General features: G+C 37.0%; 48 protein-coding genes, 4 tRNA genes and 1 riboswitch (2 of these 53 only partly in view). Of the genes, 23 read left to right on the top strand and 29 right to left on the bottom strand.

Annotated features, from left to right (window positions below):
• Together AWV75_RS02080 and AWV75_RS02085 are read right to left on the bottom strand one after the other, a co-directional pair.
• On the bottom strand, window positions 1-638 hold the 5' portion of the coding sequence (locus AWV75_RS02080; RefSeq protein ID WP_060872783.1) for a GYDIA family GHMP kinase. The gene continues 274 nt to the left of window position 1, outside the view; only the first 638 of its 912 coding nucleotides appear in the window; its start codon is at window positions 636-638; the stop codon falls past the left edge of the window.
• 5 nt (window positions 639-643) lie between these two features.
• On the bottom strand, window positions 644-1960 hold the full coding sequence (locus AWV75_RS02085; RefSeq protein WP_060872784.1) for a hydroxymethylglutaryl-CoA reductase, degradative: 1317 nt from the start codon (window positions 1958-1960) through the stop codon (window positions 644-646).
• A 469-nt stretch (window positions 1961-2429) separates the two neighbouring features.
• Between AWV75_RS02085 and AWV75_RS02095 the strand changes: the two genes are divergently transcribed.
• From AWV75_RS02095 to AWV75_RS02120, 6 genes are all read left to right on the top strand, one after another.
• The gene (locus tag AWV75_RS02095; protein WP_060872786.1) at window positions 2430-4595 is read left to right on the top strand and encodes a S9 family peptidase; all 2166 of its coding nucleotides are present in this window, start codon (window positions 2430-2432) and stop codon (window positions 4593-4595) included.
• Between the two features lie 68 nt (window positions 4596-4663).
• Window positions 4664-6436, top strand: a complete 1773-nt coding sequence (locus AWV75_RS02100) for a peptide MFS transporter (protein ID WP_060872787.1) — start codon at window positions 4664-4666, stop codon at window positions 6434-6436.
• Between the two features lie 37 nt (window positions 6437-6473).
• Window positions 6474-8012 (top strand): peptide MFS transporter, encoded by a 1539-nt coding sequence (locus AWV75_RS02105; protein WP_060872788.1) that lies wholly within the window; start codon window positions 6474-6476, stop codon window positions 8010-8012.
• Between the two features lie 150 nt (window positions 8013-8162).
• A complete protein-coding gene (locus AWV75_RS02110; RefSeq protein WP_060872789.1) occupies window positions 8163-9797 on the top strand; it encodes an MFS transporter in 1635 nt (544 codons plus the stop codon).
• A gap of 101 nt (window positions 9798-9898) precedes the next feature.
• The gene (locus AWV75_RS02115; protein WP_060872790.1) at window positions 9899-12007 is read left to right on the top strand and encodes a peptide MFS transporter; all 2109 of its coding nucleotides are present in this window, start codon (window positions 9899-9901) and stop codon (window positions 12005-12007) included.
• Between the two features lie 17 nt (window positions 12008-12024).
• Window positions 12025-12477 carry a thioredoxin family protein gene (locus tag AWV75_RS02120; RefSeq protein WP_060872791.1) on the top strand — a complete coding sequence of 151 codons (453 nt, stop codon included), beginning with the start codon at window positions 12025-12027 and terminating at the stop codon, window positions 12475-12477.
• Window positions 12478-12479: 2 nt separating this feature from the next.
• Here the strand turns inward: AWV75_RS02120 and AWV75_RS02125 are convergent, their stop codons facing one another.
• From AWV75_RS02125 to surE, 5 genes are read right to left on the bottom strand one after another with little or no spacing between them, the layout of a single operon-like run.
• Window positions 12480-14480 carry a ComEC/Rec2 family competence protein gene (locus AWV75_RS02125; RefSeq protein WP_060872792.1) on the bottom strand — a complete coding sequence of 667 codons (2001 nt, stop codon included), beginning with the start codon at window positions 14478-14480 and terminating at the stop codon, window positions 12480-12482.
• Window positions 14481-14528: 48 nt separating this feature from the next.
• A complete protein-coding gene (locus AWV75_RS02130) occupies window positions 14529-15134 on the bottom strand; it encodes a C40 family peptidase (protein WP_060872793.1) in 606 nt (201 codons plus the stop codon).
• A 15-nt stretch (window positions 15135-15149) separates the two neighbouring features.
• A complete protein-coding gene (gene lpxB, locus AWV75_RS02135; RefSeq protein ID WP_060872794.1) occupies window positions 15150-16277 on the bottom strand; it encodes a lipid-A-disaccharide synthase in 1128 nt (375 codons plus the stop codon).
• A complete protein-coding gene (locus AWV75_RS02140; protein WP_060872795.1) occupies window positions 16278-16556 on the bottom strand; it encodes a hypothetical protein in 279 nt (92 codons plus the stop codon).
• On the bottom strand, window positions 16557-17327 hold the full coding sequence (gene surE, locus AWV75_RS02145; RefSeq protein ID WP_181816752.1) for a 5'/3'-nucleotidase SurE: 771 nt from the start codon (window positions 17325-17327) through the stop codon (window positions 16557-16559).
• A 183-nt stretch (window positions 17328-17510) separates the two neighbouring features.
• Here surE and AWV75_RS02150 point away from each other — a divergent pair, with 183 nt between their 5' ends.
• On the top strand, window positions 17511-19745 hold the full coding sequence (locus tag AWV75_RS02150; protein ID WP_060872797.1) for a carboxy terminal-processing peptidase: 2235 nt from the start codon (window positions 17511-17513) through the stop codon (window positions 19743-19745).
• 12 nt (window positions 19746-19757) lie between these two features.
• Complete coding sequence (locus tag AWV75_RS02155) at window positions 19758-20843, top strand: ABC transporter permease (protein WP_060872798.1); 1086 nt, start codon at window positions 19758-19760, stop codon at window positions 20841-20843.
• Between the two features lie 3 nt (window positions 20844-20846).
• On the opposite strand, the gene AWV75_RS02160 is transcribed toward AWV75_RS02155, so the two are convergent.
• Window positions 20847-21746 (bottom strand): glycoside hydrolase family 25 protein, encoded by a 900-nt coding sequence (locus AWV75_RS02160; RefSeq protein ID WP_060872799.1) that lies wholly within the window; start codon window positions 21744-21746, stop codon window positions 20847-20849.
• A 54-nt stretch (window positions 21747-21800) separates the two neighbouring features.
• Window positions 21801-22637, bottom strand: coding sequence for a mechanosensitive ion channel family protein (locus AWV75_RS02165; RefSeq protein ID WP_060872800.1), 837 nt, complete (start codon window positions 22635-22637; stop codon window positions 21801-21803).
• 449 nt (window positions 22638-23086) lie between these two features.
• Between AWV75_RS02165 and AWV75_RS02170 the strand changes: the two genes are divergently transcribed.
• The gene (locus AWV75_RS02170) at window positions 23087-24874 is read left to right on the top strand and encodes a hypothetical protein (protein WP_060872801.1); all 1788 of its coding nucleotides are present in this window, start codon (window positions 23087-23089) and stop codon (window positions 24872-24874) included.
• A 192-nt stretch (window positions 24875-25066) separates the two neighbouring features.
• Window positions 25067-26596 (top strand): sodium/proline symporter PutP, encoded by a 1530-nt coding sequence (gene putP, locus AWV75_RS02175; RefSeq protein ID WP_060872802.1) that lies wholly within the window; start codon window positions 25067-25069, stop codon window positions 26594-26596.
• A 52-nt stretch (window positions 26597-26648) separates the two neighbouring features.
• Here the strand turns inward: putP and AWV75_RS02180 are convergent, their stop codons facing one another.
• Together AWV75_RS02180 and AWV75_RS02185 are read right to left on the bottom strand one after the other, a co-directional pair.
• Window positions 26649-27959, bottom strand: a complete 1311-nt coding sequence (locus tag AWV75_RS02180) for a DEAD/DEAH box helicase (protein ID WP_060872803.1) — start codon at window positions 27957-27959, stop codon at window positions 26649-26651.
• A gap of 137 nt (window positions 27960-28096) precedes the next feature.
• Window positions 28097-28178 (bottom strand) — tRNA-Leu (locus tag AWV75_RS02185).
• A 148-nt stretch (window positions 28179-28326) separates the two neighbouring features.
• Here AWV75_RS02185 and AWV75_RS02190 point away from each other — a divergent pair.
• A complete protein-coding gene (locus AWV75_RS02190) occupies window positions 28327-29715 on the top strand; it encodes a dipeptidase (protein ID WP_060872804.1) in 1389 nt (462 codons plus the stop codon).
• Between the two features lie 21 nt (window positions 29716-29736).
• On the opposite strand, the gene AWV75_RS02195 is transcribed toward AWV75_RS02190, so the two are convergent.
• Complete coding sequence (locus tag AWV75_RS02195) at window positions 29737-30969, bottom strand: glycosyltransferase family 4 protein (protein ID WP_231737937.1); 1233 nt, start codon at window positions 30967-30969, stop codon at window positions 29737-29739.
• A gap of 120 nt (window positions 30970-31089) precedes the next feature.
• On the opposite strand from AWV75_RS02195, the gene AWV75_RS02200 reads away from it, so the two are divergent.
• Complete coding sequence (locus AWV75_RS02200) at window positions 31090-31671, top strand: tRNA-(ms[2]io[6]A)-hydroxylase (protein ID WP_060872806.1); 582 nt, start codon at window positions 31090-31092, stop codon at window positions 31669-31671.
• Between the two features lie 31 nt (window positions 31672-31702).
• Here AWV75_RS02200 and AWV75_RS02205 read toward each other — a convergent pair whose 3' ends face one another.
• On the bottom strand, window positions 31703-32236 hold the full coding sequence (locus tag AWV75_RS02205) for a hypothetical protein (protein WP_060872807.1): 534 nt from the start codon (window positions 32234-32236) through the stop codon (window positions 31703-31705).
• Between the two features lie 132 nt (window positions 32237-32368).
• Between AWV75_RS02205 and AWV75_RS02210 the strand changes: the two genes are divergently transcribed.
• The 7 genes from AWV75_RS02210 (at window position 32369) to AWV75_RS02240 (ending at window position 37743) form a co-directional block, all read left to right on the top strand.
• A complete protein-coding gene (locus tag AWV75_RS02210; protein ID WP_060872808.1) occupies window positions 32369-32944 on the top strand; it encodes a Crp/Fnr family transcriptional regulator in 576 nt (191 codons plus the stop codon).
• A gap of 65 nt (window positions 32945-33009) precedes the next feature.
• Window positions 33010-34035, top strand: a complete 1026-nt coding sequence (locus AWV75_RS02215) for an NAD-dependent epimerase/dehydratase family protein (RefSeq protein WP_060872809.1) — start codon at window positions 33010-33012, stop codon at window positions 34033-34035.
• Between the two features lie 166 nt (window positions 34036-34201).
• Window positions 34202-34567, top strand: a complete 366-nt coding sequence (locus tag AWV75_RS02220) for a BlaI/MecI/CopY family transcriptional regulator (RefSeq protein WP_060872810.1) — start codon at window positions 34202-34204, stop codon at window positions 34565-34567.
• 4 nt (window positions 34568-34571) lie between these two features.
• Window positions 34572-35816, top strand: a complete 1245-nt coding sequence (locus tag AWV75_RS02225) for a M56 family metallopeptidase (RefSeq protein WP_082711011.1) — start codon at window positions 34572-34574, stop codon at window positions 35814-35816.
• Between the two features lie 265 nt (window positions 35817-36081).
• Window positions 36082-36609 (top strand): energy transducer TonB, encoded by a 528-nt coding sequence (locus tag AWV75_RS02230; RefSeq protein WP_060872812.1) that lies wholly within the window; start codon window positions 36082-36084, stop codon window positions 36607-36609.
• A 307-nt stretch (window positions 36610-36916) separates the two neighbouring features.
• Window positions 36917-37213, top strand: coding sequence for a hypothetical protein (locus tag AWV75_RS19065; RefSeq protein ID WP_231737939.1), 297 nt, complete (start codon window positions 36917-36919; stop codon window positions 37211-37213).
• Between the two features lie 92 nt (window positions 37214-37305).
• Window positions 37306-37743 carry an energy transducer TonB gene (locus AWV75_RS02240; RefSeq protein ID WP_060872813.1) on the top strand — a complete coding sequence of 146 codons (438 nt, stop codon included), beginning with the start codon at window positions 37306-37308 and terminating at the stop codon, window positions 37741-37743.
• Window positions 37744-37775: 32 nt separating this feature from the next.
• Here AWV75_RS02240 and AWV75_RS02245 read toward each other — a convergent pair whose 3' ends face one another.
• From AWV75_RS02245 to ruvC, 4 genes are read right to left on the bottom strand one after another with little or no spacing between them, the layout of a single operon-like run.
• Entirely contained in the window at window positions 37776-38147 is a 372-nt protein-coding gene (locus AWV75_RS02245) for an MmcQ/YjbR family DNA-binding protein (protein ID WP_060872814.1), read from the bottom strand.
• 11 nt (window positions 38148-38158) lie between these two features.
• Window positions 38159-38929 carry a cyclase family protein gene (locus AWV75_RS02250; protein WP_060872815.1) on the bottom strand — a complete coding sequence of 257 codons (771 nt, stop codon included), beginning with the start codon at window positions 38927-38929 and terminating at the stop codon, window positions 38159-38161.
• A gap of 4 nt (window positions 38930-38933) precedes the next feature.
• Window positions 38934-40067, bottom strand: coding sequence for a radical SAM family heme chaperone HemW (gene hemW / locus AWV75_RS02255; RefSeq protein ID WP_060872816.1), 1134 nt, complete (start codon window positions 40065-40067; stop codon window positions 38934-38936).
• Window positions 40067-40621 carry a crossover junction endodeoxyribonuclease RuvC gene (ruvC, locus tag AWV75_RS02260; RefSeq protein WP_002989453.1) on the bottom strand — a complete coding sequence of 185 codons (555 nt, stop codon included), beginning with the start codon at window positions 40619-40621 and terminating at the stop codon, window positions 40067-40069. The genes hemW and ruvC overlap by 1 nt, the downstream gene beginning before the upstream one ends.
• A gap of 60 nt (window positions 40622-40681) precedes the next feature.
• Between ruvC and AWV75_RS02265 the strand changes: the two genes are divergently transcribed.
• Window positions 40682-41620, top strand: a complete 939-nt coding sequence (locus AWV75_RS02265; RefSeq protein ID WP_060872817.1) for a hypothetical protein — start codon at window positions 40682-40684, stop codon at window positions 41618-41620.
• 132 nt (window positions 41621-41752) lie between these two features.
• Here the strand turns inward: AWV75_RS02265 and AWV75_RS02270 are convergent, their stop codons facing one another.
• A complete protein-coding gene (locus AWV75_RS02270) occupies window positions 41753-42232 on the bottom strand; it encodes a hypothetical protein (RefSeq protein WP_060872818.1) in 480 nt (159 codons plus the stop codon).
• 50 nt (window positions 42233-42282) lie between these two features.
• Between AWV75_RS02270 and AWV75_RS02275 the strand changes: the two genes are divergently transcribed.
• The gene (locus tag AWV75_RS02275; RefSeq protein ID WP_060872819.1) at window positions 42283-42786 is read left to right on the top strand and encodes a DUF456 domain-containing protein; all 504 of its coding nucleotides are present in this window, start codon (window positions 42283-42285) and stop codon (window positions 42784-42786) included.
• On the opposite strand, the gene AWV75_RS02280 is transcribed toward AWV75_RS02275, so the two are convergent.
• The 9 genes from AWV75_RS02280 to trxA all read right to left on the bottom strand — a co-directional run bounded on the left by AWV75_RS02280 (window position 42783) and on the right by trxA (window position 50911).
• Window positions 42783-43655 (bottom strand): DMT family transporter, encoded by an 873-nt coding sequence (locus AWV75_RS02280; protein WP_060872820.1) that lies wholly within the window; start codon window positions 43653-43655, stop codon window positions 42783-42785. The genes AWV75_RS02275 and AWV75_RS02280 overlap by 4 nt on opposite strands.
• Window positions 43656-43795: 140 nt before the next feature.
• Window positions 43796-44893, bottom strand: coding sequence for a DUF4465 domain-containing protein (locus AWV75_RS02285; protein WP_060872821.1), 1098 nt, complete (start codon window positions 44891-44893; stop codon window positions 43796-43798).
• Window positions 44894-44895: 2 nt separating this feature from the next.
• Window positions 44896-45837: a PKD domain-containing protein gene (locus tag AWV75_RS02290; RefSeq protein WP_197429541.1), complete on the bottom strand. Its 942-nt coding sequence runs from the start codon at window positions 45835-45837 to the stop codon at window positions 44896-44898.
• Between the two features lie 77 nt (window positions 45838-45914).
• Entirely contained in the window at window positions 45915-47048 is a 1134-nt protein-coding gene (locus tag AWV75_RS02295; RefSeq protein WP_060872823.1) for a YncE family protein, read from the bottom strand.
• A 4-nt stretch (window positions 47049-47052) separates the two neighbouring features.
• Complete coding sequence (locus tag AWV75_RS02300) at window positions 47053-49125, bottom strand: TonB-dependent receptor (RefSeq protein ID WP_060872824.1); 2073 nt, start codon at window positions 49123-49125, stop codon at window positions 47053-47055.
• Between the two features lie 101 nt (window positions 49126-49226).
• A riboswitch (cobalamin riboswitch) is annotated at window positions 49227-49406 on the bottom strand.
• Between the two features lie 337 nt (window positions 49407-49743).
• Window positions 49744-49820: transfer RNA gene (locus AWV75_RS02305), tRNA-Asp, on the bottom strand.
• Window positions 49821-49934: 114 nt separating this feature from the next.
• Window positions 49935-50008, bottom strand: a tRNA-Asp gene (locus tag AWV75_RS02310).
• A 114-nt stretch (window positions 50009-50122) separates the two neighbouring features.
• A tRNA-Asp gene (locus tag AWV75_RS02315) sits at window positions 50123-50196 on the bottom strand.
• Between the two features lie 397 nt (window positions 50197-50593).
• Window positions 50594-50911, bottom strand: coding sequence for a thioredoxin (gene trxA, locus AWV75_RS02320; RefSeq protein WP_002989433.1), 318 nt, complete (start codon window positions 50909-50911; stop codon window positions 50594-50596).
• A gap of 157 nt (window positions 50912-51068) precedes the next feature.
• Here trxA and AWV75_RS02325 point away from each other — a divergent pair, with 157 nt between their 5' ends.
• Complete coding sequence (locus AWV75_RS02325; protein WP_060872825.1) at window positions 51069-51599, top strand: MepB family protein; 531 nt, start codon at window positions 51069-51071, stop codon at window positions 51597-51599.
• Window positions 51600-51693: 94 nt separating this feature from the next.
• Here AWV75_RS02325 and dnaE read toward each other — a convergent pair whose 3' ends face one another.
• Both dnaE and AWV75_RS02335 read right to left on the bottom strand, forming a co-directional pair.
• Window positions 51694-56229: a DNA polymerase III subunit alpha gene (gene dnaE, locus AWV75_RS02330; protein ID WP_060872826.1), complete on the bottom strand. Its 4536-nt coding sequence runs from the start codon at window positions 56227-56229 to the stop codon at window positions 51694-51696.
• Window positions 56230-56346: 117 nt separating this feature from the next.
• Window positions 56347-56943 (bottom strand): DUF6252 family protein, encoded by a 597-nt coding sequence (locus tag AWV75_RS02335; protein WP_060872827.1) that lies wholly within the window; start codon window positions 56941-56943, stop codon window positions 56347-56349.
• 491 nt (window positions 56944-57434) lie between these two features.
• Between AWV75_RS02335 and AWV75_RS02340 the strand changes: the two genes are divergently transcribed.
• Window positions 57435-57671, top strand: the beginning of a protein-coding gene (locus AWV75_RS02340; protein WP_060872828.1) for a 30S ribosomal protein S16. Its footprint extends 285 nt past the window's final position; 237 of the gene's 522 nt are visible here — the first part of the coding sequence; the start codon lies at window positions 57435-57437; the stop codon falls past the right edge of the window.

A 57671-nucleotide genomic window follows, 5' to 3' on the forward strand; every position in this document is an offset into this window, starting at 1 on the left:
TGTATTTGCTCTGCAATCTCTCCTTTTTTCGTTCGATATGCAGCGATTGCCTCTTTACTACTTTGCTTTTGATTGAGGTAGACAAAGTAAATATGTTGGGCAAAAGCAGGTTGAAACTCCACTAAATCAACTGTAGGCTGAACAGGAGAAGTTCGTTGATACAACAGCGCACTTTTAAATTGTGCGCAAGCAATATCATATCCACTTCCTCCAAAAGATTCCTCCAACAATTGATAAGGGTTACAGTTAAACCATTGCGCCACATTATTGATCCACGTTGACGAAGTTCCTAGCCCCCACAAACGTGGAAACGTCAGTTTACTTTCTACTCGAAATCCTCCTTGTTTGGTGAGTACCTGTGGATTTTGTCGATGTGCTGCACGCAAGACATCCCGTAACGTTTGAAGATAAGAGGATCCTTGTATTGCAGTTTCACTTATGATTTCTTCAATTGGCACTTGTTCTTGCATCCAAACCTGTCCATCGAAATCATAGCTAGTCCAATACAATATAGGTTCTTCGATTGCTGTTACGCATAACGATTGCCCCATTGCTGTAGGCAATGCAAAAGCAACTGCTCCATCTAAAACCACATACTCGCCAGATACCAATAATTTCCCGTGACTATAAAACTCCATTGAAATTACTTTCTCAGCGTTTCTAATAATTCTACCACGGCACTATGTGAAACTACATTTTTCTCAAAATGCGTCACTACTTTAACGCGTTCTTCATCTGTAGCTTTGAATTGATTGAGGATATTCATCAAGTGCATTTTCATGTGTCCTTGTTGAATTCCCGTTGTTGTTAGGGATTTCACCGCTGCAAAATTCTGTGCTAATCCAGCTACTGCTATGATTTGCATCAATTGTGTTGCTGAAGGCTTTTGCAACATTTGCAAGGCAATCTTCACCATTGGATGCAAAGAAGTTAGTCCACCAACTGTTCCCACAGCTAATGGTAAATCAATCCAAAATCTAAAAATTCCCTCTTCAATAGAAGCATGGGATAAACTGCTATATTGTCCATTTCTAGAAGCATAAGCATGTACGCCTGCTTCAATCGCTCTAAAGTCATTTCCAGTTGCTAATACCACCGCATCTACGCCATTCATCACTCCTTTATTGTGTGTAACCGCTCGGAACGGTTCAATTTCTGCAATGCGCACCGCTTGAACAAATTTCTCTGCAAAAAGCACAGGGTCTTGAATCTCACTTGATTTTAATGCTTTAACAGGACACGATACTTCAGCGCGTACCACACAATTCGGTACGTAGTTGGACAAAATACTCATCACTACATCAATTGCTTTTTCTTCATCAGTGAATGCCTCATACTGCAAAGCCTCTCGTTTCAATGTAGTTGCCATTTGTTCCAAACACGAATTGATAAAATTCGCTCCCATGCTATCTTTCGTTTCAAAGGTAACGTGTAATTGATAGTAGTTTGGAATAGCTGCCGTTTTATCACGCAAGGTAACAGAGAGAATTCCTCCTCCTCGTTTTTGCATATTTTGCGTAATTGAAAATGTATCTGTGAAGAAAACATCTTGTATGGCTTGAATAAATTGTTCTAATTTTTGCTTTTCTCCTTTATAGATAAAATGCACTTGACCAATTTTTTCTGTGTTTAAAATTGAAGCTTTAAACCCTCCTCGATCTGCCCAAAACTTAGCAGCTTTGGATGCTGCCGCTACCACAGAACTCTCTTCAATTACCATGGGAATGGTATACCAAGTATCATTAATCAAGAAGTTAGGAGCTACACCAAGGGGTAAGTAAAAATTCGTAATTGTATTTTCAATAAATTCATCGTGCAATTTTTGTAATTCTTCATCTGAATTCCAATATTGCTTGATTAAATCTACGACCGCTTCTTGGTTGTTTAAATATGTTTTTGCTATCCAATTGATTTTCTCTTCTTTGTTTAGTTTAGAAAACCCATTTATACTCCCTATCATGATGTATTACTTTTTAAAGACAAAGATACATTATTCTAATGGCTTTTTGGCTTTTGTGTATTGGTTTTCGGTATTTGGTATTTGGCTCTTAGCGCTTGGGTGTAAAAGAAAATTATTGGGTAATAAAAATAAAATGCCCCCTGTTGCAACAAAAAAGCAACCAACAAATCGAAACGAAGTGTAGATTCATCGAATACCAAATCAAAAGATAAACTAGAGGAGATAAAAGGCAACTAACGGAAAAGCAACCAGTGGAAATCCCAAATTATCTATGATGCAAGGATACTCTAAACATGAGGGAGTAAAAAATGTAAATAGCGAAAATTAGATACGATTTGTTCAAGGTATTATGATTTTCACTACCAATATCGCGTCAATAATTTTAAGTTTTTATTGTTTAATCTCAATTAAAATTGGCATAAATCATATTTTTTCAGTAAAATTGGAAGTTTTTTCGACTAATTAGATAATGAAATACATTAAAATCACCTCTCTGATTTGTGTGATTGCCACGCAAATTGGTCTTGCACAAAAGAAGATCGAGCTATCAGAAATTTGGGATGGCACCTTTAAAACGGAGGCCATGCAAGCGGTTAATACGCTAAATACTACGAATCAATACGCGCGTATTGAGCGCATCGCTAAGCAACACCAAGTCATTAACTTATACAACTTTGCAACGTTAGAAAAAGCGAAAACTGTATTTAGTAATGAGCACTTTCCTGAGATTAAAACGATTGAAAGTTATGTTTTTGATGCAAAAGAGGAACAAATTCTAATTGGAACGAATACAACACCTATTTACCGTCGTTCGTTTTTAGCGGATTACTACTTATTTAATCCCAAAACGAATCAAACGACTAAAATAGCCAATCATCCCATCATGGAGCCTTTATTCTCACCGGATGGAACTAAGATTGCCTATGCTTACCAAAACAATTTATATGTTTATACCATTGCGACACAACAAACGACGCAATTAACTCAAGATGGAGCGAAAAATCAGATCATCAATGGTATTTCGGATTGGGTATACGAGGAAGAGTTTAGCGTAGTACGCATGTTTGATTGGAACAAAGCAAGTAATCAACTGGCTTATGTAAAATTTGATGAAACAGAAGTGCCTGAATATTCCATGGATGTCTATGGTAGTGGATTATACCCAACACAAGACACCTTCAAATATCCTAAAGCAGGAGAAAAAAATGCCGCAGTATCCTTATACATCTATGATGTACCTAAGGCAACGAATAAACGTGTAGATCTATCTGAATTTTCTGATTTTTACATTCCTAGAATTAAGTGGACCAATGATGCTAAACACCTGAGTGTACAAGTAATCAATAGGCATCAAAACGATTTAAACGTATTTTTTGTCGACGGCTCTACTTTAACGAAAAAGCTAATTCTCAACGAAAAGGACAACGCTTATGTTGATGTACATACGCTTTCTTTTTTAGACAATAACGACTTTATTTGGTTAAGTGAACGAGATGGCCACAACCATTTATACCACTACAACAAAGACGGAAAATTATTAAATCAGATCACCAAAGGCAACTGGGAAGTAACAGATTACTATGGTATTGATTTAAAAAACAAGAAATTATTCTTCCAATCGGTTGAAAGAGGATCCATTTACCGAGACATCTATTCCATTGACTTAAACGGAAAAAACAAAAAGCTATTATCCAATCAATTAGGAACGAACACTGCTATTTTCAGTCCTGATTTTGATTTATTTATCAACACGTATTCTTCTACTACAACAGCCCCACTTTACACCTTACAACAAAGTAAAACGGGGAAAGTAGTGAAAGAAATTTTAAATAATACCGCTTTAGAGCAGAAATTACAGGCGTACCTATTGCCACAAAAAGAATTTACTCAAATTCCAACTGTTGATGGGGTACTGCTAAACGCTTGGATCATGAAGCCAGCTGATTTCGATGCATCGAAGACCTACCCAGTATTCATGTATCAATACAGCGGTCCTGGATCACAACAAGTAGCGGATAAATGGTTGGATTCCAACGATTATTGGCATGCAATGCTGACACAAAAAGGCTATATTGTAGTAACCGTTGACGGTAGAGGAACTGGCTTTAGAGGAGCTTCGTTTAAGAAAACAACACAGTATGAATTAGGAAAATACGAAGTTGAGGATCAAATTGAAGCTGCTAAATATCTAGCAAAACAAAATTATGTAGATGCAAATCGAATTGGAATCTGGGGATGGAGTTATGGTGGTTTTATGTCAACGAACTGTTTGTTAAAGGGCAACGACGTTTTCAAAATGGCTATTGCTGTAGCACCAGTAATCAACTGGAGATTTTACGATTCAATCTATACAGAGCGTTACATGAAAACGCCACAAGAAAATCCTTCTGGTTATGATGACAACTCGCCGTATTTCTTTGCCAACCAATTAAAAGGCCGTTATTTATTGGTACACGGAAGTGCAGATGACAATGTACACGTTCAAAATGCCATGGCCATGATTGAAACATTAGTACAACACAACAAAGATTTCGATTGGTTAATTTATCCAGATAAAAACCACGGTATCTACGGCGGAAACACACGCTTACAACTGTATACTAAGATGACTAATTTCGTCTTAAACAACCTATAACACTATTAACGATCAACTATACAACTATAGTTTAAACTTTAAAACAAACTATATTAAACTTAACGTAAATGGCAGCAGAAACAGCTACTAAATCGGACCTTTTTAAGTCTAATGTCTTAGGGCATCCAGCAGGTCTTTTCGTTCTTTTCTTTACAGAAATGTGGGAACGTTTCTCTTTCTACGGAATGAGAGTCTTATTGATTCAATTCTTAACCGCTCAAGTGCTTTTTGGCAGTGAGTTTTCAGGTTGGGGTTGGTCAGCAGAGCAAGCCGGAGCCTTATACGGTACTTACGCTATGCTTCTTTATTTAACTCCAATTTTAGGAGGAGTTATCGCCGATAAATACATTGGTTCTCGTTGGGCTGTAATCGTTGGTGCGATTATTATGACGCTTGGTCACGCTTCTATGGCAGCAGAGGGAATCTCTAAAATTTGGTTCTTCGTCGGATTAGCTTGTTTGGTTATTGGAACGGGTTTCTTTAAACCGAATATGCCTTCGATGCTAGGAGAAATGTATAAAGCCCTTCCTGAAAAGAAAGATGGAGCGTATACTATTTTCTATATGGGAGTAAACTCAGGAGCTTTCTTCGGAATGATGCTTTGTGGTTACTTAGCTGAAACAAAAGGATGGCATTATGGATTCGGATTAGCAGGTATTTTCATGCTATTGGGAACCATTCAATTCTGGTTAGCTAAACCTCTATTTGGAGATTTAGGTGAATTGAAAAAAGTTGATGCTACGAAAGAAAAAACAGCCGAAGAAATTAAAGAAGAAGAGGAAACAAAAAATCCTTACACTATCATTGATTACATCTTAATCGGTTTAGTATCTGTAATTGGTTTATTGTATGCTTTCAACGATCCGCTCTCTAAAAATGGTGTATTTGATCTATTTAAAAGCTTAGATACTCCTTTCTTACGTGGACAAAACATCATGGCTATCTTGGCCTTAATTGGTTTCTTATACTTAGTGATATCTCGTATTCTACGTTATGGAAAAGTAATTAGAGATCGTATGTTTGCCGTTATTTTATTGGCCTTCTTCTTGATGTTTTTCTTCATGAGTTTCGAACAAGGTGCTACTTCATTAGTATTAGTTGCTAGAGACTATGTAGATCGAACTTTGGAAGGTACAGCTTTGACGATATTCAACGTGGTTAATACGTGTTTAACTATTATTCCACTGATGATTATATCATGGGTATTGATTTTATTAGCTAAAGCAACTTGGAAAAAAATTGCATTATCTAACGTCATCTTATTCATTTGTTTCGCTGGTATTTGGGCGATGGCTATTTATATGTTAAACGCTGAATTTTCAAAAGAAGTATCGGAAATCACCGTTTCTTGGTTCTCTATTTTGAACTCGTTCTTTATCATTGCTTTAGCATCATCTGTATCCAAACTATGGGATTCTAAATACAACCCACCTGCTGCATTCAAATACGGTATTGGTTTGTTATTAGTGGCTGTTGGATTCTTAATTTTAGGATTAGGATCTATGGGATTAGGTGATGGTGTAAAAATGTCGATGATATTTTTAGTTTTAACTTACTTATTCCATACTTTAGGGGAATTATTTATTTCACCAGTTGGATTATCGTATGTATCCAAATTAGTACCAGGAAAAATGCTAGCATTCATGTTCGGTATGTGGTACTTAGCCTTGGCAATTGCGCAGAAATTTGCAGCGATCCTAGGAGGTCAAATTGAGAATATTAAAGAAGAATATTCATTGAGTCACTTCTTCTTCTTGTTTACTTTAATCCCAGCTGCTGCAGCAATCTTGGTGATGGTAGTAAACCCATTATTGAAAAAACTAATGCACGGTGTTCGCTAACCCACCGTGCATTGCACAATAAATAAAAACTATAAAAATGAGTCAAACACAGACATTAGAAGAGATTCAAAATTTCTCTGGTAAATACCCGAAGCAAATTTGGAGCTTATTCTTCTCAGAAATGTGGGAACGTTTTTCGTTCTATGGAATGAGAGGAATGTTGGTTTTCTTTATGATTGACCAACTTAAATTTGAAGAAGCACAAGCTAACTTACAATACGGTGCTACGCAGGCATTCGTATACGCCTTTACCTTCTTAGGGGGTATTTTTGCAGATAAAATTTTAGGTTTCCGAAAATCGCTGTTTTGGGGTGGAGCCATGATGATTCTAGGAAGTTTAATCCTAGCCATTGACCCTCATGCTTACTTTTTTATCGGAATTGCATTTACCGTAATTGGTACTGGTTTCTTTAAACCGAATATCTCTACCATGGTAGGTAAATTGTACAAAAAAGGAGATGATCGTACCGATGCTGGTTTCTCTTTATTTTATGCAGGGATCAACTTAGGGGCTCTTATCGGGGGATATTTATGTATCGCTATTGGTAAAGGACACTTATTTGAAGATTCTATTGCAGTAGAAAATCGTTGGAGCGTTGCGTTTGGATTGGCTGCTTTCGTGATGTTAGTGAGTTTAATCAACTTCATCTTCACGAAGAGACACTTAGGGCCTATTGGACTTCAACCGATGCAAACCAATGCAAATGGAGAGCAAGTGAGAATGCCCTTATGGAAAGAAGTGGGTACTTATATCTTGACTTTTGCTATGGTACCAGTAATCGTATTCATGATTGATAATACAGATTACACGGCTTACTTTATGTACACCGTTGGTCCATTAGCTTTAGCCTACTTGTTTTATGAAATGACGAAATTGACTGCGGCAGAACGCAAAAAGATTATTGCTGCTTTAGTGTTTATTTTCTTCTCTATTTTATTCTTCGGAATCTATGAACAAGCAGGAGGATCGTTAAGCATCTTCGCTGCGAAAAACTTAAATGCTGAATTATTAGGGATGCACTTAGATCCAAATGGAGTGAATAACTCAGGAGGTGCTTTCTTCATTATCTTCATCGCACCTTTATTAGGATTGTTGTGGATTTGGATGGCGAAAAAGAAAATTGAGCCAAACACTGTAATGAAATTCGGTTTAGGATTTATTCTTTTAGGGGCTGGTTATTATGCTTTATTTGGAACAAGATTCTTCGCTGATGCAGCAGGTATGACTTCATTAGACTTCTTTACTTTTGCTTTATTGATAATCACCCTAGGAGAGCTTTGTTTATCACCGATTGGATTGTCTATTATGACCAAACTTTCTACGGCAAATCTTCAAGGAATGATGATGGGAATGTGGTTCTTAGCAAGTGCTTATGGACAATATGTAGCAGGTATCATTGGGGCAGCAATGTCTAAAGGACATACAGAAGCTGTAACAGGAAATCACCCAAATTACGATGCTTTGCTTTCGTATACGGACGGATATAAAGACCTAGGTCTATATGCTGTAATTGCTGGGGTAATCTTAATTGCACTTTCACCACTCATGAAAAAATTAATGCAAGAAGTGAAATAATCTTATATCCCTTCTTCTATCATAGAAAAACAAAAAGCGGCTCAAGAGCCGCTTTTTGTTTTTTATCCGCTTTTTTTAACACCGAATCCATTGCTATATAGAATATAGGGATTAAATTACGCTCCTTAATTTTAACAATCTTTTATACGCATGTCACAAAATAATAAAACCTTTGGACAGACTTTAAAATCGTTCAATAAAAACTTCTGGATTGCCAGCTTCATGGAACTTATGGAACGTTGGGCATGGTATGGAATTTATACCCTTTTAGGGCTTTACTTAGTCGGATCAACGGACACAGGTGGTCTTGGTTTTGACCACGTTCAAAAAGGAAGTATCATGGGAGGTGTTGTAGGTATCTTATACTTCTTACCTTTGTTTTTTGGTGTTATTGCTGACCGTATCGGTTATAAAATTTCATTGATTATTTCCTTTGTTATCATGATTGCTGGTTATTACCTTTTAGGGGAAGTAACTGCCTTTTCCAATGTCTATGCAGCATTTTTATTAGTTGCAGTAGGAGCAGCTTTCTTTAAACCTGTAGCATCCGCCATTATTGCAAGTAATACCGATGAATCAACGGGTACTTTAGGTTTCGGTATCTTTTATATGATGGTAAACATCGGTGGGTTTATTGGACCAGCGATGTCATCGGGATTACGCACTACCTATGGTTGGAACATCATCTTCATCCAAGCGGCTGTGGTAATCGCTATTAACTTAATTGTCGTATTGTTTTTCTATAAAGAATCAAAAGTAGAAAAACCGAAAGACTCTATCGTAAAAGCCATTAAAGATTCTGTACTAGGTATCTTTGAAGCTTTAAAAGACGTCCGTTTAGGTATTCTCTTGTTATTAATGATTGGGTTTTGGACCATGTTTAATCAATTATTCAATACACTACCAAACTTTATCGAAGACTGGGTTAACTCTGCGGTATTAAGTGAATGGATTAATGAAAACATACCTTTCTTAGGGACGTTACTAACTCAAGATGGTCAGGTAAAACCAGAATGGTTTACCAATATTGATTCCTTTATGATTATTATCTGCCAGGTCACTATTTCTTATTTCGTAACTAAAATGCGTCATATCAATGCCGTAATCCGCGGAGCTATTATTGCAAGTATTGGAGTTGGATTAACCTTCTATACCAACAATCCGCTTTTCACTATTTTAGGTACCATGATCTTCTCTATTGGGGAGATGATGTCAAGCCCAACCGTATCTTCGTTTATTTCATTAATCACGCCTAAAGGAAAAGATGGCTTGTACCAAGGGACTTACTTCTTACCTGTAGCAGCGAGTTACTTTGTGACCGATTACATCTCAGGAAACTTATACCAATCGTGGTCTGATAAATTATCCCTATTAAAAACAGAGATGGCAACACGCAACGTTCCAATGCCTGAAGTAGTCAGCCACGAACAATTTATAGAACAAGGAGCCAAAACGCTAAACATGTCGATCAATGCTTTTGAAAAGCAATTTAATCTTAAAGCTGAAGCTGTAGATTGGCCTACTGTAATACAATCCTTTAAAGACTTTGCGATATCTAAGAGTATCGACATTAGCCAAGTACACTTCCCTTTCTCTAAAAATGAATACTTTGCCTTAGCAGAACAAAAGCTAGGTATGTCACATTGGGAAATGGTCGATATGCTGTGGGCGACCTACAATCCAAACAAAATCTGGTATGTGATTGTTGCTATTGGTGTATTTTCAGTTATTACCTTAATGATCTATGACAAATTGGTGATTAAACCCATCGAAAACAAGAAATAATTGATTGTTTTTATATTAAAATTATGGAGAACAAAAAAAATAGCGTTTTAAACTAAATAAAAATAGCTATCTTTCTCAACCAATTTAAAAAACAATTATTTATGCAGACAAGCTCGAGTACGCAGCCGAACTTTTTTGACACCAAAGTCCTTGGACATCCGGCTGGTTTATTTGTGTTATTCTTCACAGAAATGTGGGAACGATTCTCTTTCTATGGAATGAGGGTTTTATTGATTCAATTCTTAACCATGTCCGTGATAGGGATCAACACCGGTTGGGGTTGGAGCGTTGAAGATGCGGGAGCTTTGTTTGCTACCTATGCCATGTTATTATACATTACTCCTATTTTTGGAGGTATACTAGCGGATAAATACATTGGTTATCGCTGGGCGGTAGTTATTGGTTCTTTGATTATGACCTTAGGACATGCTGCTATGGCGCTAGAAGGAGAAACCTTCATGTATATTGGATTGGCGTGTTTGGTTATTGGAACAGGATTCTTTAAACCGAATATGACCTCAATTTTATCTGAAATGTACAAATCCTTTCCTGAGAAAAAAGACGGTGCTTATACCATCTTCTATATGGGAGTAAATGCAGGAGCTTTCTTTGGGATGATGCTTTGTGGTTATTTAGGAGAACGCGTTGGATGGCATTGGGGATTCGGATTAGCTGGAATCTTCATGTTGTTAGGAACTTTACAATTCTGGTTGGCCAAACCTATTTTCGGAAATATCGGAGAGATACCTTCCAAAGAAGCAAGAAGCGATAAAGAAGAAGTTGTGGATACAACGAATATGACACCTGAAGAAAAGGATTCACTTAAACGCAATCCTTTTACAACGATTGATTATATCTTAATTGCTATTACAACCGTTATCGGTTTAATGTATGCCTTTGATGATGTGTTCCGAATTGTAGGTGGTATTAATCTATTCCCTAAAACAATTCTTGGACAAGATGGTTCTACCGTTGGAATTGCATTCGGATTAATTGTGTTCTTACTCTTGGTGATTTGGCGTATTGCACGCTATGCAAAAATAGTACGTCACCGTATGATTGCTGTAATTATCTTCGCTTTCTTTACTATCTTTTTCTGGATGAGTTTTGAACAGGGAGCAACTTCTTTGGTGATTTTCGCTCGAGATAATACACAACGTGTACTTTCTGGTGATACCGCTTTGTTGTTCAAGATATTCAATACACTATTGACGATTATTCCTTTGGCTTTAATTTCATGGGTATTGATCATCTTAGCAAAGCGAACGTATAAAAAAGCATTGATTTCTAATATCATCTTAGGACTTACCTTCTTAGGTGTTTGGGGTGCTGTAATTTGGATGTTAGACCGAGACTGGTCTTCTCATGCGTACCAAGTACACTTCCAAACTGTAGAGACAGCAGTGCTCAATGAGGATGGTACAGTAAAATATGACGAGAACAAAAACCAAACCTATCATTATCAACCCATCTCTACTGCTTTCCAAGCAAAAGAAGGGGATAAAATTGTAGAAAAAAACACAATTATCTCCAATAGAGGGGAATATGAAATTGGTTCTACCATTAAGATTTACGAAGAATTAGGTACGTATCATATCCTAACAGAAGAAATAGAAACTAAACTAGTAGCTGAATATGGAGCGAAAGATAAAACTCCACATATTGTTCAGGCAGAGGTTAAAGAAATTAGAGATAATCAAGTAGAGATTACTGCTTCGTGGTTCTCTATCTTAAACTCCTTCTTTATTATTGCTTTTGCTTCGTTGGTTTCTAAACTATGGGATTCAAAATACAATCCACCTGCATCAATTAAGTATGGTCTAGGATTGATCATTATGGCACTAGGATTTGGTGTGTTAGCTTATGGAGCACATGGAATTACAGAAGGAAATAGAGTTTCAATGATGTGGCTTGTTTTTGCCTATTTATTTCATACCTTAGGAGAATTATTCTCTTCACCAGTAGGGCTTTCTTATGTTTCTAAGCTTGTTCCTGCGAGAATGATTGCCTTTATGTTTGGTATGTGGTATTTAGCTATTGCAATTGGAAATAACTTAGCAGCTAAATTAGGGGGACAAATTGAAAATATTACAGAAAAATACTCTTTATCTGGATTTTTCTTAATCTTTACCATTGTTCCGATTGTTGCAGGTATTTTAGTAATTGCACTAAATCCAGTTATGAAACGTCTAATGCATGGTGTTAAATAAAAACAAACCTAATTACAATGAAAAAAATCGTATTCTTATTTGCCTTGATTTTGGTTGGATTCACAACACAAGCACAGGAAATCAAGTGGATGTCATTAAATGACGCTTTAGCTGCACAAAAGAAAGATCCAAAACCTATTTTTATGGATGTTTATACCGATTGGTGTGGTCCTTGTAAAATGTTAGACAGTAACACTTTCAGTGATGCAAAATTTGCAGAGTATGTAACGAAAAATTACTATGCTGTAAAATTCAATGCTGAAGGAAATGAAACAGTTACCTATAATGGTAAAAAATACAGTAACCCAAACTATGACGCGAATAGAAAAGGAAGAAATGCAACGCATGAATTAACTTTATTCTTACGTGTACCGGGTTACCCAACGATGGTTATCTTGGATAAAAAAGGAAACTTAGAACAATCGATTGTGGGTTATCATACACCTGCTCAATTGTTGAGCAAAATATAAGCTCAACGAAATAGAGAAGACCAATATCCCTTTTCACGCATATCGTGAAAAGGGATATTTCGTTTTAGGCAACTCTGAATCACCTTATCTCTATAACCTGTACTCATAGCACGGCCGATAATAACCATTTGAGGCTGATGTAAGGCCAAAACGCGATCGATGTTCACTTGGATAGCCTCGCTCAAATAAATCAGCTCAAAACGCAATTGCAACTGGTAATAAGGCATCGCTTGGGAAAGTACCAGCAACTTGCGATTCGCATCTACTTGAAACAGATTTTTACGGGGGTTCTTGATTACGTCCTTGGGTACATAATGTTTGCTATATCCCTCCACAACGCCTTTTGTATGTTCTTCCTCTCCAAATACCAGCAATTGCTGTTGTGCATATTGAAGAAATAAGGGCTCTCTCCCCTGCACAGCTGCAATAATAAATTCATCTTGATTTACCTTGTGATTGGCGAGGAGAAAACAGCTAATTTGAATAACCAAGGTTGCTAGTACAAGGTATGTGATTTGTTTAATGCGAGGTTTATACAACACCATACCTACTCCTATCCCTATAATACACATAGCTATCATCGTTTCCTTGGTAATATAGAACGAGAGCAATGTCCCATTCATCTCATCCAACCCACGAAGGACAGCCAAAATAAACTGGATCGCTTGCTCCAACATCCAGCCTACCCCATCCGCAAGGGATGTTGAAATCCATCCGATACACAAAAAGCAAAACCCTCCGACCAGCACGACTGTAGTTAAGGGCATGATTACTAGATTACTGCCTAAAAAAGTCCAAGAAAAAGAATTAAAATAATACAATTGAAGAGGTAACACACCAAGTTGAGCAATCAACGAAACATAGCCTATACCTAAAAAATAATTGACACTATTCGATCCCGTATATCCCTTTTTGAATAAAGGCATCAACCATACAATACCGAGAACAGCTAAATAACTGAACTGAAATCCCAAATCAAAAAGCCAATAGGGTTCAAACAATATACTGAGAAAAAAAGCCAAACCAATACATTCCTTGGTTGGTTGTTTTCTCTTCAAGAATTGCCCTAAAATCAAGAGGGTAAACATAAAAACGGTACGGAAAACAGAAGGAGAAAAACCAGCTAGAAAAACAAAAATCCACAAAAGCACCAAGAGTATACAATTGCGATAACTGGTTCGCAAAAAAGAGATGATTTTAGATACGAATACGGTAATCACACCAATATGCAAGCCCGAAATAGCCAAGATATGCATCAAACCCAAGCGCTGAAAGACAGTAACAGTCTGCTCATCCATTTGATTCCGATTTCCCAATAACAAACTACTGAGCAAGGCTTTGCTTTGGCTGGATAATTGCACATTGTTGTCTATTTGTTGTTGCAACACTGCTTTACCTTGCATCAACCAGCTATACATGCTCTCAGACGATCCTTGATAAACGGAAGTATTGACCATTAGTTTTTTTTCTATATGCTTCCTTTTAATATAAGCTTTATAATCAAACTGCCCCAGATTTTCTGTGGTTGGAAACGATTGAAAAGAACCAATAGCAGTAAATTTATCCCCTATTTGAGTCAAACTATCCGCAGACAGGAGTAAAGCCAGTCCTTGTGTTTGCTTCCCTTCTACTCTTTCAATTGCGACAACATAACGCACTGTTTGTCCTTTTGCCTTTTGTTTTTCGACAATGCGATACTGCACAGGATACAATTGTTGATCGGTTATATGTGAAATGTAACTAGCGTGATTGTCCTTCCAATCCGCATAATGCACAACCAGAAAACCTAAAATAAAACACAATAAATAAAAGACAATCCCTGTTGCATAAAACACAACAGGATGAAAAAGCCAATTTTTCTTACTATAAGCACCAACAGCCAGTAATCCAAGTAGCACAACAAAAAGAAGGCTCATGGCCATCAGATTACACACATCTTTAGCCAGAATACCAAGGGCTACTGCAGTAGCATAAAACAAAAAAGAGAATTTTAATGGACTCATATCCTGAGTACATCAAAATTCTCTCCATTTTAAATTAAATCCTTTGATTTAAATATCTTGATCCAATAAAACTCGGTTTATTTGAACAAATCTTCTTTTATAATAATCTTCTTTCGTTGAAGAAACAATTACTCCTTTTGTTGTAGAAGAATGAATAAACTTAATTTCGTCATCAATCACCTCTGTGATAATTCCCACGTGGCTAATTCGACTTCCTCTTCCTGTGCGGAAGAAAATCAAATCCCCCTTTTGTGCATCGTTTTTAGAGATTTTATCTCCTACTTGCGCCATTGCACTTGAATTTCTAGGTAGATTAATTGACGTATCATTAAATGCATTCATCACCAATCCTGAGCAATCCAATCCACTGCGTGTTGTTCCACCAAAGCGATAACGAACACCTTCAAAGTCAAAAGCAGCGTTTAATACAAGATCCGATACCTCTTCACTTACACTTTTGGACGTACTCATTTCTTCTAAAAGAGCATCTAATTCATTGCGAATCGCGTCATCCATCTTTTTGCTTTCTTTTAAAACAAGCGTTTCTTTCTTTTTACCTGGGTTCTCGACTTCTGCTTGTGCAGCCTGTGTATGACTTGAGCAAAGCAGGCTCAAACCGAATAAAATTGTGGAAAGTATTGTTTTATTTTTCATAGCAAAAAGGGGGTTTTACATAGTCAATCCTAAATTAGAATTTTTAATTATTTCATTCGCGGCTAAATCACTAGCCCCTCGACCGCCTAAATTATGAATTAATTCTTCATAATCCAACAAAATTTTGTCTCTTTTTTCACTTTTGACAATTTTTTCGAATTCTACAGCGATTCTTTTAGCATTACAATCGTGTTGAATAAGCTCTACAACCACCTCATTATCCATAATTAAATTAACCAATGAAATATATTTCAAAGTGATGATTCGCTTAGCAATTTCATACGAAATTGTATTTCCTTTATACAAGACTACCTGAGGTACTTTAAACAAGGCTGTTTCTAACGTAGCCGTTCCTGAGGTAACTAAAGCAGCATAAGCAACATCCAATAATGCATACGTATCATTGGTAATAAAAGAGATATTTTGTCCCTTTAAAAATTGTTCATAAAATGCGGGTTCCTGTCCTGGAGCACCTGCAATGACAAACTGATATTCCGGATGATTTTGCACTACAGATAGCATTTCGCCCAGAAGTCGTTTAATTTCTTGTTTTCTACTTCCTGGTAAAAGGGCTATAATTGGGCGTTCATCTAACTGGTACTTTTTGCGGAAGTCCACTTTTTCTCGACTGCGAAACTCTTCAATTTCATCAATTAAAGGATGTCCAACAAAAGTTACAGGATAGTGATGCTTTTTTTCATAAAAGTCTTTCTCAAAAGGCAAAATCACGTACATATAATCTACGTCGCGTTTAATTGCTTTGATTCTACTTTCTTTCCACGCCCAAATTTGTGGAGAGATATAATAATGTGTAGGTATTTTGTGCTCTTTTGCCCATTGCGCAATACGCATATTAAACCCAGGATAATCAATAAAGATTAAAACATCAGGTGCAAACGCAGCAATGTCTTTTTTACAAAAGGAGATATTTTTAAGAATTGTACGCAGGTTTTGTACGACTTCCACGAACCCCATAAAGGCCAAGTCTTTATAATGCTTGACTAGTGTTCCTCCCACTTTCTGCATTAAATCACCACCCCAAAAACGCATTTCTGCTTGAGGGTCTTTGGCATAAATCGCTTTCATCAAATTAGCACCGTGCAAATCGCCAGATGCTTCTCCTGCAATAATGTAATATTTCATCTACAACAACTGAGTAATTAGCGTTATAATAATTACTGCAAAGATGCAGCCTCTTGCATAATAGTCTTTTCGTCGATTGATGAAAAAGGTAAAAATCCCCAAATTCAACAAACTTCCAATTGCGACAATTCTACCTAATAATCCCGCTTTTCTAATGAGATCAAAATTGATAAATAAATCAAAATTGGTAAACAACCTCAAATAAAGTTCAGCGCCCAATACGGTCAAACCCGAGCCAATTAAAAAGCCCAGAAGAATATCTTTAATTCTATTTCCCATTTATACTAATTCCCAATTATTAATTCTGTTAATGGCGTGATGTGCAGTTAAATCAAAATGAACTGGAACAATCGAAATAAATCCATTTCTCAATGCCCATTCATCCGTATCTTCTCCTTTGTCTTGATTGACAAATTCTCCTTTTAACCAATAGTATTCTTTTCCATTTGGACTCAATCGTTTATCAAAATCCTCAATCCAAACAGCTTTTGCTTGTCTACATACTTTAATCCCTTTGATTTCATCTGTTTGTAATCTTGGGAAGTTGACATTCAATACCACTTCTTTCGGAATTCCTTTTTCTAGTGCTTGTGTTGTAATCTTTTTGACAAACGTACGCACTTGTTCAAAATCGGCATTCCAGCTAAAATCCAAAAGAGAAAAACCAATGGCTGGAATTCCGCTCATTCCCGCTTCTAATGCAGCACTCATTGTTCCAGAGTAAATCACATTAATGGATGAGTTTGATCCATGATTAATTCCCGAAACACATAAATCTGGTTTGCGATCTAGAATTTGGCCCAACGCAATTTTTACACAGTCAACGGGAGTACCTGAACAAGCATATTCATGCTCTAATTCCGCATCAATCTGAACCTTTTCTAACGTCAAGGTATTATTAATTGTAACCGCGTGTCCCATTCCAGATTGCGCACTGTCAGGAGCCACCACAACTACTTCTCCTATTTCTTTCATCACATCAATCAAAGCACGGATTCCTGGCGCCGTGATACCATCGTCATTAGTAACAAGTATTAATGGTTTTTGCATCATCTCAAATTTTTAATTACTTTCGTAAAAGTAACAATTATTATGTAAAACATTCCGTTATTTCAGACTTTCTAAACATTAAAACACGTCGATTCGAAGTTGTATGTTGTGATTTAACAAATAATTATCTGCTTACTTAATAATTACTTTGCTTTTTTAACTACTTTAGTTCAAAACTATTTAATGAATACTATTTGGGCATTTATGAAAAGAAATTATAAGGTTATCATTCTTCTACTCGCAGTTTCTGCAGCATTATGGAGTTTTATACCTAAAAAGGAAACTGAGGATCCAGAAAAAGACCAACTTTTATTAGAGTTAGTCACTTATCTAATGGAACGTACCCATTATGATCCACCCAAGTTAGATGACAAGTTTTCACAACAAGTGTACAAAGAATACATCAAGGCACTTGACCCGATGAAACGCTATTTTCTTCAATCTGATTTAGATGAATTCAATAAATACGAACTTTTAATTGATGATATGATTCAATTGAAAGAGCTTTCATTTTTTGATTTAACCTATGAGCGCATTACAGCTAGGATGAATGAGGCTAAAGCCATCTATACCGATGTGTTAGCAGAACCTTTTGACTATAAGCAAGAGGAGTCGTTTGATGCAGATTACGACAATATCGAATTTGCTAAAACGCCAGCAGAATTAAAAGATCGTTGGAGAAAACAGTTGAAATTAAATGCCTTATCTACACTTACTGATAACATTAAAATCCAAGAAGGAAAAGATGTTGTAGAAGAGGAAGAGGAAGAAGTAGATGAATATGGCAATACTGTTGAAAAAGCAAAACCTGCGAAAAAGAAAAAAGACGATCAACCAAAAGAGATTAAATCTTTCGAACAATTAGAAAAAGAGGCACGTGAAAGCACTAAAAAATCGTTAGATGAATACTTTGACGCCTTAAATGATTTAGAGCGCAAAGATTGGTTCTCTGTTTACTTGAATTCTATTGTGGAGCGTTTTGACCCACACTCGTTTTACTTTGCTCCAGAGAACAAAGAAAAATTTGATGCTAGCATGAGTGGTAGTATCGAAGGAATTGGCGCTGTCTTAAGAAAGAAAACAGAAGGTGTTGAAATTAATGAATTAGTACCTGGAGGTCCAGCTTGGAGAGGAAAAGAAATTGAAGTTGGAGATATCATTCTTAAAGTAGCCCAAAGTAAAGAGGAAGAACCTATTGATGTTGTAGGTGTACGTTTGGATAATGTGGTAAAATTAATCAAAGGGAAAAAGGGAACGACGGTATACTTGACAATCAAGAAAATTGAGGGAACCATCAAAACGGTTGCCATCACTCGTGAGGTTATTGAGTTTGAGGAAACGTTTGCTAAATCGAGTATTATTGAAGATGGAGATAATCGCTATGGAATCATTCAATTGCCGAAATTCTACATCAACTTTGAAAATAAAGATAACCGCAATGCATTTACTGATGTTCAAAAAGAAATTATTGAGCTGAAAAAACAAAATGTAGATGGTATTATCATGGACTTGCGAAACAACGGTGGAGGATCACTTCAAACGGTTGTAGATATGTTGGGCTTATTCTCTAAAGAAGGTCCAGTAGTTCAGGTAAAATCATCCAGAGGAAAACAACAAATCTTAGACGACAAAGGAACTCCAATTGTTTGGGATGGTCCATTAGTTGTACTTGTAAATAATTTCTCGGCTTCTGCTTCTGAAATTTTTGCTGCAGCGATTCAGGATTACAAACGTGGGTTAATCATTGGTAGTAAACATACCTACGGAAAAGGAACGGTTCAAAACCTCGTTGATTTAAATGAGTTATTGAAAAAACAACCTTACGGTGATTTGGGTGCCTTAAAAATTACCCTACAGAAATTCTACCGTATCAATGGAGGTTCTACACAGCGAGAAGGAGTACTAAGTGATATTGTTTTACCAGATCGTTATTCGTATATCGATATGGGAGAACGCGATATGGACAATGCAATGCCTTGGGATAAAATTGACCGCGCAAACTATACGCCATACAACAATGACTTTACTTCTGTAATCAACAAAAGTAAATCTAGAATTGCAGGTCATGAGCAATTCAAATTAATTGATGAAAATGCGAAGTGGATTAATGAGCGAAAAGATGAAAAATCTTTCACCTTGAATCTGAAGAGTTATGAGAAAAAACAAAAAGAAGTAGACGAAAAAGTGAAGAAATTCAAGTCGATTTCAAAATACAACAACCATTTAAAATTCTCTTCTTTGCCGAGTGAAATTGAACGTGTAAAAACGGATACGCTCTTAGAACAAAAAAGAGATAGATGGCATGAGTCTTTAGGTAGTGATGTTTATGTTGAAGAAGGAGTAAAAATCTTAAAAGACATTCAACAACTAACGAAAGCGCCAAGAAATACGAAAACGTTTTCAGATAAAAAAATATAAGCAACTAGTTTAATGGCTAGAAATAAGAATAGTAACACAAGTATTGCGCTCCGAAAATTCAAAAAAGATTTTCGGGGCGTTTTGTGTTTTTGGGTCATCATTTTTTTTATTCTGGTCAGTGTGTTTGCGTATTTCATCATTCCAGATCAATCGCAACATGCTAATGCAGGGGATTTAGCTATTCGTTCCAAACATCCTGGTTTCAGCACCGCTGTACTGGTTTTTCCTGCCCCTGCAACTACTACTTGGCCCGAATATTGGTTTGGCCGCAAGACCCCCAGAGAACAGATTCCACTTCTTAGTCATCGCATAACACAAGACACCTTATTTTACACACCTTATACTGAACTAAGTGATTTAGCACAAGAGAAAAAACTAGCCTTGGCTTCTTTCTCTGCAGAAGAAAAAGCAGATTTAATTCAACAGAAAACTTTTTGGTTGGGAACAGACAATCAAGGTAGAGACTACTACAGTCGATTAGTATTAGGGTCTCGTGTTTCAATGGCAATTGGTTTCATTGCTGTTTCCATCTCCTTGATTATCGGTATTAGCTTAGGTGCTATCGCTGGATATTATGGCGGTAAAACAGATGCTTTTATCTTATGGGTGATCAACATTTTTTGGTCTATTCCTACACTCTTACTCGTTATTGCTATTACGCTCGCGTTAGGCAAAGGATTTTGGCAGGTCTTTATTGCTGTCGGACTGACTATGTGGGTGGAAGTTGCTCGTGTTGTTAGAGGGCAGGTTATTAGCGTGAAACAGCAGCAATATATCACCGCTGCTCGTGCTTTAGGCTATTCGGATTACAATATCATTACCCGACATATTTTACCTAATTGCATGGCACCAGTTATCGTGATTTCAGCAGCCAACTTTGCTTCCGCTATTTTAGTTGAAAGTGGATTGAGCTTTTTAGGTATTGGTACCCAAGTACCCACACCAAGTTGGGGAGCTATGATTAAAGAAAACTACAATTATATCTTAGTAGGCAAAGCGTATTTGGCACTATTACCCGGTTTTGCTATGTTTGTCATTGTCATGTGCTTTACCCAGTTAGGCAACGCCATCCGCGATGCATTTGACGTGAGAAAATAGCGTTTATTTGACTAGGATATTGCGAATGTCAGACTTGTTTCCGTTGTAGATATTTAGATCTACTTTACCATCAATTCCCTTTACTACTCCTTTTTCTGTAAATTGCCAAAAATGCCATTCAGGCTTTATTTCTTCCACAAAGAAATTGTAATTAGCAATCCAAACAATATGATCGGGAAACCATTTCTGGAGGTGATTGGTATAATAGTGTTCTCCTGAATATAAGATAGGCTGTACGCCATAATGTTCTTCGATCATTTCCATCCATCGTTTCAATCCCAGAACTAAATTTTCCATGGACTGTTTTTTGGGTAGATCCTCAATATCGAGTACAGGAGGAAAGTCTCCTTCTGATAATTTTACAGTTGCAATAAAGTTTTCTGCTTGTTTAATGGAATTTTCATCTGGACGATAATAGTGATAAGCCCCGCGAATAAAGTGATTGGCTCGTGCGCCTTTCCAATTTAAATCAAAGGCTTTATCTTTTCCATCATCCCCCATCGTTGCGCGTACAAAAACAAATTCCAAAGGTGCACGTTGAGCCACAGAATCCACGACCTCCCAATCAATAACACCTTGATAATGAGAAACGTCAAAACCAATCATGCGATTATGGTGACGTTGTAATACTTCTACTGTTCTAAAATCAAAAAAGGATTTCTCATCCGCCTCTTTGCGTTGAGCACTAAAAAAGTACTTAATTCCCTCTTGAAAAGTAATACCAAACCATACACCTGCCCCTAGCAAAACCACCACAATACACCCCCATTTGATGCGTGTAAATGTTGCCGTGTTTTTCTTCTTCTTTGGGCGTCGAGGCGTTGGCTTTCTTCTTGCGGGTTGTTTTTGATTCACAACTGCTATGGGAGAATTTTTTCCAGTTCCGTATTTTGTAGAAGCCATAATTACATTAAAAAGACAAAAGTACGTATTTTACCTGAACGTCATTCAACTGAATTACGCTACAGGTGTTTGATCTACTTTCAGTACCGGTACCGGAAGTGCAATATTATTCAGCTTAAATTTCTTGTCTATAGCAAAGCGTATATTACTTGAAATCCGGTCATTATCAAACGCATTTTCGATAAAGTAATACAGAATAAAGCGAATCGATGAATCTCCAAACTGGTCAATAAAAACAATCGGTTGAGGGTTTTTCAATACATCTTTATTATCTTCAACAGCAGAAAGTAAAACAGCTTTAACTAGTTCTACATCTGTACCAATATATACCCCGACATCAATTCGCGCACGAATAATAGGATCTTCATGTGTCCAGTTGTACACAATATCATCAATTAACTTGCGGTTAGGAATTACAATATCCTTTAAATTTCGCGTTTCTACAATCGTACATCTTAGGTGAATCGCTTTTACACGAGCAACTTGTCCATTCACTTCAATGACATCCCCCATATTCAGGGTTTTATCAAATAGAATATAGATACCCGCAATGATATCCCGGAAAATATCTTGAAGGGCAAACCCCAATCCAACAAATAGAGCTGCTGAAGTGGTCAAGAACATGCTAATATTCAATCCAACTACATTGAGAATGAAAAAGAACATAATCACATAGATGAAGTAATTGACAAAATTAAATACACTTCTCAAGCGCAAAGCAACATCAGGTGGTGAATTTTTAATTACGGTTTTACGCAAAAAGGTCAATCCATACTTGGTGATTAACAAGGTAAAAACGATAAAGAGAATCGTACCTATTGTAATACTCAATGACTTGCTTGTATAAAGCTCATATTCTAAAAACTTAGAAAGCAGTAGTTTTAAATTCAAAATAAGTCTCTTATTAAGTTAACTATACTATTTGGACTCGCAATCGTTGAAAAGTCACTTTTATGAACCATCCAATTGATAAATTTAAAGCTTTATAAGAAATATTGAAAGAATTGAGGCAAATAAAAACAAATCTGAATCCATTTCCTCTTTGCTTTAAGGGTATACAAGAGAGGAAAAATAGTTTAGATTTTCTTGCAACACATCCGAATTGGATAACACGAGAATCGTATCTAATTGCTTCTCTTTAAAAACAAGTACGGCAGAGTCCTTCATTACGCTTATAAATAGGCATTCAACATCTCCAATAGCATCAGTAACCCTCAAACTATCAACACGATATAAAAAATAAAAAGATTTTCAAAAATTCATTCTAGTATGATAAATATCACCTCTCGCACACCATAATTTAGCTATTTTTCGCCCTTTACAACTAAACCTGAACTCGAATGAAAATAAAACCTTTGCATTCCTTTCACATTCCTGTGATGGGGCTCGCTTACACCATTGATAGTCCTGTACGCGTTGCACAATATGGACTAGCTTCAACGTTATCCGTTATGGATGATGAGCTTATTGAGCGCATGAATAAATTCTACTGTGAGAAATTCGAATTGCCTTACCAAGAGATTACGAAAAAAATAGAAGATTTCAGAGCCAAGCGCATCACTGCCTACCTCAACACACTGGATACCATTGTAAAACGAAAATTTGACCACCTCAAAAAGGATTTACTTCAAAGTAAAAAAAACGTAGAAGATTATATTGATCTATTGCCTACCGTATCCGATATCCGCAAGCAATTACAAACGTATATTGACGACAAGATTTCTGTGGACAACCTCAAAAATATTCTCGACACCTATCTGACTCCAGGAGCTATTGACGTCAATATTATGACGAAAGTAGATCGTGAAAACTTTGATAAAAAAGAATCACTACCGGCTAAATACAACGATGCACATGCCGCTTTACGAGGATTTAGCAACAGTAGTTTAAATTCTTCAGTGGTACTCTCTGCGGGGATGAACCCAAAGTTATTCAGCTACTTTGAAGAATTTGACGCCTTTTATCCGACACCTGATCAAACGTTACAAAAGCAAATCATCTTAAAAGTAAGTGATTACCGTTCTGCCTTAATTCAGGGGAGTTTTTTGGCAAAAAAAGGACTTTGGGTATCTGAATACCGCATTGAATCTGGGTTAAATTGTGGTGGCCATGCATTTGCTACTGATGGTTATTTACTAGGTGTGATTTTAGAAGAATTCAAAACCAAACGTCATGAATTAATTGAAACTACCCACGACTTGATGTGTAAGGCTTTAGCACAGAAAAAGCGCTTTGTACCTTCATCGCCTTTGGAGTTAAAAATTACAGCTCAAGGAGGCGTTGGAACAGCGGCTGAGCATCAATTTCTACTGGATTATTACCAAGTAGATTCTGTGGGATGGGGATCTCCGTTCCTCTTAGTTCCCGAAGCGACTTCTGTGGATGTTGCCACCCGTCAACTTTTGGCTAATGCCAAAGAAGAAGATTTATATTTAAGTCACGTTTCCCCATTGGGTATTCCCTTTAACAACATTAAAGGAACGACAAATGAATTTCACAAAGCGCAGCGCATTGCCAAAGATAAAGCGGGAAGTTCATGCCCACGCAAATATTTAGCTCTAGATAAAACACATGATAATGAAGGAATTTGTACTGCATCACGCAAGTATCAAACCATCGAACTAGAGGCTTTAAAAAGTCAGAAAGAAACGTTAACCGAAGCAGCTTATCAACAGAAATTCAATGCCATTACAGAAAAAGCATGTCTGTGTATTGGTTTAGCTAATGCTTCTTTTTTAGAAAACGACTTGCAAATCAAAGGAGAAGAACAAGGCGTTGTTATTTGTCCTGGACCTAATATTGCCTATTTCACTAAGGAAGTGTCGCTCAAAAATATGATGCACCATATTTATGGACGAACCAATATTATAGCAGATGATAACCGTCCCCATTTCTTTTTAAAGGAATTGCGCATGTATATGGATCATTTCAAACAGGAGAAAAGTCAATTAGAACTAGAATCGACACCTTTAAAAATGAAAAAAATAGAGAAAACCAGAGCGAATTTACTCGCTGGTATCGCCTATTATGAAGCTCTATTCACAGATGATACTGTTTATTTTACGAATCATCAATCGAAGATCCTCGAAGAATTAAACAACAGCAAAATAGCGTTGTTACACGCATAGCCCCCCTAATTAGTTTTTTTGATTGTCATCAGGTTCTCATTTTTTGAGAACCTGATTTTTTTAATTCTACTCGTTCTCGTTTTAATTGCTTCTACTATTCGTATACAATTAAAACATCTACCCTCAAATACTTACTTATATCACACATCGTCAAGGTATTGCGATTTTTTTTATTTAGTTTTAAAAATAAAAATGCAACTCAACCCTACCGTATTGACCTTTTCCCTTTATCTGTTGCTTATTTTAGGCATCGGTATTATCGCCTATTTGAGAACCAAAAACTTTTCAGATTACATTCTTGGTGGACGCCGTTTGGGACCACTAGTAACAGCTTTATCAGCAGGTGCATCCGATATGTCTGGTTGGTTGTTAATGGGGCTACCGGGCAGTATTTTTAAATCGGGATTAGCACAAAGCTGGATTGCAATAGGTTTGCTAATTGGTGCTTATTTCAATTGGCGCCTCGTAGCAGGTCGATTGCGCGTCCATACAGAATGCAACCACAACGCTTTGACGTTACCTGATTTTTTCTTGCATCGATTTGGCTCTACAGGTCAATTAGTCAAAACAATCGCAGCTCTTGCTATTCTTCTGTTTTTCACCTTATACTGTGCCTCTGGTATGGTAGCAGGGGCCCAACTATTCAAAACTATCTTTCATCTCCCTTACCTCCAAGCCTTACTACTTAGTGCATTAGCTACCATTATCTATACGTTTATTGGCGGTTTTTTAGCCGTCAGTTGGAGTGATACCCTGCAAGCGTCATTGATGTTATTTGCTTTAATCCTAACGCCTATCATGATTGTTGTTTCTCTTGGGGGATGGTCTGAAATTCAAGAACAGATGGAACTGGCTATTCAAATCCATCAAATACCCTATTCCAATCTCATCCACAACGTCAATCTCATCACTATTTTAAGTGCTGTTGCTTGGGGCTTGGGCTATTTTGGGCAACCGCATATCCTAGCTCGATTTATGGCTGCAGATTGTGCAAAGACGATGCGCAATGCTCGTCGTATAGGCATGACGTGGATGTTGTTCTGCTTATTTGGTGCTGTTGCTATTGGTTATTTGGGGATCGGTTATTTCCAAGCTCATCCTAATCAAGCAGCCACTGTACAAAGAAACAATGAAATGATTTTTATTGAACTAATTCACTACCTCTTTAATCCTTGGGTCATTGGAATTCTACTATCCGCTATCCTAGCGGCAGTTATGAGTACATTAAGTGCTCAGCTACTCATGGCATCGAGTACATTAACGCACGATTTTTATCGTTCTTATTTTCGACGCAACGCTCATCAACGGGAATTAGTTTGGACGAGTCGCTTAGCCGTTTTACTGATTTCCTTTCTTGCCTTGTGCCTTGCCTTGGATGAAAACAACAGCATTCTAGGCTTGGTCTCTCGTGCGTGGGCTGGTTTTGGTGCAGCCTTTGGACCCTTGATTCTCTTCTCTTTATTCTCTGCTAAAACAACAGGGAGAGCGGCTTTAACCGGAATTATCGTTGGAGGACTAACCGTAATCTTCTGGCCCTCCTTCCAACAACAGGTTTTAGGTGGTTTTATTTTTGGTTATCCTGAACCGTTGTATGAAATCATCCCCGGATTTACATTGAGTGCACTCAGTATCTATCTTGTCTCTACGTTTGGGCCATCAGCGACTCCAGCAATGAAACAGCAATTTAAAGCTGCTCAGACGAAATATCACAGCGAAAAATAAATGTAAGCAGCGCGTATATTATCAAAACAATTAGATGCAGCTAAGGATAAACTTAATCCTTAGCTACAGCAATCTTAACTTTCTTATTCTTTAATCTGGTATTTTCTAGTGTACGCAAGAGCGGCTTGATTTTAGCGGTACGCACGGCCACAAAAGCTTGGGTATCGCGTACATCAATTAATCCGATATCCTCCTTTTGAAGACCGCCTGTTTTAATTAAATAACCAACAATATCTACTTTATTGACTTTGTCTTTTTTTCCAGCACTGATATAAATCGTTTTAAAGTCAGTAGTATTGTCAATGGTATAAGTTCCTTTGAGTTGTTCGATGGGCATATCGGCATCAATAAAGCTATACTGTTCCTCGTCAGTAACCATGATATATACTTTTCCTTTCGCCTTCATACGCGCAGTTCGTCCATTTCGATGAATAAATGCATCTTCCTTCTCTGGAATCTGATAGTGAATAACATGCCCAATTTCAGGGATATCTAAACCTCGAGCGGCTAAATCCGTTGAAATTAGAATATGACAACTTCTATTGCGAAACTTCATCAAAGCACGCTCTCGATCTTCTTGTAGTAATCCACCGTGGAAAGCTCCATTAGCGACTCCTTTATTGGTTAAGGTTTCACTGATTCGCGCTACTGCATCTCGATGGTTACAGAAAACTAAAATCGTATCCTTGCCAATTTTTCCAATCAATTGAATAACAGCCTCTAATTTCTCCTCCGCAGGACAAACTACTTTGCTAAATGTCAATTGCGGTTGGATAGCTTCCGATTTCAAAAACTTAAGGATGGTGGGATTTTCAATTCCCGTGAATGCAGGTATTTTTTTAAGCGCCGTTGCAGAGGTCAGCATGCGAAACTTCAGGTGATCAAACGATTGGATGATGTAATCCATATCGTCTTGGAACCCCATTTCTAAAGCCTTGTCGAATTCGTCAATCACATAGCTTTGTACCTGGGCTGTATCAAAGGAATTCTCTTCAATATGAAAAGCCACACGCCCTGGTGTGCCAACAAGAACAGCAGGTGGAGAAGAAAGGTTATTCAATTCCGTACGTGTGGAATGTCCACCATAACAGGCATTGATTTTAAAAGCAGTTCCCATTTTCTTAAACACCGTTTCAATCTGTAAAGCCAATTCACGCGTAGGCACAAGAATAACGGCTTGGACTCCTTTTACTGCAGGATTTAATCGTTGAACAATTGGCAACAGAAAAGCCAATGTTTTACCCGACCCTGTAGGGGATAATAAAACCATACTATTTTTCGCCTGCGCGGTTTGAAGGGTTTGAAGCTGCATCTCATTGAGTGCTGCAATCTCCAATTTTTTAAGGATATCTGCTTGATTCATCTGGCAAAGGTAGGGATTTTGGTGAACGGTTTACGGTTCACTGTTGACAGTTTTTTTGGATTTCTATTTTTTATAAGGTTTTGATGAACTCAAACTTCAAGGCATAAAAAAAGCCTCTTCTTTCGAAGAGGCTTTAGTGCGGGTGATAGGACTCGAACCTACACACCTTGCGGCACCAGATCCTAAGTCTGGCGTGTCTACCAATTTCACCACACCCGCAGGTGGCTTAGAACCGCTGTACACTTGTGTACTGTTGTTCTTTTAAGACGTTGCAAATATACAACCTGTTTTTTAATGCGCAAGAAAAAAATAATTTTTTTTTATTCTTATGTTTGTAAGGAATAATATAACTGGTTCTATACATACTATGAAAGATTCAAAACAATTTGTTCAAGAAAACAAGCAACGTCTTCTAGATGAGCTAATTGAACTACTTAAAAAGCCTTCTATTAGTGCAGATAGTGCGTACTCTCAAGACGTAATAAACACAGCAGAAGCAGTAAAAGAAAATTTAATAAAAGCAGGTTGCGACAATGTAGAATTGTGCGAAACACCAGGATATCCTATTGTTTATGGTGAAAAAATCATCGATCCTGCTCTTCCAACGGTATTGGTTTATGGTCATTATGACGTACAACCAGCAGATCCAATTGAACTTTGGACCTCTCCCCCGTTTGAGCCTGTAATTAAAACAACACCGATTCACCCAGAAGGAGCAATCTTCGCACGTGGAGCTTGTGATGACAAAGGACAGATGTTCATGCACGTGAAAGCGGTTGAATATATGATTGCAACAAATACTTTACCATGTAACGTGAAATTCATGATTGAAGGGGAAGAAGAAGTTGGATCAGTAAGTTTAGGATGGTTTGTAAAAAGAAACCACGATAAATTGAAAAACGACGTTATTCTGATTTCTGATACTGGAATGATTTCTAATCAACAGCCTTCTATCACAACTGGATTGAGAGGATTAAGTTATGTTGAAGTTGAAGTAACTGGACCAAACCGAGATTTACACTCTGGATTATACGGAGGAGCAGTAGCTAACCCAATCAACGTATTAACAAAGATGATTGCTTCCTTACATGATGAAAACAATCATATCACGATTCCAGGATTCTACGATAAAGTAGAAGAACTTTCTCGCGAAGAAAGAGATGAAATGGCAAAACGTCCATTCTCTTTAGACGATTACAAAAAGGCATTGGATATTGATGAAGTATATGGAGAAGCAGGATATACAACTAATGAGCGCAACTCTATTCGTCCAACATTAGACGTCAATGGAATTTGGGGCGGTTATACAGGTGAAGGAGCCAAAACGGTTATCGCTAGTAAAGCATTCGCAAAAATCTCGATGCGTTTAGTTCCAAACCAAGAGTGGGAAGAAATTACGGAATTGTTCAAAAAACACTTTGAAAGCATTGCACCTGCAGGGGTAAAAGTAGAAGTAAAACCTCATCATGGTGGACAAGGCTATGTAACGCCTATCGACTCTATTGGATATCAAGCGGCTGCAAAAGCGTATGAAGATACGTTCGGTGTAACGCCAATTCCAGTACGTTCAGGAGGAAGTATTCCAATTGTCGCTTTATTTGAGGAAGAATTAGGATCTAAATCAATTATGATGGGATTCGGATTGGACTCTGATGCGATCCACTCTCCGAATGAGCACTTTGGTGTATTCAACTACCTAAAAGGAATTGAAACCATTCCATTGTTCTATAAATACTATATGGAATTAGCAAAATAATAAAAAAGCGAGTAAATATCTTTACTCGCTTTTTTTATGTTTATTTTTTTCCTCAATCCAGAGAGCCATATACTTTGTACTTTGTGCACTGTGGTATTTGAATACTTCTTTTAAAAAATGGGTCTTGCGGTACTGTTCCAACGTCGCATCCAAATGAATTATTTTCTTTTTAAATGCGGCCGTATAGTGTGTTTTGCTATAATACTTTTCAATTAAATCGATTCCTTTTTGTTGTTTGATTTTCCAAAGAGCTTCATCTTGATAAAGTTCAACTGCTTTGGAAACAAATTCCTCTACTTCATCCGCACAAAACCCACACCATTCTTCCGGAGTTGCCATGGCTTCGATGCCAACCTTAGTGGTTACGTTGGGTGTGCCAACGCGCATGGCATCAATAAACTTCCCTTTAATTCCTGCTCCGAAAGTAATAGGAGCCAACAGCACTCGAGCTTTTGCAATTACTGTCAAAGCATCTTCCGCTCTACCGTGGATGAAGAAATTTTCTTGCTCCTTGTGTAATTGCAATACTTTAGCAGATGGATAAGCTCCGTAAATATGCAATTTTGCTTGAGGCAATCGCTTGCGCAACACGGGCCAAATCGCTGTTTTTAATCGCAAAACGGTTTGCCAATTGGGCTCGTGAATAAAATTTCCAATAAAGACAAAATCTTCTTTCTCTTCAAAGGTTCTCCAGTTTTGCTGTTGTTCTTGGGTGATTTCTTCTTCTAAAAAAGGCAGCACAAAGAGACCTTCAGTGGGTACTTGAAAAGTTTCTGTCAACAAATGAAATTCAAAACTAGAAATCAACAGGGTTAAATCACATCGCATAATACTTGCGAGTTCTCGTTTTGTTCGATCACTATACAGATAATCATCCAAGCTACCTTCTCCTTTTTTGTATTGCTCTTGGCGAGCATAGCGCAAAAAATGTAAATCTTCTGTATCGAGTAAGGTTAACGTATGAGGGCATTGTGCGTTGATACGCCACCCGAATTGTTCTTCAATCATAAAACGGTCATACATCACCCAATCGGGCTGCAAATCCGCTAGGAATTGATCGGTGCGCTCGTCATTGAGGAAAACCTCTACTTCTTTCACATCATAAGGCGCTAAATCATCACTATAAGGCGTTTTTTGCGCAGTTGATCCAAAGTAAATCTGCATCTCCCATCCTTGAAAAACCTCCAATAGCTGCAACATTCGTTTACCAGCTGCGGATGAACGAGATTCAGGCCAAACCTGCCCAATGATCAATATTTTTTTCCTTTTTAACGAATGCTCCATCTTACAAAAGTACAGCTTCTAAAGCAGTATCTCTCCTTAATTTTTAATCTCTATTATATTTAGTATTTTTGCTACAAACGAAAAGGAACTATGTTAGGACTTAAACTTTTAACTGATCCAAGATGGGCAAATATTGCAGAATCAAATCTTGAAGAAATCTTGACGGATCATTGCTGGTGCGAACAAAAAGCCGCAACCAATGCCATTACGTTGATTACGTACAATTCAGAACACGAGGATTTAGTAACCGAATTGACCGCAATTGCTATTGAAGAAATGGAGCATTTCAAGATGGTACACGAAATCATCAAAGAAAGAGGCTATACTTTAGGGCGCGAACGCAAGGATGATTATGTCAATCAATTGGTTAAATTCTGCAAAAAAGATGGAAGTCGAAATGATGCTTTCATTGATCGTTTACTCTTTGCTGCTATGATTGAGGCGAGAAGTTGTGAGCGTTTTCGCGTTTTATCGCAAAATATCAAAGACGAAGAATTGGCTAAGTTTTACTATGATTTAATGGTTTCTGAAGCAAACCACTATACGACCTTCTTAAAATTCGCACGCAAATACACGGAACGCGTAGATGTAGATCAACGTTGGAAAGAGTGGTTGGAATTTGAAGGGAATTTAATTCAGAGCTACGGAACAAAAGAACATATTCACGGATAATATACAAATGCGAGTAGTACACTCGCATTTTTTATTTCAATGTGCTGACTTTCTTCAATAATTTTCGAGCCTTACTTTGGTAAGCAGGTGTTTTGGCAGCAAATCTAACTTCAATTAATTCGGCAATTAACTTGGCTTGTTCTGGGAACTTCATAGCCAACCGCATGATGATATGCATGGCATTGGCTTCTGTTGCCACTTTCGTTTCTGAAGTTAACCAAATCAAACACTGATCGAGGATCGCTTCCTCAAGACTTGTATTCAACAAACTTTGGCGTTTTTCAACCAATACAATCGTCATTTTACTTGTTAGTCGCTTGACGCTTTCATCTTTGACTGACGGCAATTGATGAATAAAGCGTTCAACATGGTCATCTAACAACAAGGGATTCGCTTGCACTAAATCATCCAAAACAATACTAGCCAAAACATTTACTTTGGATTGCGTATCAAAAGTAAAGTCAATTAAAATAGAAATTACTTCATGCTCCTTTGACAATTGTTGAATAATGTCCCTTCGGCTGGCTAAGCTGGTATTCCCTTTAGCTAATAACTCAAAAATCATATGGATATAAAAATGTACATGGGTGATTGACAAGAGTAAATGTACTGAGAATCATCAGAATTCCAATTGTATTTCACTCTTCTTTTTTCTTGAAATCAAAACGAGTAAGCTGATATTCTTTATCTTTGTTAGATGCATACTTCTCTACTCCAATTGATTTCAAACCACGTTACACTTTCTGAATCAGAAAGAGCAAATTGTATTTCCTATTTTGAATCCATTGCGGTACCCAAAAACAGTATTTTAGAAGAAAAAGGAAAGATTCCACACTATTTATACTTTGTTGTTTCGGGTTTCGTTCGCCTTTTCCACTACAATGCGAAAGGTGACGAAGTGACCACTCATATCAACTGCCCTCCAGGTTTTATCACCTCTTATGTCAATTTTACTCAACAGAAGGTATCTGAAGAATCCTTAGCGTGTATCACAGACTGTGTGCTGCTGCGTATTAAAAAAAGTGATCTTGATGTACTCATTCAAGAAAGTCTAGCCTTTAAAGCTTTTAGCTTGAAAGTCTTTGAAGAGTCTTTAGTCTATAATGAAAATAGAGCCAAAGAATTAGCCACTTTAACAGCGGAAGAACGCTATATCAAACTAACCCAAAACTATCCCGAAATACTGCAACATGTGCCTTTGCAATATATTGCCTCCTTTTTAGGGATGAATCCAAAAAGTTTAAGTAGAATTCGCAAGCAAATGATTTGGTAACATTTGAGAACTTTAGACTGAATGCAAATAGTGATTTTTGTTTCATCATTTAAAAGTTAACAGATATGACAACAAAAAAATTAGTATTAGTATCAGGAGCAAATGGCCATTTAGGAAATAATTTAGTTCGATTATTGCTCCGTAAAGGGTATTCTGTTCGCGCTTCTGTTCGAAATCTAAACAATATCACTTGTTTTGAAGGATTAGATTGCGAAATAGTACAAGCAGATATTACGGACAAAGCCTCTTTTGTCAGAGCATTACAAGACGTAGATACTTTTTATGCTGTAGGTGCTGCCTTTAAACTATGGGCCAAAGACCCAAAAAAGGAAATTTACGATGTCAATATGCAAGGGACGCGATTTACACTAGAAGCTGCTGCAGAGGCTGGAGTAAGAAGAATCATTTATGTAAGTTCTATTGCTGCTTTGGACTATCGTTATTTACCTACAAAAGAAAGCAACGGATACAATTTAGATCGTAGGGATAGCTATTACAATTCAAAAAATGACGGCGAACAACTTGCTTTTCAATTAGCCAAACAGTTCAACATTGATCTTATTTCAGTGCTACCAGGTGCAATGATTGGCGGCGAAGCTTTTTTACCTCTTAATGTTTCTTATGGGGTATTGAACCTCATTATCAATAAAAAAATCCCGTTAGACACAAAGATTACTCTAAACTGGGTTGATGTGAAGGATGTGGCTGAAGGTTGTTATTTAGCGGCACAAAAAGGGCGACCAGGAGAGCGATATATTCTAGCGAATGAGACCTGTATGACGATAACGGATACCACAAAACTCGCACAAGAACTCTATCCAGAATTACGCCTCAAAATTCCGCAATCCGTTCCTAAATTTGTACTATACTTCATGGCTGGATTAATGGAATTACTAGCTAAACTAAATGGAAATCCTCCTATTTTAACTAGAAAAGATATTGCTATGTTTTCTGGTTTACAGCAAAATTTTGATCTTTCGAAATCAAAAAATGAATTGGGGTTTCGTCCTAAAAATAATAAACAAGCACTGAAAGAAGCCTTTGACTATCTGATGCAACACAAAATACCATCAAAAACAACAAACTATTAATCAGTTACTTACACACTAAGACTACATGTTTTTTCCTCTATAATCCGATAAAGCAAATGCAGGATTTAAAAAAAATAATGTACTTGCTTTGTTTTTATTTTATTTATTCTATATTTGTAGAATAACATCTACATAGATAGATTCACTCCTATACAACCATATACTTATGATAAAACTACCTCAAACTGAAGAACAATTAATGCAGTATATCTGGGATTTAGAAACAGCTTTTTCCAAAGAATTATTGGATAAATACCCAGACCCTAAGCCGGCACAAACGACCTTAGCAACTTTGCTTAAACGACTGACAGAAAAAGGTTTCATTACGTATGAAATGTTTGGAAACTCAAGAGCGTATACTCCTCTAATCAAAAAAGAGGATTATTTCGAAACACATCTTAACACCATGGTCGAACAACACTTCAATAATTCAGCTTTCTCTTTTGCTTCTTTTTTTACGCAAAAAAGCAAGATGAGTAAAAAGGAATTGGAAGCGTTGAAGAAGATTGTAGAAGATCAACTAAAAAAATAACCCTATGCTGCTATACCTCATCCAAACTACACTCTTACTGTTGTTAACCATCAGTCTATACAAGCTATTCTTAGAATCAACGAAGATCCATGTATTCAAAAGATATTACTTGCTTTTTGCTCTTGTTTTTATCTTTATTTTGCCTCTAATCAAAATACCTTCAACTAGTATATTGACCACGACAAATACTAAATTACAGGAATTAAATGAAGTGATTATTGCACCGCAAATCGAGGTGGCTTCGTCTGCCTCGTCGATATGGACCTTATCTACGCTTCTTTGGGGTATTTATGGGCTAGGTGTGTTAATTATGTTGGTTCGCTTTTTTCTTTCGCTTCGCCGGTTTAGTCGCTTCGCACAACAGGGGACTCAAGTCTATGAAAAAGGACAAAAATTTGTATTACTCCATCATCTAGATGCTGCATTTACATTTAGACAAACCATCTACCTGCCGCTTCATATTCCCATTGATTGGACGAATAAAATTATTTTACACGAATACAATCACGTGAAACAGCATCACTCTTTTGATATTTTATTGATTGAAGGGCTGAAAATACTCTTTTGGTTTCAACCTCTTTTATATTGGTACCAACAACAGATGGCGTTGAATCATGAATTTTTGGCCGATGACACGCTTAATTCTTCCCAACAAAAAACACAAGAATACCTACAATTACTATTAACCCAAACCTATTTACACAATGAACAACCTCTCAGTAGTTCATTCAATTTTAATTTAACCAAAAAACGTTTTACTATGCTTACAAAAAACAACAACCCACTACAAAACACCTTTGCTGTGTTTGCTACATTGACCTTCTTTAGCTTCTTAGGTATGACTACCGTTTTTGCTCAAGACAAACCGAAACAAGAACCTATTGTATCCCAATCAACACAAAAAAAGGATCCTAATGAAGTATACATTACAGTCACAGAACCTGCCGCCTATCCAGGAGGAATACAGGCTTTTAATCAGGACTTTATTACCAACTTTGAATCACCCGCATTTGAAGGAGAATCTATCCGTGTAATTCTGATGTTTATCGTAGAAAAAGATGGAAGCTTGAATGAGATTAAAGTGTTGAAAGATCCTGGTTTTGGCGTAGGAGAAGCAGCACTAAATGCATTGTCAAAAACCAAGAAATGGATACCTGCAAAAGACCATGGAAAATTAGTACGCAGTCAATTTACATTGCCTATTACCTTACAAAATCCAATAGCAGATGAAACAACAAAAGAGGCTTAGCTCCTCTTCGTAAGGATAATTGTTTGCTTTTTCAATAGCGTGCGACTTAGTTTTATGTAAAAGAAAAAATCTATTGCGAAGATTTCATTTTCTCAGCTTCAATTTTTAAGCTATATTTATCAAAAAAATAAAATAAAATATTGTCTTTTTAATAGATATAGCTTAAATACAAGAAAAGTTATACCAGTTTACTTATACTGAACCTATCTACCAAATGAACATTCATTGAGAAATTTATTTCCTATTATTTAACCCACATTTTATCATGCTGAAAGACCAAACCAAACACCTACAACACACATTTTCTCTTTTGAGTACCCTGACTTTCTTTATTTTTATGGGAGCATCTCCTGTATTTGCACAAGATAAATCCCAAAAAAAAGCTGTTGTATCTCAATCCATACAAGAAGAAATTTCTGACGAAATAATTGATACCCCTTCAAATCCTGCAACTTACCCAGGAGGTCTGCGTACATTTAATAAAGATTTTATAAGACACTTTAAACTCTCAAGACCCGTATTTACTGATACCCGTGTTGTCTTAATGTTTATCGTTGAAGAAGACGGAAGTTTAAGTGATATGAGAGTCATTCAAAACCCTGGTTTAGACATATCCAAGGCAGCGCTAGCGGCACTAGCTAAAACTAAAAATTGGGTTCCAGCTCAACACAATGGAGAACTAGTACGCAGTCAATTTACCGTACCGATTACTATTGTTGGATCTGGTAAAATAAATCATTCGAATCAAATAAATCAAACCAATCCTACAGATCTAACAAAACCAGCCATATAGATATAATTCAAAAAAATCTTTTAAACTATATGCCCTATTCCTTTTGTTACTAACAACACTAGGACTTGCACAGACAGCAGCATCAAGGTTTAAAAATTATACTAATTTTCTAAATGTATCTTTTTATGATGCTAATCCTTTTATCAAAATCAAAGAAGTAGAATCATCTTTTCCCCAAGCCTCTTCTGTCAGCGAACAGCCAAGTTTTCGGATTTTATCCTTGTCAATTACCCCGAGCGTTTGGGTTACGATGCGTTAGCACAAATTCAAGATACAGTGGTAGTTCAACAAAAAGTAATCCAACACCTTGAACGAGTTAGGTATTGATGAACAAGAACAATTGTTACGTGCGCAAGGTGCCCTATTTATTCAAATGTTTCAGTCTGTTGAGCTTCATAAACTACTATTAGAAGAATATGAACGTAAAAAAAATTCTTCCTTTTTATTTAGTAACCTAAAGGTAAAACTTCTTGTTCCTTTTATTATCAGAAAAACCAAAAAATGGATTCCTGCAAAAGACCATGGAAAATTAGTACGCAGTCAATTTACATTGCCTATTACGCTACAACTTGATCCCGCAGACGAAGAAGCAAAACATGCGTAATCTATGGTGTTAACATTTTTTTATAAAAAAATCAAGAAGAGCGTTTAAGCGCTCTTTTTTTTATTACCTTTAATCCACCTAAAAACTACTAAATGAAAATTCACCTTACTATTTTTTTATTTTGTATTGCATTAGGTCGTACCTCAGCGCAAACACTTGTTCCTACTAATACTCAAAAGGAACAAGTACAGGATGATAACGATATTTATACCTTTGTTGATACGCCAGCTGAATATCCTGGAGGAATATCTGCCTTTAACAAAGCCTTTATCGCTAATTTTGAACCGCCAAAAATTGATCCTTCTGTGCGAAAATTAGTTTTTGTTGTTCAATTTGTCATAGAGAAAAATGGGCATGTCTCTCAAATTAGTGTATTGAAAGATTTCGGATACGATATCGAACAAAATGTAAGAACCGCATTCGAAAAATTAGAGACCTGGAAACCTGCGCTAATCAAGGAAAAGCCTGTGCGATTTAAAATGACACTTCCTATTACAGCTTATCCCCAAATTGAAGAAGTATCAAACTAAAAAGAGCCGTACTAAAAGTAGCCCCTTTCCCTTTACACCCTATCATCGTCTAAACTATCCCTGACTTTTTTAGTCAAACTAGCATACACTAATGCATACGAATGATCAATTAACATTTTGAGCAAGGTCCATTGTACAGCACCACCAAGGTGTACACTATTCCAATGTTTTTTACTCATGTGATACCCTGGCACAATTTCACTGTAATCAGCACGTAATTCTTCTGCCTTTTCAGGATCACATTTTAAATTGATAAAACAGTTTCCTTGCTCCCATTTCGTCAAATTAAGCAAGAGATAAATCTTCCCCCCTACTTTAAAAGTCAATGTTTCTTGATCAAAAGGAAAATCTTCTGTTGTTCCTTTTTTAGCTAAACAATAATCGTAAATCACATGTACATCCATCGGGTATGAGGTTAAAAAATTTGATACAAAATTGGTTTACTCGGCGAGGCATCATTGACAAAAGAGGCAATCTGAATGTTTAAAATATACATCCCATCTACCACCTCATCGGCTACATAAATGAGCTCTGTAATCGTCGCATCGAATTGAGCGTCATCATTTACTTGATTCACATTCTTCACGTTCCAAAAAGCTTTATGGGCCGCTAATTCTCCTCCGTCTTTTTCTTTATCTACACTTGGTAAGTCAATCAATAGGTGTTTGATTCCTTTTTCGCGTAAAAAAGCCGCCGCATCTGCAGCTAAATATGGAGGATTTGTATGGGAATATTTACTGTGTTTTTTATTTTCTTGGTTAGGCAAAGTACGAAGAACAACAGCTGTTTGTTCTTGTTCATTCCATTGACGTTGGATTTGTGTCAAAGTAATCACTGCATCTCCATCATCTTGTCGTTCTGGTGTTACAGTTAGTACTTGTGCGAGAAAAACAAAAGTTTTCAACGTATCATTAATACTATAAAATTCGCGCGTAATATGCCCCAAACACTCCGTATGTGTTCCATGTCCATGGGGATTAAACGCAATGGTATTAAAATTCGTCGAAGATTGTCCTTCACTTACTTTCCCTACCCAATCTCCCATGCGTACTGGTTCAATAGAAGGTTTATCCAAATACCAAGCAATGGGGTTTTCATCTGTATTCGTCAAGGGAATAGAAATATCAATAGGCTGTGAAAAGTCAACAGCATAAGTCTGATTGGAAATAGAGAGAGTTGCTTTCAATGTTTTAGTTCAAATCTAACCAAAATAAATCAGATGCAATACCATCACTTAAAAATTTTCCTTTATCGGTTATCGTTAAAATATTCTCTTGTTTTTGCATGAATCCATCTGCAATAAATGAAGCGGATTCTTGAACGAGATAATTGTAAAATTCAGCACCAAATTCATTCGAAACACGCGTCAAATCAACTCCCCAAATGGTTCGCAATCCCGTCATGACATATTCATTATATCGATCAACAACAGAGAGTTCTTCTATCTCAGATGGCAACTCACCAGCTTCAATTGCTTTGATATACAAAGGATTATTCGAAATATTCCAACTTCGGTATCGCCCATCAAAACTATGGGCCGATGGCCCTATACCTAGATATTTTTTCCCCAGCCAATACGCTGAATTGTTTTTAGAATAATATCCTGGTTTTGCAAAGTTAGACAACTCGTAATGGATATATCCATTGGCTCTTAATTTTTCAATCAACAGCATAAAGTGCGCATGAGCGACTTCTTCTTTGGGACTGGGGATCACTCCTTTTTGGATGAGTTTATTTAAGGCTGTACGCTCCTCAACAGTAAGTGCATAACAAGAAATATGGGGAATCCCCAAATCTAAAATACGCTGAATATTGTCTATCCAACGTTCATTGGATAAATTGGGTATTCCGTATATTAAATCAATCGAAATATTATCAAAATATTGTACGGCTTCTTCTAAACAACTAATTGCTTCTTGTGCATTATGTGCGCGATTCATCATTTTGAGGTCTTCTTCTCCAAAAGATTGAATGCCTATACTCAAACGATTGACCTTCGATTGTGCTAAACGCTGAATCGTTTCAGCATCTAAATCATCTGGATTGGCTTCTAATGTGATTTCAGGTTGTTCTACAACAGTATATTGCTGGTAAACGGTATCAATCAACATATTGATCTCCTCAACAGCTAGTATACTTGGTGTTCCTCCTCCAAAGTAAATGGTTTCAATGTGTTCCCCTGCTAATTCATCCTTGCGCAAGAAAAGCTCGCTTTGAATAGCGGCTAACATCTCTTCTTTCTTCTTTAACGAAGTAGAAAAGTGAAAGTCACAGTAATGACAAGCTTGCTTACAAAAAGGAATGTGAATATAAATACCAGCCATTATTTTTTTACTCGATCTTGATTTTGTTTAACAAAAGCATCCCAACCCGTATAAGACTTTCCTACAACGGTTTTCCCTGAATTAAAGAAATGACATACCGCCGCCGCTAAACCATCCGTACTATCAAGGTTTTTGGGTAATTCTTTTAATCCTAAAAGTTGTTGGAGCATCTTTGCTACTTGTTCTTTACTCGCATTTCCATTACCTGTGATGGCCATTTTTATTTTCTTAGGCTCATATTCGGTGATGGGAATTCCACGAGAAAGTCCGGCAGCCATTGCAACGCCTTGTGCACGCCCTAACTTCAGCATAGACTGCACATTTTTTCCAAAAAAGGGCGCTTCAATAGCGATTTCATCTGGACAATGTGTTTCAATTAGTTCGATAGTACGTTCAAAAATTCGACGCAGTTTAGTATAGTGATCATCATATTTATTCAACTGTAATTCATTCAATTGAATAAACTCCATCTTCTTATTTACCACACGTATCAGTCCAAACCCCATGATGGTTGTTCCTGGATCAATCCCTAATATAATTCTATCTATTGTCAAATCTTTACTTTTTTTCTTTCCTATTCATCAAGACCAAAAAATATGATTTACTTTGCATGAATGAAAATTGTATCCAACAAAACTAAGCAATTCCTAGTACTTCTACTTAAGATTATTGTCGTAAGTAGTGCTTTTTATTATATCTATAACAAACTCTCCAGTGATGCTACTTTGGATGGGAATTTGCTCAAAGAAGTTTTGGTTGATCCCCAACATACTTGGGCCTTATTGGCTTTGCTTTTCTTGACTTTTTCCAATCGCTTTGTTGAGATTTTGAAATGGCAGAATCTATCTTCTTTGATTCAACCCGTTACAATTGGACAAGCGACAAAACAAGTTTTGAGTGCGTTAACCTTAGGAATTTTCACGCCCAATGGTATTGGAGAATATGCAGGAAAAGCCTTGTATTTTTCTAAAAAAGATACTGGAAGGGTCATTTTTCTCAATATGGTTTGCAATGGTGTTCAAGTGATTTATGCCATTTTGTTTGGTTTACTTGGTTTGACCATTCTCAATTACACCCATCAATTTATTCCACCTTACTACTTGTGGATTCTCTATGGAATTGCTGCAATAATTATTCTTTTCGTTTTTTCTTTTCGCCATTTAAGCATTAAGGGATATTCGATCAATACTGTGATTCAGATGCTTCGAGCTATTCCCCAAAAAACGCATCGTAAAAATTTATTTTTAGCTCTATTGCGCTACGCATCATTCACCCATCAATATGTAATTTTATACTATCTCTTTGGAGTAGATATTCCTTATTTTGAGTTGTTATGCGCGGTATCAGCTATTTATCTTTTAGCTTCTTCTCTCCCTAATTTTCAATTTTTAGAATTCGCCGTAAAAGGAAGTATCGCCCTGTTTATTTTTTCTGCTTTGGATGTAAATCAATGGGTTGTTGCTTTAGTGGCTACCCTAATTTGGTTACTGAATATTGTATTACCGATTTCTATTGGAAGCTACTTTGTCTTAACTTTTAAAGTAAAAAAATAAACTTGATTGCTTTTTTATCTCCATGCGTTGCAATTTGTTTGTTGCTCTTTTGCTTTTCTGTTGATTCTCTTTTACAACCAATAAATCAAGTTAATGCCAAATTGCCATTTGCCCCCTACGGAGCCTTTTCTCTTATTGCTTATGCAAAACAAGTGGCAACACAAATTGACTTGTTACAGGAACACCTCTTTTCGTTGCAGGAGAAAGTTCGCGAAATTTCTTGCTTTTTTCTACCAATAAGCTATCTACACTTTTTAATTGTTGTTTTAAACTGTCATTTAATTGATAAAGAGACAATGAAACTTGAGCATCTGCTTGAATCGTCACCAGAACTTTTAAGGTATCCAGTGTTGCAAAGGTACCACGAAGAGTATCTACGCGTAAATTCTCCTCTAAAGCGGCTGTGATATAGTCGAAAAAGCAGGTTTTTCGAGCTGTTTCATCAAAAATAGAATCACAACTAGCTACACTGGGATACGTATCCACTTTAGTCCAATCAATTTTATTCAACTCTTCCTCTAGCAATTCTTGCTCATTGGGAAGCTGAGCGGACATCCACTGACAAGAAGTGAATACAATGGGAAAAAAGAAAATAATCCAACTCGATTTCATGAAATAATAATGTTGTACTTTAGTTAATCAAAAATACAAAAAAAATAGAGATGGACTATTTCTTATTAATCTTAAGCCTTTTACTACTAATTTTTGGTATTATTGGCAGTGTTCTACCTGCATTACCTGGGCCTCCTGTTAGCTGGTTAGGCATACTATGCTTGTATTTTGTCGATGGAGTTGAAATCAGTTCGATTGCGCTTTGGGGAAGCTTACTGATTACGATTGTCGTGTCTATTTTAGATTATGTCATACCAGCACAAGGAACCAAGCGTTTTGGCGGAAGTAAGTACGGCATCTGGGGAACCAATATTGGTCTAATCATAGGAATCATTGCTCCCATCCCATTTGGCTTTATTTTAGGTCCATTTCTAGGCGCTTTGATTGGTGAATTAATCTTGGATAGTCGAGACGTTTCTCGTGCGCTAAAAGCAGCTATTGGCTCTTTTATTGGATTCTTAGCTTCAACTTTTTTGAAAGTGGTACTAGGTATTGCCTTTCTAATCTGGGGCGTTTTACTCCTCATCCAGAAGTTTGCTGCTTATAGTTTCTAATTGGATTGTCCTACTAGAGGTTTATTGATAAAAGTAATTCCTATACCTACAAGGATAATACAACCGCCAATGACCATTTGTAGCGAAATTGATTCATCTAAGAAATACCACGCTAACAAAGCGGCAAATAAGGCTTGACTCAGCAAACTCAACGACACACGAGTAGCTCTCATATTTTGAGTAGCATAGCTAATAAGCAACCACGCCAATAACTGACAAACAACACCTTGTACGACTAAAGTCATCCATCCTTCAGCAGAGAAACCTGTAAAAGCGGACCCCATGATTACATTTAAAATAGCGAGAAAAATAGTCGAAACAAAAATACTATAGGACATAAAGGAAACAACACCTACGTGTTCCAATACTTTTTTACTCATTAAAATGTACGTTGCATAAAGTAACCCAGACAGGATACTAAACAGGAAAGGAATATCAAATGATAAGTTCACAAATACCTCAACGCCTACTAACGTCACCATGCCTATCAAAGCTAGAATGGTTCCCAACCAAAAATTAATTGTAGGTTTAATCTGCAAGAAAAAATAGCTTCCTATGCCCACCCATACAGGAGCCAAGTTACCAAGTAAGGTGGCCTGAGTTGCTGTGGAGCCTTGAATAGCAATATTCCAAACACCAATATCCAACCCAAAACACATTCCACACAAAACAATCAATACCATGGTTTTGCGATCGTATACTTTGATTTGCTTGGTAAACAACGCATAAGGCACAATGAACAGAGCTGCAATTGCCATGCGATAGAAGGCGGATATTAAGCCTGGCACTAATGCCATTTTAACTAAAACAGGGAAAATAGAAATACACAAAATTCCTATAAACAGTGCAATTCTAGGTTTATTTGCCATGAGATTGTATGCTTTACATTTACTGTGCAAAATACGTTAGTTTTTCTTGTGGTCAGGTGTTTTTTGCATTTTTGTTTTTCCTTGACAAAACAAAAAAGCCCCATCACATTGGATAGGGCTTCTTCATTTTTATCTTGTTTTTATTCTTCGATTGTATCAACCGTTAATTTATCCATTGTAAAATACAGGGCAGTATTGGCATATCCTTGTGCGTTTACATCCGTAGTTTCAAGGAAAAATAACAAGTATTTCACTTCACCTAAAGAAGATAAATCCACAGTACTCCAATTTTTATTAATTGCTTGAACTCCATTTCTAAAATCAACCAAATAATGAGTTACAGGTTGTGCAGACGTTAATTTCATATCTGCTCCTACCCCATACACTTGAAGTGCAAAATAATCACCTTGTTTAAATTTAGTTGCATAGTCATCTCCTTCAGCAATTCCATAATAAGCCCATGGGCTTAGCGCTACTGCTGTACTTACTGCTTTGTATCTATTTTCATCATCTAAAGTGACTACAGCACTAAAGTTCTCTACCTCGATTTCTGCTCCTTGTTGTAATACACTTGCATCGGGTTTATGATCCGCATAAGCCACTAAAAACGGTTTTCCAACTCCATCAACTCCTCCTTGTGCCATAGATCCCCATTGGTTTTTCACCCAGCCTTCTTCAGTATCCACGTGGTTGCTGTTATCTGAACTGTTAGAAACAGTAAATCCATACCAGGTATCCCATTCTTCAATAGCATTATGGTTAAACGAAAAGATATCAGATTCTAAAGCGGCATCTTCTGTAAACGTATCTTTCCAAATCTTCCCTCCAGCTGTTGCTACACCATCAGTGAAATCAAAATCAGCAAGGTTCAATTTTACGTATCCAAAATCATCTGATTTTGCAACATCAACGCTATACTTATACAATTGTACGTTACTACCACGTTCAATTTTTAATGAGATATTATGAACTCCAGGTGTTTGGAAAGCATGCTTTAAAACTGCTTCCTTTGATATCACAACATTCGTTGTATGATCAAACCAAGTAAACACGCCTCCTTGTGTTTCTACTTGTGGATCAATTACAACTTCTTGAAAGGTAACTGCTGCTAGACTTCCTTTGTCAACTGATACATTGTACACACTACTGTCATCACTAGAACAACTCGTCAGTGTTACCGTTGCTAAGCTTAGCCCAAGAACAAATAAGGCGCTAAGACGCAAAAAACTTTTTTTCATATTTATTTAAGTGTTTGTATTGATGTTCCTTCTAGATGTAAATCAATCGCTCCAGCGACTTCAGTTGAGGTTTCTCCTAACCAACCTGCTTCTTGATTTAATCCTGTATATACTTTTACAAAATCAATTCCAGGTAAGTATACTTTGTTTCCTCCTTGGTCTACAGCCCAATCAATATCGATAGCAGCTCCTTCTTGACGGTTGGGATAATTATCTGCATACCCCCAAGCAAAAGGTTGCAACTGCCAACTCGTTGCTGTTTGACCTACTTGTACCGCATTATTGGGTAATAAAGTACCTTGAAATGTAATCGATTCTGCTTCTATCCATTGCGGATAATAGCTTTGTTGGTGAAATTTATTTTTGGTTTTCCATCCTTCATTTCCTTGATTATCCGTCCATCGAATATAATGATCTAATGCTGTATCAGCTGCATCATGCTCTTTGGAGGGTTTATAATAGGTAATGCTATACTCTTTAATTGTCTTGCTATTCCCATGTTCACTTCCTGCAATTTCATACCATTCCTCCTCATCAGGAACACCATTTTTATTTTTGTCATAGGCGACTAAAATAACCCCAGGTTCTGCATTATGAACGAAGGCATTACCTAAAACTTTAAAATCTCTTTTTCCGGTAATATTTTCAATGGTATGATCAAAACCAAAAACAACATAGCCTCCAAATCCACCCAACGAGATAACCTCATTATTAATTAAGGCCTTTTCTGCTTTTACGCGCATAATTTCTGCTGTATCGCCTACTTCATATCGCGGCAATTCATTGACGAATTGTCCAAATGCAGGTGCATACTCCAAAACACAAGTAATGGTTGCTTTGTATTGCTTCGGTTCTTCCTTTGAATCATGATCACTGGAACAGCTTATTACCCCCAATAGGGGTATTCCCAATAAACTAAATATTCCTATTCTTCTTTTTTTCATTTTCTTCTGATGAATTGCTGGATGGATAATCATTGACCAAGCAATTGCTCCTATTATGGGGCAATTGTCATTGCCCTTTACTTGTTTGTAAATGCAAGATGTGCGGGAATATTCCCTGCCCTTGTTTTCCATTTTAATTCCCCTCTCGAAGAAAAACAGTAAATATAGCCATTCCCTATATAATCTTGCGCATCAGTTACAAAGATTTCTTTGGTTTCCGGATTTACTGCTATTCCATAAGGCATTAGTATCTGTTTTTCTGTACCATCTGTACTTAAAGAGGAACGTATGATTTGTTTTGTATTGGTATCTAATATCCCAAAGGATACTTCATTTGTATTGGTATTGGTTTGATATGCACTGGCATAATAGTATAGTTTATCTTCATCGATAGTCATATTTGAAACGGGAATATTCAATTTTTGTTTGACTTCATCCACTGCTGAATCAATAACATACAAATTAGGGGGAATATCCTGGTAGTTCCCACGTGAACTGACATAGATGCCTCCCTTATGATCTACTTGCATGCGATGTAAGTTGGGCGCTACTTCTATTTTTTTTATCTCCGTAAACGTTTGTAAATCAACAACGGAAACGGTCGTATCATACTGTGGTTCTCGATAACCTCCAGAATTAGCGACATACAGCTTACTGCCGTGAATTACGATCTCTTCGGGTTGATACCCCACTTCTACTTTTCGTCTCACTTGCAAGGCAATCGTATCAATCTCCGCTACAAAACCAATTTCTGCATTGGGATTGGTTTCTATTTTTCCTGAAAAAGAACTCACATAGACTTTTCCATCAGCAAAAGCTAAATACCGACAATTAGGCACGTGAATTTGCTTGATGTGTTTGCCTGTTGCTACATCAAAAACCTCAATGAAATTAGAAGCATTAATCGTTGCATATGCTTTGGTTCCATAAATTTTAAGGTCATTTCCTACATCTCCTAATTCACGAGGAATCGCAGGATTGCGTTCAGCAAAAATATCGCGCGTATAAACTCCTGTTTCATAATCAAACCAATCAATAGTCGCCCGATTCATTCCCATATTTCCTTCATTTAGAAGATAAAATCCTTGAATATCTTCTAATTGTACAGGGATAGAAACTACTGAACGATCGGAAACAAAAATCAATTCGTCCTTGCGACAACTACTTACTAACAAACTTACGATCAACAGGATATAGCTAATTTTTCTCATATACTTATAAGGCTACACGTAGGGTTAAACGAAAATTTCTTCCAGGCATGGGAAAATTGGTCACTACTTCATAATATTGATTGGCTAAATTATTGGCCTCCGCTCGAATCTGAATGGTTTTATTTCTCCATTCCAACTGTCTTTGTACACTTAAATCATGGGTATACCACGGTTGCAATTCATTACGTGTTATATTATTTTTATTGCCATTGTAACGCTTTCCTACATAAATAAAACTATAATTTAACTGCCAATTGTAATAATCCAATCCGAAAATGGCGGATCCAGAATGCCAAGGAGTATACGGAATTTGGTCTCCATAAAAAGAAGGTTTACCCGAAGGCATCAAGCTTAAATCGTGGGCAATTGTATATTCATACGTTGCTCCCAATTGAGCTGTCATTCCTTGCATCAACTCCCAATGTGTTTTGATTTGGCTTTCTACTCCATACTGTTCCACTTTTCCTAAATTAGACATCATCCAACGCATCATACTGGAAGTAGGAGACGCAATTATTTTGTCTTTTACTTGTGCGTAGTATGCATCTACTGTCAGGTGAACTTCTTTCAGCAGCTTGCTTTTAATCGCCACTTGATGAGTGAATCCTACATTAAGTTGACGGGAATGCTCTGGTTTTAAATGGGATGTTCCAAGCTGGGTGTAATACAAATCATTAAACGTAGGCAGTCGATACAGCTGTTTGTAAAACGCATGTACCGTAAAATTTGACCTATCCCAAGGTTTATAACGCAAAAAAACAGATGGTGTAAATAAAGAGCGATTCGGCGCTTGATAGTTATACTGTACTTTTTCCGCTGTAAAAGTGCCTAAAAGGTTTGCTTGGGCTTTCAATCGACCTACATCCACACTTGTTGAGAGCACTGTATAAAAAGTATAGCGCTCTGGATAAGTAAATGGTGCTTCTTGTCCTAATCGCGTTGCATTTAGTTTATTATACTGTACATCTGTTGCTAACGAAACATTCCAAAAGGGGGCTAGTGTAAATAAATGAGAAGCAGACACATACCATTCTTGTTGATGGTAGGTATTATCAAATTGAGGATTATACGTTACTTCCTCTCCTTGAAAATCTACTGTTTTTCTCGATTGATAATGTAGTTGATCATAGGCAAACTTCCCTTTTATCATCCATTGATACAAAGGAGATACCACGCGTTTCCACTCCCCTTGCACCATCACATTTTTATCGTTTTGTTTTTCGTTGTTTTGCTCCGTTGCAAGGGTGATATCGCTTTTTTTGATTATTGCTTCTGGCAATCCTCGATGGGATTGATAGTAATACAAATTAACCTGCCAGGTATTGACCTCATTTTGCCCAAACCAATTATTTTCTAAACGAAAGGATTCAATACCGCTATTTTTTCGAACCGCTGTCGTATCATAAGCAACCGTCCCATCCAGATTAAATCGCTTCTGCCTAAATTTATAATTGCCATTGGAATATAAATAAGCTGCACTGATGCTTGTACTGACGTGATCACTGACTTTCATTGCTACACGAGCAGAAGGATTGGTCCATTGAATAGACCCTAACTTATATTGAAGCTGCGTGTGTATTTTCTCTTGTGCTTTAAAAATAGGGCGTTTGGTTTGAATATAAATGGCTGAGGCAGATGCGTATTCTTTAGCAGCTTGTAAGGGTGCGCTTCTTTGTCCGTTATACAATTGAATCGCTTCAACATCATCCAAGGAAAACTTGCCTAAATCAACCACTCCATTTTGGGCATTGCCCAATTGAATTCCATTGTAAAAAACACCGACTTGGTGGGTTCCCATATGACGCACATCAACTGTTTTCATCCCTCCCATACCGCCATAGTCTTTCATCTTTACTCCGGCTAAATAACGCAAGGCATCAGCAACGTCAGTGCCATTTAAACGGCGTAATTGCTCTCCTTCTAATGTTTGGGGGAGTATAATATCGCTTGTTCGCTCTTTAACTACTATGATTTCCTTCAATGCTCTAAGTGAATCTTGGGTTTGTTGCGCATATCCACTAGGCCCTCCAAAAAACCATACACTTCCCACTAAGAAAAACAAATACTGTACTCGCATAAATATGAATCATTTCGCACACAAACGCATGGTACAGATGCCCCCTATGTAGTACATAAAGGGTATGTAGATAGCGTTTACTATTTTGGCATCGAAAATATTAAACAAAACCTAAAATGGCAGGTATTCTGACTTACTCTTAACAAGGTCCTTCCCATTTTACAACAGTGGACAACTAGGCTTGTTAAACCAGTGAGCTTACAGCAGCGGGCCTGTTGGAGATTTTCACTCCATTCCCTTTTCATTATCTTTTCAGATAAACCATTTTAGTGATGTGCAAATATAGTAAAAAGTGAAGGGAGATGGGATAAGAGAAATGGCGGACAGGTTATGGTTTACGGTGAACGGTGGACAGTTTACGGTTTACGGTTTACAGTGAATCTAAAAAAGACGTTGTTGTTTGATCTAGTCCATCATTTCCATTTTCTCACCTTCTGTCTCCAGTACGTATAAAAACAAAAAAGCTCTCCGTGAATTTCAGGAAAGCTTTTCATTGGTCTAACTACTAAACCTAGTGCTTGCGCACTTAACAACACAACTAAATTTTACAATCTAATAATCCAGTGATTATTAGAGGGCAAAAAAAGCCTCCCACGAAATGAGAGGCTTCTTTTTTACTGGCGGTCTGGACGGGACTCGAACCCGCGACCCCATGCGTGACAGGCATGTATTCTAACCAACTGAACTACCAAACCAGTATTAACCATAAAATCATTACAGCGACAAAGATAGACTTTTTTTAAAAACTACAAAGAAAATTATTCTTTTCTTCGTCTTTTTCGCTGACTCAAAATTGCTCTTGAGTTTTGCGGTCTGGACGGGACTCGAACCCGCGACCCCATGCGTGACAGGCATGTATTCTAACCAACTGAACTACCAAACCAGTATTAACCATAAAATCATTACAGCGACAAAGATAGACTTTTTTTAAAAACTACAAAGAAAATTATTCTTTTCTTCGTCTTTTTCGCTGACTCAAAATTGCTCTTGAGTTTTGCGGTCTGGACGGGACTCGAACCCGCGACCCCATGCGTGACAGGCATGTATTCTAACCAACTGAACTACCAAACCTTGTCTTTATTGCTGTAATGCGGTGCAAATATACGACCATTTTCTACACTTCCAAATCCTACGACAAAAAAAATCAAACTTTTTTTTACCAAAACCAGAAGCCACCTGAGTTTCAGCACTATAAAAGCATGAAAAAAATGAACTTTTTTTTCCTCATTTTTGAATCTTCCTTCATTTTGAAGAAATAATTCCTTCTTCTTTTGTCGTCCTAATGACTACAGCTTGATTTTTTCTACTCTTTTTTGTCGTTTTTTTTCCATCCTTCCTCTCTTTCGTATTCTTTTTGAGACTAAAATTTATCCTTTCTTGTGCTTCAAAAACAAAATAGAGCAAAAAAAAACAGCAGCAAATCGAAATTTACTGCTGTTTTTTTATCTTTTTAATCGAAAAAAGCTTCTTATAAAGCTTCATTGATTAAGTCTTCGTATGCTTTTTTAGGAGCTACTCCTACTTGACGCCCTACAACTTCTCCATTTTTGAATACTAATACAGTAGGAATGTTGCGGATTCCATATTTTGAAGCGAATTCTTGGTTGTTATCAACATCCACTTTTCCGATTACTGCTTTTCCTTCGAAATCTGCGCTTAATTCAGATACAACTGGAGCTAACATTTTACATGGTCCACACCATACTGCCCAAAAATCTACTAAAACTGGTTTGTCTGATTTTAATACTACTTCTTCAAATGTAGCGTCTGTTATTTCTAATGCCATGGTAATACTTTTTTACGTTATAAGACAAAACTACTAAAATAATTATACTTACCTCATCCTTTTTAATCAATTTTATCTATTTCAAAATATACAAAGCTAATTCCTTAAATACTCAAGCGGAATTATACCGATATTTGTACCTACTTATAGAATTAATATGCAAAAGGAGTTACAACAACTGGAAGATTTTTTTCTACAACACACAGGAATGAATTTCACTCCGCAAACAAGAGATATCGAATGCGAAGAATACTGTGGATTTACCTGTTTACTAGATGTTTTCACCATTAAGTTTAGAAAAGCTAAGATAACACCTAAAAAAATCGGTCAATTTGTAACGGTATGGAAACGGAATGCTGAGGGCATCACAACCCCCTTTTCTCTTTCAGATCCTTTTGATTTTTATATTATACTGACGGAAGCATCAAATCAAGTCGGCTGTTTTATTTTTCCCAAGTCCATTTTGGGAGAAAAGGGTATTCTAACTACACCTAAACAAGAAGGGAAGCGCGGTTTTCGCGTATATCCCACTTGGGATTATCCAACGAGTAAACAAGCGCAAAAAACGCAGCAATGGCAAGAAAACTATTTTATTCTACTCTCTGCTGGGGATGACCCACAACACACCCATGGTAACACAGTGAAAATTCAGCGAATACTAAATCAAAGTATCAACGCCAAGAAATAAAAAAGTCATCCCTGCTACAACCGCTTAGATAAAAATAAAAACCGCCCTACTTCTGGTTGAAGTAAGGCGGTTTTCTATGACTAAATACATCTATTTAATTCAATTTAAACATGACCTGTTGACGTTCTAATTCTTCTAACAGATCTGCACTAATCGTAATGCGGCTATTTCGACTTGACATCTCAATGCGATTTACAATTCTGAATTCTTCTCTTTTATCTTCTAATTCAAAAGAAGCTCCTTCTCCATCTTCCATATCATCCAACATTTCCCCTTCTTCATTCATCGTCATATTAATAACAGGCATTGGTTTGTTTTCGTCTTCCAACTCTACTTTCTCCACTTCAAAAATATCAAAGAAAACCTGCTTATCCCCCATATATTTATCTAGCGTGGCCTTAATCTCATTGAGTTTAGTTTCGCTCAGCTCCTTAATATTCATTTGCACAACTAATTGTTTCGCAAAAGCAGGAATCACCTCATGTAATAATTTCATCTCCATAAATTGCAAACGAGGCTCTCCACGTTCACCCGTATCCTTGCGAATCCATCCTTCATTCACTTGCACGCGAACAAATACAAACGTATTAGTCAACAGAAAGTGCCTAAATTTCAAGAAGTCTTCATTGAACAAACGGAATTCAAAAGACTCATCATATCCCTCAATTGTAAAGGCTGCCCAATCTTTTCCTTTTGCTGAAGTTCGAAACTGAACATCGCTAATCATTCCTCCAAAACTAACAACACGTCCTGTAAAGTTTTCCAAACGCACCAATTCCTCCACTCGAACATTACAGAAATTTTTCAACTCAAAACGGAAATCATCCAAGGGATGTCCAGAAATATAGATCCCAACGACTTCTTTTTCTTTTGCTAGCTTTTCCATCGTACTCCACTCTTCACAAGCAGGCAACATCGGTTCTGGAATCTGTACTTCACTACTATCGCCAAATAAACTCACTTGTGCTGAATTTTCACTTTCTTGTGTCTTCGCTCCATATTTGATAGCTTTTTCCAAGAAAGTATTCGGATCTGATGGATCTGTATAGAAATATTGTGCGCGATGTGTATTCTCAAAACAGTCAAAACCACCAGCCAATGCTAAGTTTTCAAATGCTTTTTTATTCGCTGCTCTCAAGTCAATTTTCTTCGCTAAATCAAAAATAGAGCGATAACGAGCATTTGCTCGATTATCCACAATCGTTTTCACCGCTCCTTGTCCAACTCCCTTGACTGCCCCCATTCCAAATCGAATCGCATATTCATCATTTACCGTGAATTTATAAAACGACTCATTTACATCTGGTCCTAATACGTGAAGTCCCATGCGCTTACATTCTTCCATGAAGAACGTTACTTGCTTGATGTCATTCATATTATTTGATAGTACGGCAGCCATATATTCTGCAGGGTAATGCGCTTTCAAATAGGCCGTTTGATACGCAATCCAAGCATAACATGTCGAGTGCGATTTATTGAAGGCATACGAAGCAAATGCTTCCCAGTCTTTCCAAATCTTTTCTAATACCACAGGATCATGTCCTTTTTTTGCCGCTTGATCCACAAATTGAGGCTTCATTTTATCCAGTACATCTTTCTGCTTTTTACCCATTGCCTTACGCAAAACGTCAGCCTCACCTTTCGTAAAGTCAGCTAATTTTTGTGACAAAAGCATTACCTGCTCTTGGTATACAGTAATTCCATAGGTCTCTTGTAAGTATTCTTCACAAGCATCTAAATCGTATACAATGGGTTCTTCTCCATTTTTACGGCGAATAAACGAAGGAATATACTCCAAAGGTCCTGGGCGATATAAGGCATTCATGGCAATTAAATCCGCAAATACCGTTGGTTTTAACTCGCGCATGTATTTCTGCATTCCCGCGGACTCGTACTGGAATACCCCAATCGTTTCTCCACGCTGGAACAATTCATACGTCTTTTCATCATCAATCGGAATCAAATCGGGATCAATTTCAATTCCCGTTCTATACTTCACTAATTTGATGGTATCTTTAATAAGGGTTAGGGTTTTCAACCCCAAGAAGTCCATTTTCAATAACCCTGCGCTCTCTGCTACAGAGTTATCAAACTGCGTAACATATAGGTCAGAATCTTTTGCTACCGTTACAGGTACGAATTTGGTAATATCATCAGGAGTAATAATCACCCCACAAGCATGAATCCCCGTGTTTCGCATGGATCCTTCTAATATCTTCGCTTGCTGAATCGTTTCTGCAGCTAAAGAATCTTCTTTAGCCAACGCGATTAGCTCTTTTACTTTATCAAACTCCTCACTTCTCAATACGCCTTTAATCGCATCCTCTCCTTCCGACAAGAAACGAGCTAAATTCCACTTGGAAGGCATCATTCCTGGAATCAACTTCGCAATACGATCGGCCTCAAACAAAGGCAAATCCAATACACGAGCTGTATCTCGGATTGCAGACTTAGTTGCCATTTTACCATAGGTAATAATTTGCGCAACTTGATTGGATCCGTATTTATCAATGACATAATCCATTACCTTGCTACGTCCTTCATCATCAAAGTCAATATCAATATCGGGCATGGATACACGATCTGGGTTCAAGAAACGCTCAAAAAGCAAGTCATATTCAATGGGATCTAAGTTGGTAATTCCCAAGCAATAGGCTACCGCAGAACCTGCAGCAGATCCACGACCGGGCCCAACGGAAACCCCCATTTGACGAGCCGCAGCAATGAAATCCTGTACAATTAAGAAGTACCCTGGATATCCAGTACGCTCAATGGTTGCTAATTCAAAGTCTAAACGCTCGCGTATTTCCTCTGTTACTTCAGGATAACGGCGTTTAGCCCCTTCATAGGTTAAATATTTTAAGTAATTGTTTTCCCCTCTTTTTCCTGATCCATCCCCTTCTAAATCTCGAGCATCCTGAAACTCCTCTGGAATATCGAATTTAGGAAGTAATACATCGCGGTGTAAAACAAAAGGTTCTACTTTATCGACAATTTCTTGTATGTTGTAAATTGCTTCAGGAACATCCTCAAACAATTTTTTCATTTCTTCTTCTGACTTGAAATAGTATTCCTGGTTAGGTAATCCATAACGATACCCGCGTCCTCTTCCAATTGGCGTACTTTGTTTCTCACCATCTTTCACACACAGCAAAATATCGTGTGCATTGGCGTCTTTTTTATCTAAATAATAGGCATTGTTAGTCGCCACCATTTTAATATTGTGTTTACGAGCTAGCTCGATTAACACTTGATTCACGCGATTTTCATCTTCTTGACCGTGGCGCATCAATTCAACATATAGGTCATCGCCAAATTGTTCTTTCCACCAAAGCAAAGCTTCTTCTGCCTGACGTTCTCCTACGTTTAATATCTTTCCTGGTATTTCTCCAAATAAGTTCCCCGTCAATACGATTACATCTTCTTTGTATTGCTCTACGACCTGCTTGTCAATACGCGGCACATAGTAGAACCCATCGGTATACGCAATAGAGGCCATTTTAGCCAAATTATGGTATCCCTTTTTATTTTTAGCCAAGAGTACCACTTGGTATCCATTGTCTTTTTTAGTTCGATCTAAGTGGTTTTCATTGATAAAAAATTCACAACCTACAATAGGAGTCAGCAAAGGCAAAGCCTCTTCCCCATTTTCTAATCGCTCTTTATTCTGCGCTTGAATTCCTTTATTGTGGTTATTTACTGCCATAACAAAGTGAAACGCGCCCATCATATTTCCGTGGTCTGTCATTGCGATGGCAGACAACTTCATTTCTCCTGCTTTTTTAACTAGATTGGGAATCCCAATTGTCGATTGTAATACCGAAAACTGCGTATGCACATGCAAATGAGCAAATCGAGCATTTTGAAACTGTTGACGTTCCTCCGTAGAAATTGCTTCTGTAGCACTTCCTTGTAATTTTGCCAGACGTGCTCTGATTTCATCAGATGCTTTCTTTAGGTTGATATGTTTTAATCCAACAGGTTGAAAAGGCTGTGGATTGAAAGCGGTATAACGTTGAATATACGTCTCATCACATTGTAATTCATCCTTAGAAAACGTTTCGCGTTTAATCAATTCAAGAAAACAACGTGTTGTTGCTTCCACGTCGGCTGTTGCATTATGCGCTTCTGCGAAAGCTTCTCCAAATAGATAAGTGTGTAATTCCGTTAGGGTAGGCAATTTATATCGCCCTCCACGTCCACCAGGTAATTTCAACATTTCTGCAGTAACCTCTGTACACGTATCTAATACAGCCATTGTTGTCAATTGGCTATCCACCCCCATACGATAGAATTCACATCCCATAATATTCACATCAAAACCAATGTTTTGACCAACAATAAAACGAGCTTTGGAAAGCGCAATATTGAATTTGGCTAATGCTTCTTCTAAGTCAATCCCTTGCTCTTCTGCTAATTCCGTAGAAATTCCGTGAATACGCTCAGAATCATAGGGGATATTAAACCCTTTCGGCTTGATTAGGTAATCTTGATGTTCAACAAGTCGTCCCATATCGTCGTGTAACTGCCACGCGATTTGTACACATCGCGGCCAGTTATCCGTATCCGTTAAGGGAGCCGACCAACTCTTCGGAAGCCCAGTAGTTTCCGTATCAAAAATTAAATACATACTTGATTTATAGAATATTAACCCAAAAACAGGGAGATTTGTAACAATTTCAAAGGTACAAAAAAAGCTGCTTAGTTAATAAGCAGCTTTTCTCAATATCATTAATTTCACAAATCTTTATTCTCCTTTTCCTAGTGGAATTCTAAAGAATACTCCACTATCAAATGTTTTTCTATCCACATAACGCTTGATTACTTTGTTTTTATCATTCAACTCGTCATCTGGTAAAATACTAGCATTCATGTTAATTACAAAAGTTCCAGAAATAGTTCCTGGCACTTGTTTATCAGCAGGATCTAAAATAATATACCCTGGGCGATTCACTGGTTTGTTTGTAATTAAGCTCAATGCATCCGTAGAGTACATTGACGCTGTATTTTTATAATCATCATATACGATATAATCGGCTTTGATATTATCTGTTGCGTTAAATTCATATTTTGCCCCAAATTCATAATCTGGCAAATAGATTCTCAAAGTAGTAGAATCCGTTTTAGCTTCTATGTTCAACGTTTTCTCATTCACTACAAATGCTTTAAACGTTTGTGGTTTGTATTCCGTATAATGACTATAGGGATTACCATTTATTCTCGTTGAATCAGTGATTGCATCAAGAGTCATTGATGCATACATTCCTGGATCTGAAAATTTAACATCACTTTCACATGCCATGAACCCCAAAACTAACGCGAACATTCCTATTATCTTTCTCATATTATACTAATCTATTAGTGATATATATACATCGCAAAAATATATTTTTTATTGTTCATAAAAAAATTTTTTTAATAAAACTTTAACTTTGAAAAAGAACTTATTTTTCCGTTTCCTTAAAATAAATTTTCAATGCCGCTTCATGTGCCACTGAGAATTAATTTCTATTGAGAAAAATACAATTTTTAAGCCTTATACCCTCTTTTCTCTTTAGATTTTTTTAATTGAATACTTTTTTCCCTTTTCTACCTATTCCCACTCCAACTTCAACTCCCGATTTCTTAAACAAACAGGGCCTCCATTTTTCATTAAATATAAATATCCCACCCCGAAAAGAGTCCATCGTTTCAGGTTATCAATGATAATCCACTTAGAATCAAGGAGATTAAAAGACATATTTTTACAATTAATTACAGTGTTGCATTAAAAAAGTTAGTATCTTTGCGCAAATTTTTAACCGAGGTCGGGTACCTCAAACAAAACAAATTATTATGTCTGTAAAAATTAGATTACAAAGACACGGTAAAAAAGGAAAACCTTTTTACTGGGTAGTAGCTGCTGATTCACGCGCTAAAAGAGATGGTAAATACTTAGAGAAAATCGGTACTTACAATCCAAACACTAACCCTGCAACTGTTGAAATCAATGTTGATTCAGCTGTTAAATGGTTATTCAACGGTGCACAACCAACAGATACTGCTAGAACATTACTTTCTTACAAAGGTGCT

Origin of the sequence: Myroides odoratus (genome assembly GCF_001549985.1) — a bacterium.
Taxonomy (GTDB): domain Bacteria; phylum Bacteroidota; class Bacteroidia; order Flavobacteriales; family Flavobacteriaceae; genus Flavobacterium; species Flavobacterium odoratum_A.

Coding starts and splice junctions, on each gene's coding strand:
- AWV75_RS02085 (WP_060872784.1), bottom strand. CDS start 1,960: ATGATAGGGAGTATAAATGGGTTTTCTAAACTAAACAAAGAAGAGAAA.
- AWV75_RS02095 (WP_060872786.1), top strand. CDS start 2,430: ATGAAATACATTAAAATCACCTCTCTGATTTGTGTGATTGCCACGCAA.
- AWV75_RS02100 (WP_060872787.1), top strand. CDS start 4,664: ATGGCAGCAGAAACAGCTACTAAATCGGACCTTTTTAAGTCTAATGTC.
- AWV75_RS02105 (WP_060872788.1), top strand. CDS start 6,474: ATGAGTCAAACACAGACATTAGAAGAGATTCAAAATTTCTCTGGTAAA.
- AWV75_RS02110 (WP_060872789.1), top strand. CDS start 8,163: ATGTCACAAAATAATAAAACCTTTGGACAGACTTTAAAATCGTTCAAT.
- AWV75_RS02115 (WP_060872790.1), top strand. CDS start 9,899: ATGCAGACAAGCTCGAGTACGCAGCCGAACTTTTTTGACACCAAAGTC.
- AWV75_RS02120 (WP_060872791.1), top strand. CDS start 12,025: ATGAAAAAAATCGTATTCTTATTTGCCTTGATTTTGGTTGGATTCACA.
- AWV75_RS02125 (WP_060872792.1), bottom strand. CDS start 14,480: ATGAGTCCATTAAAATTCTCTTTTTTGTTTTATGCTACTGCAGTAGCC.
- AWV75_RS02130 (WP_060872793.1), bottom strand. CDS start 15,134: ATGAAAAATAAAACAATACTTTCCACAATTTTATTCGGTTTGAGCCTG.
- lpxB (WP_060872794.1), bottom strand. CDS start 16,277: ATGAAATATTACATTATTGCAGGAGAAGCATCTGGCGATTTGCACGGT.
- AWV75_RS02140 (WP_060872795.1), bottom strand. CDS start 16,556: ATGGGAAATAGAATTAAAGATATTCTTCTGGGCTTTTTAATTGGCTCG.
- surE (WP_181816752.1), bottom strand. CDS start 17,327: ATGCAAAAACCATTAATACTTGTTACTAATGACGATGGTATCACGGCG.
- AWV75_RS02150 (WP_060872797.1), top strand. CDS start 17,511: ATGAATACTATTTGGGCATTTATGAAAAGAAATTATAAGGTTATCATT.
- AWV75_RS02155 (WP_060872798.1), top strand. CDS start 19,758: ATGGCTAGAAATAAGAATAGTAACACAAGTATTGCGCTCCGAAAATTC.
- AWV75_RS02160 (WP_060872799.1), bottom strand. CDS start 21,746: ATGGCTTCTACAAAATACGGAACTGGAAAAAATTCTCCCATAGCAGTT.
- AWV75_RS02170 (WP_060872801.1), top strand. CDS start 23,087: ATGAAAATAAAACCTTTGCATTCCTTTCACATTCCTGTGATGGGGCTC.
- putP (WP_060872802.1), top strand. CDS start 25,067: ATGCAACTCAACCCTACCGTATTGACCTTTTCCCTTTATCTGTTGCTT.
- AWV75_RS02180 (WP_060872803.1), bottom strand. CDS start 27,959: ATGAATCAAGCAGATATCCTTAAAAAATTGGAGATTGCAGCACTCAAT.
- AWV75_RS02190 (WP_060872804.1), top strand. CDS start 28,327: ATGAAAGATTCAAAACAATTTGTTCAAGAAAACAAGCAACGTCTTCTA.
- AWV75_RS02200 (WP_060872806.1), top strand. CDS start 31,090: ATGTTAGGACTTAAACTTTTAACTGATCCAAGATGGGCAAATATTGCA.
- AWV75_RS02205 (WP_060872807.1), bottom strand. CDS start 32,236: ATGATTTTTGAGTTATTAGCTAAAGGGAATACCAGCTTAGCCAGCCGA.
- AWV75_RS02210 (WP_060872808.1), top strand. CDS start 32,369: ATGCATACTTCTCTACTCCAATTGATTTCAAACCACGTTACACTTTCT.
- AWV75_RS02215 (WP_060872809.1), top strand. CDS start 33,010: ATGACAACAAAAAAATTAGTATTAGTATCAGGAGCAAATGGCCATTTA.
- AWV75_RS02220 (WP_060872810.1), top strand. CDS start 34,202: ATGATAAAACTACCTCAAACTGAAGAACAATTAATGCAGTATATCTGG.
- AWV75_RS02225 (WP_082711011.1), top strand. CDS start 34,572: ATGCTGCTATACCTCATCCAAACTACACTCTTACTGTTGTTAACCATC.
- AWV75_RS02230 (WP_060872812.1), top strand. CDS start 36,082: ATGCTGAAAGACCAAACCAAACACCTACAACACACATTTTCTCTTTTG.
- AWV75_RS02240 (WP_060872813.1), top strand. CDS start 37,306: ATGAAAATTCACCTTACTATTTTTTTATTTTGTATTGCATTAGGTCGT.
- AWV75_RS02245 (WP_060872814.1), bottom strand. CDS start 38,147: ATGGATGTACATGTGATTTACGATTATTGTTTAGCTAAAAAAGGAACA.
- hemW (WP_060872816.1), bottom strand. CDS start 40,067: ATGGCTGGTATTTATATTCACATTCCTTTTTGTAAGCAAGCTTGTCAT.
- AWV75_RS02265 (WP_060872817.1), top strand. CDS start 40,682: ATGAAAATTGTATCCAACAAAACTAAGCAATTCCTAGTACTTCTACTT.
- AWV75_RS02270 (WP_060872818.1), bottom strand. CDS start 42,232: ATGAAATCGAGTTGGATTATTTTCTTTTTTCCCATTGTATTCACTTCT.
- AWV75_RS02275 (WP_060872819.1), top strand. CDS start 42,283: ATGGACTATTTCTTATTAATCTTAAGCCTTTTACTACTAATTTTTGGT.
- AWV75_RS02280 (WP_060872820.1), bottom strand. CDS start 43,655: ATGGCAAATAAACCTAGAATTGCACTGTTTATAGGAATTTTGTGTATT.
- AWV75_RS02285 (WP_060872821.1), bottom strand. CDS start 44,893: ATGAAAAAAAGTTTTTTGCGTCTTAGCGCCTTATTTGTTCTTGGGCTA.
- AWV75_RS02290 (WP_197429541.1), bottom strand. CDS start 45,837: ATGAAAAAAAGAAGAATAGGAATATTTAGTTTATTGGGAATACCCCTA.
- AWV75_RS02295 (WP_060872823.1), bottom strand. CDS start 47,048: ATGAGAAAAATTAGCTATATCCTGTTGATCGTAAGTTTGTTAGTAAGT.
- AWV75_RS02300 (WP_060872824.1), bottom strand. CDS start 49,125: ATGCGAGTACAGTATTTGTTTTTCTTAGTGGGAAGTGTATGGTTTTTT.
- trxA (WP_002989433.1), bottom strand. CDS start 50,911: ATGGCATTAGAAATAACAGACGCTACATTTGAAGAAGTAGTATTAAAA.
- AWV75_RS02325 (WP_060872825.1), top strand. CDS start 51,069: ATGCAAAAGGAGTTACAACAACTGGAAGATTTTTTTCTACAACACACA.
- dnaE (WP_060872826.1), bottom strand. CDS start 56,229: ATGTATTTAATTTTTGATACGGAAACTACTGGGCTTCCGAAGAGTTGG.
- AWV75_RS02335 (WP_060872827.1), bottom strand. CDS start 56,943: ATGAGAAAGATAATAGGAATGTTCGCGTTAGTTTTGGGGTTCATGGCA.